Here is a 57,671-nt window from a genome sequence, read left to right as displayed (position 1 = left end):
GGTTTCAAGCTGGCTGGGTAGCAGGCTTGCAGGCATATAATGGCCTTGGCGGTTTTTTAAGCGGTTTAATAAAATATCTGTGCTGGTGTGCAGGTATATAAAAATGGGTGTTAGGCCTGTAGCGCGCAGCAGGTCTCTATAGTCGCGTTTTAAGGCAGAGCAGGTGAGTATGCCCCCGGTTTGCTGGGTGGCGCATTGCTCTAGCCATGTGCGGCAGGCAATAAGCCATGGCCAACGGTCTTCTGTTGTAAGGGGCTGGCCAGATGCCATTTTGGCTACGTTTTGGGCGGGGTGCAGAGAATCCCCTTCCTGAAAGGGCCAGCCCAGAGCGTTTTGCAACCCTTTGGCAATAGTGGTTTTGCCAGAGCCAGAAACCCCCATAACAACCAGAAGCTCTTTAGGAATATTGTGTGCGACTGGTTGCGTGGGGGACATGGTTTTTAGCCTTGTGTTGAAGAGCCAGAAACGTCCAGTACCTTGATGCCTTCTGGCCCTGCGGTAATGGTTTGGGTTGCCATGTGTAAAAACAGGCCGTGCTCAATAACGCCAACAATAGCATAAATAGAGCGGCTCAGGGCATCTGGGTCTGTAATTGGCCCAAATATGCAATCCATAATTAGGTTTTTCTCATCAGTGAGATAAAAAGACCCATTGGCATGTTTGCGTGGGGCAACCTGTGCGCCAAGTGCTGCCAAGCGGGCAGCGGCACTTTCCCAGCCAAAGGGTACAACCTCAACCGGTACGGGGCAGAGCATGCCAAGGTGGTCTACATATTTGCTGGCATCTGCCACCACAACAAACTGTTTGGCCGCGGCGGCAACAATTTTTTCACGCAGGAGCGCACCACCACGGCCTTTAACCAGATTAAGGGTGACCGGCTCAATTTCATCTGCGCCATCAATTGCCAGATCTAGGTAGGGGTGCTGGGCAAAGGTGGTGAGAGGAATACCTTCCTCACGCGCTTGAGCTTCTGTGGCGTCTGAGGTGGGAATGGCGCAAAAACGCAATCCCTCTTCGCGCATGCGGCGGCCGAGTTCTGCCACAACAAATTTAGCGGTGGAGCCAGTGCCAAGGCCAACGGCCATGCCGTCTTTTACAAAGGCTGCGGCATATTCTGCTGCCTGTTGTTTAAATTGGGCTGCGGGGTCTGGGGTTTGGCCGGTCATGGTGGCGTGTTTTCCTTAAGGGGTGGTCTTTTTATGAGCGTAGCTAGGGTGGTGCTTTAAAGGGCTGGTGCTGCGGCGGTGTCTATTAACCAGCGTACATCACCCATAGCCGTGATAGCGCTTGCCGGGCAGGTGGGGTCTTGTGCCCGTACTTTGGCAAGGGCCTCTTTTTTGCCCGCACCCTCTACCATAAACACAACGTGGCGGCTGGCATGAATGGCGGGGTAAGTAAGCGTTAGGCGGGTATAGGGGGCTGCCGGTGGTATGCACGGGGCAACCCAAGCGGTTTTTTCCTGCAACACAGGCTGGCCGGGAAAGAGAGAGGCCGTATGCCCATCTGCGCCAAGGCCAAGCAGGTTTACGTCAAACAGGGGGCGGTTTGGCTCAAACCTGTCTGCTCCGTAAAACTGTTTAAGCAGTGTTTCGTAAGCATGGGCGGCATCTTCTGGGGTGCCAGTTGCGGGCATGGCATGCACGTTGGCGGCGGGTACCGGCACGCGTGAGAACAGTAGGCGGTGTAGCATGCCAGAGTTACTGTCTGGGTGGTCATGCGGTAAAAAGCGGTCATCGCCTAAAAAGAACTGCATACGTGCCCACGGAAAACGGCTTGCGTAGGGTTCTTGCGCCATAAGGCTATAAAGGGCTTGTGGTGTGCTGCCGCCTGAGAGAGCAATAACAAAGGGGCCGCTGGTTTTTGCTACGGCTTGTTGCAAAAGCCAGTCTGCCAAATAGTGGGTAATGGCCGCCCTGTCGGCAAAAACTTGAACCTCGGCTGTGCGGGTGTTCTGTCCGGTCATGGTGGCTCCTTATTTTGGCATACAGCACGCGGCAATGGCCGTAAGCCGCTTTGTTGGCTTGTGGCGGCATGATGTCAACTACAACACAATACAAAATGCGCAGGAGCCTAACTGCATAACAACACGCAGGCGTGCCAGTTGGTTCTTTAGTCGGCCTTGGCAGCGCGTGGCAAAATATACTCTGTTACGGCTTTGCTCCAGCCTTCAGCCGTGTTGGCGGCTGTTACAAAATGGGCTTGGTCTTTAACAGTTTGGGTAGCTTGCCCCATGGCAATGGCCATACCTGCGGCTTTAAACATGGGCAGGTCGTTGTTCATATCCCCTAAGCAGGCAACTTCGTGCGGGGCTATGCCGTAAAAGTCTGCCAACTGGTGCAGGGCGTAGCCTTTGTTGGCATTGAGTGGCGTAATATCAAGGTAAAACGGGGCAGACTGTGCAACGCAGGCACGGCCCTTTAGGAGCGCGCCAATTTCGGCTTCTTGCTGGGTTATGGCATCATAATTGCTAGAAGACGCGGTAATTTTTCCCACCCCTGCCAGCATAGTTTTAAAAGAGGGTACAATATTGGGCGTTTGTTTTATGGCCCGGCTTTCTGGCTCTACATAAGGGCTGGCCGCGTTAGTAATAACCCACTCATGCCCACGAAAGAGCCAGGCATCAATATTATGCCCCTGTAAGAGGCCCAGTGCTTCTTGCACGATATCTGTAGGAAGAGTGAGTTGTGAGCGCAGGGAGCGGTCGGGGTTGAAAATACTGCCGCCATTTAACGCGCCGTAAGGTGTATCGAGCTTAAGCGCTTCAAGATACATTTCTATGCCCGAGGCAGGGCGACTGCTCACAAGGCAGACGGGCACCCCAGCGTGCCTGAGTGCGGTTATGGCATTGAGCGTGTGGTGGGTAACTTGCTTTTGGGGTGTAAGCAGAGTGCCATCCATATCTGACACAACAAGTTTAATATGTGCCGCAGGGTCTGGCCTGTTGGAGTGGCCGGGGCGTGTTTGAAGTGTCATGCAGGCCCGTGCTCCTTCAGAAAAATGCAGGAAGAGAACCGTAACCCCCAGCAGCAGTGCCGACAAGGGAGGCGTTTCTCTTCCTGCTTGAACGTTTTATGGTACGTTCTAATTAGTCTTTGGTTTCAACGTGGCCGCCAAAGCCAAAGCGCATGGCCGAGAGCACTTTTTCTGCAAAGGTGTTCTCTGAGCGTGAGCGGAAGCGTGTGAACAAAGCGGCGGTCATAACTGGTACGGGTACGGCTTCTTCAATTGCGGCTTCAATCGTCCAGCGGCCTTCGCCGGAATCGCTCACCTGACCGGAGAATTCTGACAGGTCACCATTTTTGGTGAGTGCTTGTGCCGTGAGGTCAAGCAACCAAGAAGACACCACGCTGCCACGCCGCCACACTTCGGCAATATCTGCCATGTTAAGCGAGAAGCGTTCTTCTTCGGCCAGAAGGGGGGAGTCTTTGCGGTACATAACATCAAAGCCTTCAGCAAAGGCCTGCATCATGCCGTATTCAATGCCGTTATGAACCATTTTAACAAAGTGGCCAGAGCCAGCCGGGCCGCAATACAGGTAGCCCTGCTCGGCGCGGGGGTCTAGGTCTTTGCCGTTATCGCGCCCTGGGGTGCGGCCAATATCGCCAATGCCGGGGGCAAGGGCTGCCAGAATGGGGTCAATATGCTCTGCCGCGGCTTTTGCGCCGCCATACATCATGCAATAGCCACGTTCTAGGCCCCACACGCCGCCAGATGTACCAACATCAATATAATCGATGCCTTTTTCGGCCAGTGTTTTGGCCCGGCGGATATCGTCTTTGTAGTAGGTATTGCCACCGTCAATAACAATATCTCCAGCTTGCATCAGGCCAGCAAGAGACATAACGGTTTCTTCGGTAATGGCGCCCGCGGGCAACATAGACCAGACAATTTTTTTAGGGCCTGCAAGTTTGGCCACAACATCGGCCAGACTGCTGGCCCCTATTGCACGGCCAGCTTCTGCACGGGCTACCACTTTTTCTACTGCGGCGCTATCGCGGTCATAGACCACAACATCATGCCCGTGTCGTGTCAGGCGGACAGCAATATTGCCGCCCATTCTACCAAGCCCGACGATGCCGATTTGCATCCTGTTATCCTTTTTGTCTGGTTATTACACTGCCGCGTGTATGGCTTTGGCCAGCGCTGCCAGCCCATCTTGCAAGCTGCCACGAATATGCACGCGCAGGGCACGGCGGCCACGCTCGGCCAGCACGTCAAAGTCTCCGCGGGCTTGGGCGGCTTTTACAATGCCAAAGCTGTAACGCTCACCCGGTACGGGCAGGTCGTGGGCATCTTCTGCGGTAATTTGCAGGAAAACACCGCTATCTGGCCCGCCTTTATAAGCTTGGCCAGTTGAGTGCAAAAAGCGTGGGCCAAACTCTGCGGCTGTGGCAACGGTTTTTGCATCCCTAATTTTTAGGCGGGTGTGCTGTATCCATTCCCGGGTTGCGGCATCGCGTTCAATATAGGCCAGCAGGCCCACGTAATCGCCGGCTTTTACCCGGTCAAAATGTGCTTTTAGCACGGCTTCGGCACTGTTGCCTTTTAGGGCTGCCGCATTTTTTGCATCAGCAAAGAAGGCAAGGGGGCCAAACTCTGCAAAAGGCTGCTCAGCGGGCAGGCTGCCTGTTTTGTTGTAGGCCTCTGTCAGCTTGCGGGTTTCAATTTTGCTGGCTTCAACGTCTGGTTGGTCAAACGGGTTAATGCCAAGATATGTGCCTGCAACAGCTGTTGCCAGTTCCCACCTAAAGAATTCCTGCGCAATTTGGCGTTTGGTGTGCAGGGTAATGGTAAGCACAGGCTGGCCTGCGTCAATTAAGGTGGCAATGGCCTCGTCTTGTTCGTGGCGGTGTTCTGGCGCAAGGCGCAGGTACACAAACAGGCGGTCTGTGCCGTAGCGTTTAGGGCCACCCAGTGTTTCTTCATCAATGGGTATAATGCCTTTGCCGTGCTTACCGGTTGATTCAGCAATAAGCTGCTCCATCCAGGCCCCAAATTCTGCAATTTGTGGGGTGGCAATAACGGTTAGCTTGTCGCGGCCAAACTGGGTTACGGCAACACCCATAAGGGTGCCCAGCACAACGCCGGGGTTTTCTGCGGGGGGTACGCTGGCATCACACGCACGTACGCCGCGCAGGGCGTCTTCTAAAAACAGCTTAAGCGCAACGCCAGATGCTGCGGCAGGCACAAGACCAAAGTTGGACAGGACAGAGAAACGCCCACCAATTTCAGGCTCGCCTGCAAAAATTTTCCAAAAGCCTTCTTTGGTGGCCAGCGCTTCCAGCTTGGAGCCGGGGTCTGTAATGGCCACGAAATGCGTGCCTGCTTTTGCGCCCAGTGCCTTTTTGGCAAGGTCATGAAAATAGGCCAGCATAATATTAGGCTCAAGCGTGCCGCCAGATTTGGAGGCAACAATAAACAGCGTCTGTGCTGGGTCTATTTTGCCTGCAAACGTAGCAACCTGCTGGGGGTCTGTGCTGTCTAGCACGTACAGGTGGCCAAAGCCTTCGTGTTTGCCAAAGGTTTCTGCCAGCACTTCTGGGCCAAGGCTGGAGCCACCCATACCCATAAGCAGCACCTGCTTAAAGCCGCGGGCTTTGACTTCGGCCTGAAAGTGCTCAAGCTCTGCAACGTGGCTCAGCCGCTCTTCAACGCAGTCTAGCCATTTGAGCCATTTGCTTTCTGGCCCATTTGTCCAGACTGCGGCGTCTTTAGCCCAGAGTTTGCGAATGGTGCCGTGTTCACGCCAGTTTTCCAGCCCTTTTTGCACAGCAGCCTCAAGGTCTGCGGGTAGGGCGGTTTTAAGGCTGGTGAGTTTATCCCCTAGTAAAGCGGTTTGTTTGGCCGCAACAGAGCCAAGCAGTGTATCAAACGCTTGCTCAAAGGATGTTACACCCTCAGCCAGCAGTGTGCTGGTTACGCCATCAAGGTTCAGGCCAAGGCGCTCAGCTTCTGCCAGCACATGGCGGGCTTCGGCTACGCCTTTGGTCAGGGTTACGCTTACGGTGCCGTGGTCACGGAAGGCATCAAGCGTTGCGGGGGGCACGGTGTTGACGGTGTGCGGGCCTATCAGGCTGTCTACGTACAACACATCGCTATAGGCTTTGTCTTTGGTGCCGGTAGAGGCCCACAGCAGGCGTTGAGGCTGTGCCCCTGCGGCTTCTAGGGTTTTCCAGCGTGGGGTCTGGATAATGTCTTGCCAATACACATAAGCCAGCTTGGCGTTGGCAATAGCCACCTTGCCCCGAATGGCTTTAAGGGCGTCTGCCTCTTTATCGCCCGCTTTAATGCGGCGGTCTATTTCAGCATCAATTTTGCCATCTATACGGCTGACAAAGAAGGACGCAACAGAGGCCACGCGTGAGAGGTCTTTGCCTTGTTTGTGTAGGTCTTCCAACCCGCCAAGCCATGCCTCAACCACATTTTTATAAGCAGAAAGTGCAAAAATAAGTGTGACGTTAACATTGATGCCTGCGGCCAGAGTCTGGCGAATGGCAGGCACACTTTCCGGGGTGGCCGGAATTTTAATCATTAGGTTTGGTTCAGACACGTCTGCCCACAGGCGGGCGGCCTCATGTGCGGTGCCTTGCCCGTCACGCGCTAAATAAGGCGAGACTTCTAGGCTGACAAAGCCGTCTTGTGCGTTGGTGGCTTTGTAAAGCGGGGCCAGTACGTGTGCGGCTGTTTTAATGTCCTGCACCGCGAGTTTTTCATACAGCGTACCGGGCGAGACAATCTCGTGCGCAAGGATAGATTTTATCTGTGCGTCGTACTCTGTGCCTTCGCCCATGGCTTTTTGAAAAATGGCGGGGTTGGAGGTTACACCACGAACATCATCTTCCTGCACAAGGCGTGCGAGTGAGCCGTCTTCGACAAAGGAGCGACGAATAAAGTCGAGCCACGGAGACTGTTGAACTGAAGCAAGAGCCTGAACCGGGTTAACCCCTTTGGTGTGCGAAGCAGTCATACACGACGTCCTTTTCTGCCGGTGCCCTGCCCGTGTGAGGCGGGGCAACCTGTATCTATGCAATCCAACACTGTAACGTGGTAAACCACGCCAGGTTTTACCGGGCCTGACGGCGGGCCGCAGCTAAGACAGCTTCTGGTGTGAAGCCAAACTTGCTCATTAACTTGCCAGCCGGGGCAGACGCCCCAAAGCCATGCATAGCAATGATTTCGCCCGTGAAACCGGTATAGCGGTCCCACCCGATAGAGGAGGCTGCTTCAATAGCAACGCGCCCCGTAACAGAAGGCGGTAACACTGCATCACGGTAGGATTGTGGCTGAGCCTCAAAAAGTTCCCAGCTTGGCATAGACACAACCCGGGCAGGTACGCCCTCTGCGCTTAGGGCTTCATAGGCAGAAACCGCCAAAGACAGCTCACTGCCAGAAGCAATGAGAATAACCTTGGGCGTTTGGGTGCAAGACGCCAGAACATAAGCACCTTTGGCAACCCCAGCGGCTGGGGCATAACGGCTGCGGTCAAGCGTGGGGAGGTTCTGGCGGCTGAGTGCGAGTGCAACCGGGCCATCTTGCTTAGCAATAAGGAAGCGCCATGCCTCGGCCACTTCGTTGGCATCACCGGGGCGAATGGTGGTCATGCCCGGTGTGGCACGGAGCTGTACAAGCTGCTCGATAGGCTGGTGGGTTGGCCCATCTTCACCCACGCCAATAGAATCGTGGGTAAACACGTAGGTTACGGGCTGGTTCATGAGGGCCGCCAGACGAATGGGGGCTTTCATGTAGTCAGAGAAAATAAGGAACCCAGCGCAGAAGGGGCGCAGGCCATAGAGAGCCATGCCGTTTACAATGGCCCCCATAGCATGCTCGCGCACACCAAAATGGAAATTGCGGCCAGAGTAAGAGCCGTTCCATTCCTTAGGCTGGAAGCTCTCTTCCCCCTTCAGCAGTGTTTTGGTGGACGGCGCGAGGTCGGCAGAGCCACCAAGCAGCCACGGTAGTTTGCTGGCAACAGCATTGAGCACTTCACCTGAGCTTGCGCGTGAGGCTGTGCCTTTTTCGCTTGCTTCGTAGGTGGGAATGGCAGAATCCCAGCCATCTGGCAGGGTGCCGTTAAAGATTGCGTCTAGCTCAGCCGCTTCTGAGGGGTGGGCTGTGCGGTAGGCCGCAAAGAGTTTCTGCCATTCAGCATGGGCTTTGGCACCACGTGCGCCAAGGCCGTCTTGCATGTGGGCCAAAACGCCATCTGGTACGTAAAATTCTTTGTCTTCTGGCCAGCCATAAGCTTTTTTGGTGGCACGAATTTCGTCTGCGCCCAGTGGTTCACCGTGGGCGGCGGCGGTGCCAGCTTTGTTAGGTGCACCCCATGCAATAACCGATCGCACCAGAATAAAGGTGGGGCGGGTGGTGTCTGCTTTGGCTTGGGCCAAAAGCTCTTTTAGGGCCGTGGTGTCGTTGGCATCGGCCAGTTCCAGCACTTGCCAGCCGTAAGCGGCAAAGCGTTCAGCTACATTTTCGGTAAGGGCAATGTCGGTTGACCCCTCAATGGAAATACGGTTTGCGTCGTACATCCAGACGAGGTTGCCGAGTTTAAGGTGCCCAGCGGTAGAGGCAGCTTCGCTTGAGATGCCTTCCATCATGTCGCCATCACCGCACAGGGTGTAGACATGGTGGCTGAACAATTCAAAACCGGGCTTGTTATAGCGTGCGGCCAGCCATTTTTCGGCCATGGCCATACCAACAGAGTTGCCACAGCCTTGGCCGAGCGGGCCGGTTGTGGTTTCAACGCCGGTTGTGTGCCCATATTCTGGGTGGCCGGGGGTTTTGGAATCAAGCTGGCGGAACTGTTGCAGGTCTTCCAGTGTCAACGCAGGGGCATTTGTGGCTTTGCCCGCGGTAACCTGCCGCACACCGGCTAGATAGATAAGAGAATAGATGAGCATAGACGCATGGCCGATAGACAGCACAAAGCGGTCTCGGTTGGGCCAAAGCGGGTCTGCTGGGTCGTAGTTCAGTATGTCTTGCCACAAAGTATAGGCAACAGGGGCCAGCGCCATAGCAGTGCCGGGGTGGCCTGAGTTAGCCTTTTGCACACCGTCCATTGAAAGGGTACGAATGGTGTTGATGCACAACGTGTCGAGAGTGGCCGTCCCGCCAGCTTCCGCATCGTGCGGCGCGCGGAGAGGGGTGGGAAATAAGGCGCGCATACTGACCTAATCCTCTGTTAAGTGGGCGTTATCGGCCCGCAAAAATATTTGAGGGCATTGCATACAGGACTGTTTTTGCAACTAACAGCCTGAAAGCCCGCCACGGGCGCACAATCACACGGGCAGGGACATCTCGGCAAGAGCGTTATCGCGCGGCGCCGCTTATCACAGATAAGTGAGGGGCGGCAGGGCTGCACCGTATGCACGGGTAACGACTGCGCGAAACGCTGCACAGTTTTAGGCGTTTGCGCTATACCAAGAGTTATGTGAAGGAAGAGACCCAGCCTGAACGGCCTGTGTTTTCTCCTTACGTCCTACAACGTCCTTGCTGCGCGGAGCCTGTTTCATGACTTCTTCTTCTACTCAGGGCCCTACTCAGGCGAGTGTGGGTGAATTTACACCACAACAGATTGAAGCTCTGTTTTTAAATGCCGCCCGTGAAGGGGAGGCCGACCTGCTTGCCAGTTTTCTTGAGGCTGGCATGAAGCCCGATTTTAGGGCTGAAAAAGGCTACACTCCGCTTATTTTGGCCAGCTATAATGGCCACACAGATGCCGTGTCTGTGCTGCTCAAGCACGGTGCAAAGCCAGATTTGCAAGATGATAAAGGGGCAACAGCTCTGGCGGGCGTTGCCTTTAAAGGCTTTTTGCCCATAGCCCGTTTGCTGCTAGAGGCCGGGGCCGGGGTTGACGTTGCCAATGGTGTAGGCCGCACCCCCTTAATGTTTGCAGTTATGTTTGGGCGTGATGAAATGGCCCGCCTGCTCTTAAAAGCAGGGGCCAGCCCCACACACCGCGATGGCGAAGGCCTGAGTGCGATAGATCTGGCACAGCGGCAGGGTAATGCGGCTCTCCTTGCCCTTATGCAGGGTAAGGAAAAAGGCACTGCTGCCTAACGGCTCTTGGGGTGCCATGCTGCTTGCCAACAGGCGGGGAGCATTCTTTTTTAAGCGCGAAGAGGCCACTATGCGTTGGCCTAGGGTTTTCAGCACTCATGCCTTGCGTTAGGGGAGAAGGGTAGCACGCATGACGCGCTGCCCCTTTTTTTCTACCGCGGATAGTTAAGCATGAGCCGTTTCTGGAGCCCCATTGTTCACCGCCTGACACCGTACGTGCCGGGCGAGCAGCCCAAGATAGCGGATCTTATTAAGCTCAACACCAACGAGCTGCCCTATAGCCCCTCTCCCAAGGCGCTGGCGGCCATGCGTGCTGCGGCAGAAGATTCGTCTATGCGGCTATACCCAGACCCAGAGGCACTGGCTTTGCGCACGGCCCTTGGTAAGCGGGTAGGGCTTACGCCAGACCATGTGTTTGTTGGCAATGGCTCAGACGAGGTGCTGGCGCACGCCTTTAAAGCTTTTTTTGAGCACGAAGGCCCCCTGCTTTTTGCAGACGTAACGTACAGCTTTTATAAAGTGTATTGCGGCTTGTTTGACCTGCCATACCGCTTGGTGCCTTTGGCAGACGATATGCAGGTGCGTATTGAAGACTACGCAGGCCCGTGCAGTGGCGTGGTGCTGGCTAACCCCAATGCACCCACCGGCATAGCGCTGGGGCTTGGGGCTATTCGCCAACTTTTGGACATGCACCCAGACCGCGTTGTGCTGATTGATGAAGCCTATGTAGATTTTGGGGCCGAAAGTGCGGTGTCTTTAGTGCAAGACTACCCCAATCTTTTGGTTGTGCAGACGTTCTCTAAATCTCGGGCACTTGCTGGTGCCCGTGTTGGTTTTGCCTTTGGCCAACCAGACCTGATTGAGGGTTTGGTGCGCATTAAAGACAGTTTTAACTCTTACCCGCTAGACCGCGTAGCGCAGGCAGGTGCTACCGCAGCGGTAGAAGATGAAGCCTATTTTAAAGAAAGTGTGGGTAAGGTCATGGCTTCCCGCACGCGCTTGAGTGCGGGTTTGGCTGCACTTGGGTTCGAGGTCTTGCCATCTGAGGCGAATTTTGTTTATGCTCGCCACGCTGACCGCGATGCGGCAACTCTGGCGGCAAACCTGCGGGAACGCGCCATTATTGTCCGGCATTTGCGGGGTGAGCGTACACAGTCGTGGTTGCGCATTACGATCGGAACCGATCCGCAATGCGACATGCTGCTCTCAGCCCTGCGGGACATCCTGCACCGCAATAGCTGAACACCTGCTTTTTTCTCTCTCTGCCGCGAGTATGGCAGAGGGGCAAAATTGCGTGTGCTCTGTACCAATACTCAGGGTGATCGTTGCCTTCTGCCTGCTGGTTTTATGCGGGCAGGGGGTTTTTGTTCTGTGTGCTTTCTGTATGGCATTGCTGATGCTGGGAAAGTTTTTTGAGAGATGGAGTTTGTCCCATGCGCGCCTTTCATGGCCAGCTTTCTGATAATCAGCCCATTCGTCGGAATTTGGCTGAAAAACAGAAGCAGTTGCGTGATCTGAAAGAAACCTTGGCTTCCATGAAGTCACACACCTCTCCGGCACTTAAGGAGAGCGTGCGTAAGCGTATTGCCCAGCTTGAGGCCGAAGTGACAGCTGCACCAGCGCTTAAGTCTGCCCGGCCAGCTACCCCGCGCTCTGCTACGGGTGCGGCGGGGCAAAACCGCCGCCCTGTGCGGCCCCGTTAAAGCAAGTATGAGCACGCTCTACTTTGTAACTCTGGCAGCCCGTGATATGTAGCGAGCGAATCTGTAAGGCTTGGTAAGGAGTTGGTCGTTTTTACGTACCCGCTCCACCAGTCTTACAAGCCGGGTCATCATTTCGAGAAGCAGGACGTTGAGTGATGGCCTTAACCACCTCATCCCCCATGCCTGACCTTGTCTCTGAAGGCGGCACATTGCTGCGTGATGGCCTGATCTGGGCTATTTACTGCCGCCCCGGCCAAGACCCCATTGAACTTGAACGTGACGTGGTGATGCACCGCCTTGCAACCGGCACTTTCCCTGCACCCTATGCAGAGATGGAAGGCTGGGCGTGGCTGCATTTTGACATTGTGCACACTCTCTCGCGTGCGCAAATTGAGAGTATTCCCTGCTTTCAGGAAGAAGTGCGGCAGGTTTTAACCAACCTTGAACGCAGTATCCGGCTGGATAGTGAGGAAGAAACCGTTTTTGGTGCTCTGCCTGCCTTTGACGACACCACAACCGATGATGACCGCAACGTCAGCACGTGGCGTTTTGCGCTCCAACCAGACCTGTTGGTAACAACCCGCAGGCACCCAATACCGGCGCTGGGTGTTGTGTTTCATGAGCTGCAACGCGGGCTTATACCGCGCTCTCCGGCTAAATTGGTTGACCGGGCCCTGCTTGAATTTGCCGATACCCTACGCCGTGACTTTGCCCGGCTAGACGACCAGCTCGACCGCGCTGAAGACGTGTTGCTGATGCTCGACCGAGACACAGACCTAGGCCGCATGAGCGGGCTTTTGGGCCTTGTGCGCCGCCGCTCAACAGAATTGCGGCGTGTGCTGGCCCCCGTAGACCGTATTTTTCGTGATGAAGAATTAGAACTACCAGAATGGGCAGAAGATGACCTGCGCGACCGCTCGCAGCGGCAGGTTCATGCTGCCCTTGATGACCTTTTGGCCTTACAAGACCGCGCCCGCTCGTTGCAAGATGAACTAACGTCTAACCAGGCAGAAGAAACCAACAGGCGCCTGTACATTGTGTCTGTTGGTACAACCTTGATGCTGCCGGCTACGTTTGTAACCGGCTTTTTTGGTATGAACACAGGGGGTATGTTTTTGACCGATGGTTCTTGGGGCACGGTAGAAGCAGGCGGTCTTTGCTTCATCATCATGCTGGGCACATGGTTTGTGCTTAAGCTGACAAAACTGCTGTAGCGGCAGCTGCTCCAAGCGGCGCTTGGTATTTGCGCGATTTTAGTGCCGCGCTCTTTTTTCCATAAAATACGGCCTTATGAGAGAACGGGTGCGCGGCTAAGCCGCTGCCCGCTCGTCAGCCTGAAATTTTGAAAGCCCTGTACAATCTGCTCCATGTCTGCGCGCTAAAACGCGGAGTCTTTCTTTTAGGAGAGAGTGTGCGCGTGTTTGGTGGCTGTGTAGGCGTAAGAGCATTACGTGTTGCTCTTATAGAGTAGGGCCAAACTAATTCTTTAAAAAAGCGGGATATTTTGCGCGGTATATAGTTTTGGGTAGCATTGCGGCGTGTCTTTATTTTGTAACAAAAATAGTATGAGGGTTAATGTTTTATGAAATGCCGTGTGGAGTAGGTGAAACGCGAGTGCTTCTGCGTTTAATACAGGGGTCTTAACTACGGTCATGGTTCCACATGCTGCATTTTGCTCCTTACTCAACATTTTCTATCATAGCGCTCACCGTCTGTTTTTGTTTGGTGTGCGTGTTTGAATTCGTAAACGGCTTTCACGATACAGCAAACGCTGTCGCGACAGTTATTTACACGCACTCCCTCAAGCCCAAGGTCGCAGTTATGTGGTCTGGGATGATGAATTTCATCGGGGTTTTGGCGGGCGGTATTAGCGTGGCTTACGGCCTTGTTGAACTGCTTCCGGCTGATGTGCTCTCCCCCCCCAACGGAGACCCCGCCGTACCCATGCTTATCTCGCTGTTTGGCACAGCATTGGCATGGAACCTGTTTACCTGGTGGTTTGGTATTCCCAACTCCAGCTCGCACTGCGTTATTGGCGCTCTTATTGGTATTGCCATTGGTGATGCATGGCTGCACACGCGCTCTTTGGGCAACAGTGTTGACTGGACGCAGGTTTGGAAAGTTCTGACCACGCTGGCCATTTCTCCCATTCTGGGGCTTGTTGGCGCTGGGGTGCTTTACACACTCATGAAATTGTTTGTGAAAAACCCAGAGCTATACCAACCGCCACAGGGCGAAAAACCACCACATGCTTTTGTGCGTGGCCTGCTTATTCTGACCTGCACAGGCGTTAGCTTTTCACACGGTAGCAATGACGGGCAAAAAGGCATTGGCCTGATTATGCTCACCATTATTGGTATTTTGCCTGCTACATTTGCGCTCAGCCCCAATGCTGCGCCGCATATTGCACAGGTGGCGCCACAGGCTGTTATTGCTGCCCCATTAATTGAGAAATACGACCATGACGGCCTGCGTGAAGAAGCCGTGGCCTCTGTTGCGCGCTTGCAAAACACAGACCCCGCCAAGGTTGTGCCCTCTCAGCTTCGTGCCGATATTTATGAAGTTATTGCGGGCCTAAAAGCTGTTTCTGTAAACCCGCAAACACCAGCAGAAGATAAAAAAACAGCCAAAAGCATTAGCAATACTTTGCGTCCAACGGTTGAATATGCACCGTGGTGGGTTCGTCTTTTGAGCGCACTCTGCTTGGGCGTTGGCACCATGATTGGTTACAAACGCATTGTGCACACACTGGGCGAAAAAATTGGTAACACACACCTAACACCTGCGCAGGGTGCCTCTGCCGAGTTGGTGGGTGCTGGCCTGATTGCAACGGCGGGGTACACCGGCCTGCCTGTGTCTACCACGCACATTATTACCGCAGGTATTGCGGGCACCATGGTGGGTTCTGGAAGTGGTATTAACCCAGCTATGTTAACCAAAATTGGGTTGGCTTGGCTCTTTACGCTGCCAGTAACCATTACCCTTGGTGCGGTTCTGTTTTACGTTATGAGCATGTAAAGTTTAGACGGTGCAGGGTGGGGGCTTTGGTGCCCACCCTGTTGCTCTAAAAGCCTAATTTCTTGGTGCAAAAAGAATAAGACCCGCCCCGGCAAGGCAAATGCCAGCTCCGAGTAGTTCCCATTTATCAGGCGTTCGGCCTTCTACAAGACGCATCCAGATAAGAGATGCGGTAATATAAACACCGCCATAAGCGGCATAAGCTCTGCCCGCACTCTCGGCTTCAATGCGTGTTAAAATAAGGGCAAAAAGGGCTAAGCTGCACAGCCCCGGCACCAATAACCATGCCGAGCGCCCCTCTTTCAGCCAAAGCCACGCTGCAAAGCAGCCTGCAATTTCAGCAAAACCAGCAATAATATAAATAAGCAAAGATTTTAGAAGAAGCATGCACAGCCTGCCATAGAATTAACGGAATTAGGGAATACGCACAGCCACAAGGTAAGGCGCTGCATCAAACCACGTGTGGTTGGTCTCTGTGTTTTTTGGCAGCTTAGGGCACAAACAGGTGAGCGTAAAACCGGTTGTTGTGGCTGAGTATGCCGTATTATGCGCGGGGGTGTGCGTAAAGGCCAACCAAACAGGGGTGGGCTACCGCTGTGTTTTACAGACCCCAGCAGAGTGCGGGGGCTTAGAGATGTTGCATGGCATAACGGAGCGTTATACACCTTGGGTAGATTGTCTTTTTATGTGTGCTCAAAACGAACTCTGTTTAAGCCGGGGCTCGTTACTGACAGCTCAGGGCGGATAGTAGCCATGAAAGCCGGGTTCCAGTCTTATTTGTCTTCTCAGCCTGTATGTTCTGGGCGTAAGGCCGCGCGGCGTGTGGCGAGCACTTTGCCCGCCTTGGGCCTGCTTATGCTTTTAGCGGCCTGTGCTGGCCAGCCTAGGCCCAACGGTGTGCCCGTGGCAGATGAAGCCGCCCGATACCGGGCGCATGCGCGCTCATATTACGCTCCCCCCGGCCCGCCAGAAGACCCATGGGGACCGTATATTAAAGAAGCCGCTAACCGTTTTGACGTGCCCGAAACATGGGTGCGGGCCGTTATGCAGCAAGAATCTGGTGGCAGGCTGTTCCATAACGGCCAGTTTGTTACCTCGGTACCCGGTGCTATGGGCCTTATGCAGCTTATGCCCCCCACTTACGATGAAATTAGGGCGACATATAATTTAGGGGATGACCCCTACGAGCCGCACGATAATATTATGGCGGGTACGGCCTATATTCGGCAAATGTATGATGTGTATGGCTCGCCCGGCTTTTTGGCCGCTTACAACGCCGGGCCGGGGCGGCTTGAAGACTTTTTAACCCGTAACCGTACCCTACCGCGTGAGACGCGCAATTATGTGGCTTCTATTGGCCGCAAAATTGTGGGCATTTCTCCAGCATCGCGCTCTCAGGCAGACCTGCTTGTCGCAAGCCACGATAGTTTGGCGCAGTCTTACAAACCAATACAAACCAATTCCGAGACGGATTCTGTGCGTTTGGCTTGGTCTAACCGTGGGGGGGGTGGGTCTGGCCCAGCCACATCTGCCCCAGTTACCTCTGACACAGCAGAAAGCGGGAATGGTTATGGGGCAGACTGGCACCCCATGCCCCATGCACAAGCAACGGCTGTTGCCAGCAACAGTGTAAGCTCTGTTTGGGCGCAGCGTTTAGCAGCAGAAAAAGCAGCAACGGCGTCTCAACCCGTGCAGGTTGCACAAGCCACCGATGCCTCTGACCCCGTACCTAACCCAGCAGAAGAGACAACGGTGCAAAGCAATGCGCCCGCAGTAGAGCAAGATACGCTGTCTGCCCCCATTTTGCGCGTTGCAGCAGTAACAAAGGCACCGCAGGCCACAGCGCCTACACGGAGCTTGCATCTGGTATCACCCGCTATGGCAGAGCCAGCACCGCTGCAAAGCAGCAAAAGCCGTGCGGCCCAACCGCGTAACTGGGCCATTCAGGTTGGGGCATTTGGCTCTGCCTCTTTAGCGCAGCAAGCAACCGGTTCTGCACGCAGTAAGGCCAACAGCGCGCTCTCTTCAGCTAAAGCGCAGATTGCTGCCGTACAGGTTAAAAAAAGCCGCTTGTACCGTGCGCGCCTTACCAACCTGTCTCATGATGATGCAGTGGCCGCCTGCCGCCGTTTGAGCGGGTGTGTTGTGGTGTCTCCTACCTCTCGTTCTTAATGCGCGTACTGGCTAGAGGTGGCTTTGCGGTGGAGCGGGTAACGGTGGTTACGTTGCGTTGCCGGGGCTAAACGTAGTTTTTGCTGGCTATAATTGTAACCCGCTACTAGCGAACCCGACTATTGGGGCTGTTTCTCCCAACTTGTGCGGCAGCCTTTTAATACACCATGCTTGTGCGTGTTGTGTGGGGTTGAAGGTGAGTGCTGGGTGTTCGGGTTTTTGCTGAGTTTTGGGCCGTAAAATGGGCTGTTAGCTCAACCCAAGCTCTGTGTGCCAGCACACATGTCTCACTGTTTGACAATAGTTTTGCAGGTAACCAAACCCCCGCTTGGCGAGCGTGCCCAGCAGGGGTTTTGCTTATGTGCGAGGCAATAAGCCTATTGTTTTTGTGGGGTGGTCGGTGTGGGGGGTGTGCTGTCTGTTTTAGGCTTTTCAGCCAAAGGGGCGTTACCCCGGCCCGAATACCGATCTAAAATTTGGTCTACTGCGGCGGCGGCTTCTTGTGCGGCCACTACGGCTACATCGCCCCAGAAATGGTCGAGCGAGTGGGCGTCAATATCATGGAGTTGTGTGGCAGCACCGGCTTCTTTCCCGGTTTTGTCGAGCACTTGCCAGACTATTTCAATATGTTGTTGTGGGTGCCCAGTTGTGCCTGCTGGGCCATCTGTCAGGGTTACATGGGCTTTTACGGTAAAGTCTGCATTGTCGGCCGAATTTTGCAGCGTATCGGGCGTTTTGCGGAAAAAAGACGTAAAAGCCTGAGCGAGTGAAATATTACCATCGCCCGGAGCGCCCACAACCCCGGGGAAATACACACGGGCGGGGCGGTGTTTTAGGCTGTGTGGGTCTTTTTCCATATCATCGGCTTGAATGCCGGTAAGGGCTGCCGCAATACGGGGGGCTGCATCAAGCGCTACGGCGTTGAGCATGGCGGGGTCGCCGCTAGACCATGCTTGGGCTGGAACGGGCGTGCCCTCTTGTGTGGTGCGCGGCGTGTTTTTGGGGGTCATGATCGTGTAAAGCGGCACGACCGTATCGCCGCGTACTTCAGCACGGAGTTGCAGCCACCAGTCACCTTTACGTACGGCTTGTGGCATGGCCGGTATGGTTTGCTGCAAAAGCTGCTCAGATACCATTTTTGCCCATGCCTGCGCCCCTGCCTCTGGTAGCAGGGCTGTGGTGGGGGTGGGTATGTCTAGCCGAGCAGGGGGGGCTTGAGCAGCAAGTTGCTGGGCTGTTTTGTCGGGTTTGGAGAAGGGGTGTGGTACGTCGATACACCCAGCGAGTAAAACCAAAAGGCCAAGCGGGAAGGTGCTTTGCTGTAAAAAACGGCGGGGCATTAGGGCGCAACTCCGGGTGTAATGGCAGAAATTTGGTGGCCGAGTGGGCCACCACCGGCCAGTGTACGCCGCCGGTGGCTAAAAAATCGTTTTTCGTCAGACAGGGTATCTACCCCTAACGCGGCAGCATGGCCTATGCCTGCACGCTCTAGGCGGAAAACACACCATCCCGCTAAATCAAACTGAAAATGGCCGGGGCGGGTGCCGGGGGCAAAAAAGCGTGCGGCCAGCGGCTGGGCAGAGGTAATGGCGTGGCGCATATCCTCTCCCGTTTCGTAGCTTTCTTGGGCAATGCAGGGGCCAACAACGGCACGAATATCAGACAGGTTTGCCCCTAAAGCCTGCATGGCGTCTATTGTGGCTTCAAGCACGCCTGCTAACGCCCCGCGCCACCCAGCATGGGCTGCGCCAACCATTTGGCCATTAGTGGTGGCAAACAGCACGGGGGCGCAATCTGCTGTTATGGTGCCAAGGGCTACACCGGGTTGGGTGGTAACCATGGCATCGGCCTCGGCCCCTGCACCGGCGGGCCATGGGGTAGTTACGGTTATAACGCGGGGGCCATGTACTTGGGTAACCCCGACAAGGCCAGTGGCTGGCACACCCAGCGTATGGGCAACACGCCTGCGGTTTTCAGCCAGATTTTCTGGCGCGTCGCCCGAGCGGGTAGAGCAGTTAAGGCTGGCATAAGGCCCGTCAGACACGCCGCCTTCACGCGTGAAGAAGCCGTGCCGCGTACCCGCCAGCAAAGGGCTGGTCAGGGGCGAGGGCTGTTGGCTATGGGGTGGCGCGCCAGTGGGCAAACCAGAAGCTGGGCCAGAGGTCATGCAGCCGATCCTTTTATAAAGCCGGGTGGCGGTGGCAGGGTAGGAGAGGTAAGGGCCAGAACTTTGAACAAATGCCCCATTTGTTCTGGTGCAACCAGCCTATGGGCGGCAGTGCGGAGCTTGCTGGCCATAGTGGCGTTTGTGCTGGCGGCCAGTTGCTCTGTGCGTTCTAAAAGCCCAAGTGTGCGTAAAAATGCCCCTTGTGTAACGGCGCCGTAAACACTGGCCCCTGCGTGCCGGGCTCTTGCTGCAAATGCCGTAAAGTCAACATAGGCGGTTAGGTCTGCCTCGCCAACTGTTTTGAGCGGGTTGGTGGGTTTTGTATGGCGCAGGGCTTGTAAGGAGTCACCCGTTAAAGAGGAAAAATGCCCGTAATCGAGAAAAAGGGCGGCGCCGGGGGTATGCGTAAAGCGGTGCGCCAGAAACTGGGCGCAGTGCAAAGCGGGTTCGCACACTTCAACCACGGTATCGTCTTCAAACTTTCTGCCATCTGGCAGGGTTGGGGCGGGGCTGGGGTGGCATATAAATGCACCGTTATGCACATAACGCTCCTGCCACCCTGTGGTGGGGGAGCATACAAACTGGCGTATGGGTAAGGCATCCAGAAACTCGTTGGCAAACAAAATAAGCGGGGCGTTAGGCAGCGTTTCAAGGTGGCTGTGCCATAGGGGTGTGCAATATGGCTGCAATGCTTGCGCTTGTGCTGCGCGCATAAGGGGTGATGTTTCGACCAGATGCACGTTTATAGCGTGCGCCATTGCCGGTACAAGGCGGGTAATAACGCGTAGGGCATCGGCCATAAGGGTGCCTCGGCCCGGCCCGGCTTCGGCCAAAATAAGGCGGGTTGGGCTGCCCATGCTTTGCCAGACAGCAACAGCCCACGCGCCTAAGAGTTCGCCAAAAACCTGAGAGAGCTCTGGCGCGGTAACAAAGTCAGATAGCAGGGGGTGCGTTGCGTAATATTGTGCATTGGCGCGTGCCATAAACACATCAAGCCGCTCGGCCCCAGCGGATAGGGGGTGTGAAGGGTTATGACTGTTTGGTGTCTGCATTGTCGGGTTCTGGTAAGCCGGCATAAGGGGGTGTGCGCCGTGCGTGGGCCATAAGCGCAATGCCTGCAATAATCATGGGAATGCACAATAGTTGGCCCATAGTAATGCCGCCGGGTAAAAAGCCCAAAAAGGAATCCGGTTCCCGGAAGAACTCGCAAAAGCTGCGGGCACAGCCATAGCCGGTTAAAAACAACCCAGCTAGAAAACCGGGCCGCTCACGCAGGCTATATTTGCGAGAGGCAGCAAACATAACAACAAACAGCAAAAGCCCTTCGGTTAAGGCTTCGTACAGTTCGGAGGGGTGGCGCGGGATCCCCTCCGCATCAGGGAAAATCATGGCCCAGGGGAGGCTGGCTGGGGCCTCGCGGCCCCAGAGTTCTCCGTTAATGAAGTTGGCAATACGGCCCAAACCCAAGCCTATGGGCACAGCAACCGTTGCCCGGTCTGCAAAGGCAAGAAAATTGAGCTTGTTACGCCATGCAAAAAGCGCCATGGCCACAATAACGCCCAGCGCCCCACCATGAAACGACATGCCGCCATGCCAGACTTCAAGCATAAGGAGGGGGTGGGTAAGGTAATAACCGGGTTGGTAGAATAACACATACCCCAGCCGCCCGCCCAACAGCACGCCAAGTGTAACCCACCCCAAAAAGTCATCTGCTTGTTCTGGGGTGCCGACACGGGGTGCGAGCACAACCAGCCTGCGTAACAGGGTAATGCCCAGCACAATGCCCAAAATGTAAGAGAGGGCATACCACCGAATGGCCAGCGGCCCGAGGTGTACCAATACGGGGTCAAACTGTGGAAAGAGCAAAACAGGCAGCATGCAGGCTAATATCCGGGTAAGGCAGGGAAGAAAAAAGGCAGGCGTTGAACAGAACAGCAAAGAGAGTTGGGCGGACTATAAAGCGATGCGCCGTTTGCTCCAAGATGGCTGGGTGTTTTCCTGCTGTATTGGGTGGGGGTATAAATAATTTTTTCATTTTAAGATATTTTTACCAAACAGTTTGGTAAAAAATTCTCTCTTGAAATAAATTTATGGTTCTTTTGAGTATTTATTCTGCAAGTTCCATAAATAAATTAGGGATTTTTTAATGAAAAAATTTCTTCTACCAGTGGTAATCCTTATTGGTCTCATTTTTGTTGCGGGCTCTAGTTATAACCGCTTCATGAGAGCAGACCAAAGTGTGCAAGAGCAGATAGGCCAGTTGCAAAATGAGGTGCAGCGCCAGTCTGACCTTATTCCCAATTTGGTGAATACCGTAAAAGGGTACGCAACCCATGAGCAAGATACTCTCACCCGTTACGCACAGGCCCGCACGGGTGAGGTTGCCTTAAATACGCTAGACCCTACTAAAATTGGGGATGCCGCCCTCCAGCAGAAAATTCTGGATGCGCAGACCCGCAACGCGCAAGAAATTAAAGCCATTAACGCCGTGGTTGAGCAGTCTCCACAGTTGCAGGCTAACCAAGATTTTGCCCGGCTTATGGCGCAGTTAGAAGGGTCTCAAAACCGGATTACAGTGGCCCGGCAGCGCTTGCAGCAAGCTATTTTGGCTTACAACCAAACCGTTGCGCATTTTCCGGGTAACATGGTTGCTGGGCTTATGGGTTTTCATACCCGTGTTTATTACGAAGCTGCGGCCACAGCCCAAACACCGCCTGTTGTTGATTTTTCCAAACACTAAGCCATGCACCCTTTTTTGGCGCTAAAGGTGGGTAAAATGGGTTGTTATCGTGTTTGGTGGCGGGCTTTGGCCAAATATATAGGGCTCGTGGTGGGGGCACTATGGCTGATAGGGGGGAGCTTGGGTTATGCCCAAGTGCCCTACCCCCCAAAGCTACAAAACTGGGTAACAGACCCGCAACATGTGTTAAGCGATGCTGAGCTAATAGCGCTTACCCAACGTTTACAGAAACTGTCGCAAACACTACCGGGCGCCCCCCAAATTGTTATAGACCTACCTGCACAGGTTGCAGATATAGCCAGCTATGCAAACGATGTTTTCCATGCCACTGGCCTTGGTCGTAAAGGGGATGATAACGGGGTGCTGATTGTGTTGGCCATAGCACAGCGGCAGGCCCGGATAGAGGTTGGTTACGGTTTTGAAGGCATTTTAACAGACCTACAAAGTAGTGATATTTTGCGTGCTAACCGCCCCGCGTTGCAAGCCGGGCACTATGCTACAGCATTAAATGGTATAGTAAGTGCCGTGGCAGGCTTGCTTGCACAAGCTCCAGAAGGCGGGCCAACACTTACTGCAGATGCAGAGCAAAAAGATGCCTTAAAAGGTATCGTGGGTGTTATCGTGGCGGTGCTATGTTTGGTTGTGCTGCCTTATTACCTTATGCGTCGTGCACGCAGGCAGGTTTTGCAAAAGCCCAGCTATAATGCTCCAACCACACAAGCAAGCGGGCCGGGGTGGGAGTTTTGGTTGAATTTTCTGCTGAACATTCTTGCTATTTTTTTACAGACAAGAGGTGGTGGTTCTGGGCGCTCTGGTGGCGGTTTTCGGTCTGGCGGGGGTGATTCAGGCGGCGGTGGCGCACAAGATAGCTGGTAGGAGTGGCCAGAGCACGGTGTTTGCCTTAGGCTAAGTTTGTTTAAGTCTTAGCAAGAGGGATAAAACCGAATATGACACAAGAAATTACGGTCGTTGCCCGTATTAAGGCAAAAGTAGGCCATGAAGAGACCGTTGCGGCTGCCATGGTGGCCTGTGTGCCAGAATCACGTGCTGAGGCAACAAACTTCCAGTACGTGCCAAACCGCGATTTGGATGACCCACAGGTATTTTACTTTATTGAGCGTTGGGCCAGCCGTGAGGCTTTGCAAGAGCACATGGAAACACCCCATTTTAAAAAACTGGCTGATAGCTTGAAAGACAGCGTGGCAGAGCCGCTAAGCGTAAACATTCTGCAGCCATTGGTTGACTAATACGCGCGTGCTTTAGGGCGGCATTTATAGCTGTTTACAAAAAAGGGGTGGGGCTATGTGGCCCCACCCCTTTTGCTATGAGTTTATAAAAACCTAGTGCAGCACATATTGTTGGAACACAACCACCAAACCCATAAGGAAGGTAAGGAAAAGGCTGTGTTTGAATGTACGAGCCAGCACAACCCCCTCTTGCCCCTTGAGAGAGGTAACCGCCACACCGGTTGTAATGTTTTGCGGCGAGATCATTTTACCCATAACCCCACCGGCAGAGTTGGCTGAAGCAAACAGAACCGGGTCGAGCGAAAGCTGGTGTGCTGCTGCTACTTGCAGGTTGCCAAACAAGGCGTTGCCTGATGTATCGCTCCCGGTCAGGAAAACGGCAATCCAGCCAAGGAAGACAGACACAAGCGGGAAGACCATATCCGTAGAGGCCACTGCATAGCCTAATGTGTAGGTCATGCCAGAATAGTTCATGAGAAAAGCAAGGCCAATGGTTAAGGCTACGGTAATAACCGCCAGCCAGCCTTGTTTGGCTGTGGTGCGTAATGCCGCCATAAATTGCTGGCCAGTGGCTCTGGTTGCCAATGCAGTCAGCAGGGCAGAGACAAAAATAGCGGTGCCTGTGCCAAGGGGTTCAAAATTCCAGACCGCAGCATAGGGTTTTTGATACAGAGAAATAAAGACCTGCTTGTCCAGACCGGGCCAATGAATGGGGGTGGCACCAATTTTGGCAATATGCAGAGAGTCCCACACAATAACCACCAGAATAACCACAACCCACGGTATCCAGCCCTGCCAATGTGGGCCTTGCCATGCACCGGCTTTTGCGGGGGCTTGCTTAAGGTGGGTTTCTTCAATGGCGTAAGCAGGGTCTGGTGTAGGTGACCAGATTTTTAAGAACAAAATGGTAGAAATAAGCGAAACGCTAGAAGACAGCACATTGCTGAGGTTGTAGCTGACAAACGTAGCCACCAGCACCATGGTAAGCGCAAAGCTGCCACCGGCAACCAGTAAAACTGGCCAAAGCTGTTTAATAGAACGCCAGCCCGCATAAAGCGCCATAACGTAAAACGGAATAAGGCAGGCAAAGGGTGCAAGCTGTAGGGCAATGGTGCTGCTGAGAGTGGTTGCTGGCAGGCCTGTAATAGAGGCCAGAACGGTAATGGGAATACCCAAACCACCAAACGCTACCGGGGCAGAGTTAAAAATAAGCACATAAGTAAGGGCTTCAAGTGCTGGAAAGCCCAGCATAATGAGCAACGCGCTGGTAATGGCAACGGGTGTGCCAAAGCCTGCTACCCCTTCAAGGGCCGCACTAAAGCAAAAGCCGAGCACAACCAGCATAACGCGCCGGTCGTTGGGCAGGTGCTGCAAAATCCACATACGGAAGGCGTCAAAACGGCCTGTCTGCATGGCAACGTTAAAGAGGAACAGCGCGCTAAGCGCTATCCACATAACGGGGAGAAGAGAAAAGACCATACCGTTGGTCATGCTGGCAAACGCCAGCTTTGCAGGCAGCCCCCATACCCCTACCGCCATGATAAGCCCTATAACAAGGCCGCCAAGCGTAGCTTGCCATGCCGGGCGGCGTAAAACCCCCATCATGATAAGCGTGACAAAAATAGGAGAAGCAGCAAGCAAAAACGAGAGAACAAGATTGTTCCCTACGGGTACAAGAGGCTGGGCAAACATGGCAGGCTCTTTACATCGAAAAGACAACGTTACTTCCTGCAAGAGGAAGGTCATTGATATAATGGCTGCTATGCAAAAACAGGCACCTCACGTTTTGGTGTGGTGTAAGCCGGTGGGGTGGGTGGCCAAATAATTATGGCGGTAGAGTGCGGCTATGCCGTGTTTTATGGCTTTGTCACATAAAAGTCAGAGGGCTTAATATATCATCAAAACGTCATAAAAGCTGGGCTATGCGGTGCTATAACACGCCCAAATTTTTGCCCATTACAGTACAGAAAACCGTTTGCTTACAGCGTATTCGTGGGTGTGGGCAAGGGGCGTATCTGGGCAGTATAAAAGGGCAAAGCCAACACCGGAGCGGGTTATGACAACACGACGCAGTTTTTTAAAATACGCGCTGGCTTCAGGCGTGGCAGGGGCCATGCCAGACGCTATTGCACGCGCTGCGGCTATAACCCCAGAGCCGGGCACCACGTTTTTAGATGCCGAGCATGTGGTTATTCTGATGCAGGAAAACCGCTCTTTTGACCACGTGTTTGGAGCGTTGCAAGGTGTGCGTGGTTTTAAAGACCCACGGGCTTTGCGCCAGAGCAATGGTAACTCTGTTTTTGTACAAACTGACAAAAACGGTGAAACATATACGCCATGGCGCATGAATATTCAGGACAGCCGTATTACCTGGATGGGGTCGATACCCCATACCCGCAATAGCCAAGTAGATGCTTGGAACGGCGGGCAGCATAATAACTGGCTGGACGCAAAACGCCCCCACTACAAAAGCTACCAGAATATTCCCATAACCATGGGCCACTATACCCGTGAAGACCTGCCATTTTACTATGCCTTGGCAGATGCCTTTACCGTGTGCGACCAAAATTATTGCGGCGCCATGACCAGCACGACCCCTAACCGGTTGATATTCTGGACTGGCACAGTGCGAGACCAGCAAAAGGTTGGGTCAAATGTGTACATGCGTAACCCAGAAATTCTGGAAGGCGGCATGACATGGACAACCTTTCCTGAACGTTTGGAACAGGCTGGCGTGCCATGGAAGTTTTACCAAAACGAAATTAGCCAGACAGGCGGTCTGAGTGGGGCAGAGCGTGCGTGGCTGTCTAACTTTTCGTGCAATGTGCTGGAATGTTTTGATAAATTCAGGGTTGATGCCAATAGCGGCTTCCATACTTGGATAGACGAACGCATTGAAGAATGCCACCACCATATAGACAAGCTGGAAGGGCTTGAAATGCTGTCTGCTGAAAAAAAACAGCAGCAGATGAAAGAAGCCTCTGAACTTTTAAAAATTCTTAAAAAACGTAAAAAAGCAGCCGGTCAAACGTTTGAAGACTTAACAGCTGAAGAAAAAGGGCTGTTTGAAAAAGCGTTTGTGACCAATAAAATTGACCCAGATTACAGAAGCCTTGAAGCCATAAGCACAGCAGATGGCCAGATGCAGGCCCCTAAGGGCGATGTGCTTGCGCAGTTTAGGGCTGATGTAAAACAGGGCAAATTGCCAACTGTGTCTTGGTTGGCTGCGCCCGAACATTTTTCTGACCACCCGACCTCTGCATGGTTTGGGGCTTGGTACGTGTCTGAGGTCATGAATATTCTGACCGAGAACCCAGAGGTTTGGAAAAAAACCATTTTCATTCTGACCTACGATGAAAATGACGGCTATTTTGACCATGGCTGCTCTTACGTGGCCCCTAACCCCCAGCAGCCAGAAAGTGGCCAGTCTTCAGCCAGCATTACAGATGCGGCGTTGGAATATACAACTGCGGCAGAAGAAGAGGCCCGCGGCGTAACGCCAGAGCAAGCACGCTCTGGCCCTATTGGGTTGGGTTTTCGAGTGCCTATGGTTATTGCCTCACCTTGGAGCCGGGGCGGGTGGGTTAACTCTCAGCTTTTCGACCACTCCTCAACGCTGCGTTTTTTAGAGCAGTTTGTGGCAGGTAAGTTTGGCAAGCCGGTGCGTGAGAGCAATATCTCATCATGGCGGCGGGCAATTTCAGGCGATTTAACGTCTTGCTTCCGCCCCTATGACCCCGCCGTGCCAGCGCTGCCCTACCACAACCGCGATGCATTTTTGCGCACCATTGAGGCCGCTAAAAACAAGCCCCTGCCAACAGGCTACAGCCTTGTTTCTAGCGCAGAGGCAGAGCAACTGCGTGCCCAGCCGGGCGCACTGGCACACAAACTCTGGCAAGAGCCGGGGGTACGTGTAGCGTGCGCTCTGCCATACGAACTAACCTGTGAAGGCAACGTAAGTGCCGATGCCGCCCAGTTTGAAATTGCGCTGTCTGTTGGCCAAAAACAGCACGGTGCGCGCTCAGCCGGTGCGCCGTTTAACATTTATTGCCGTAACCTGCGTGGCCGCTCAGACATGCAGGCTGGCACATACGCCGTAGCCGCGGGTGAGAGCCTGAACCCCACCTTTATGCTGTCTGACTTTGAAAATGGGCAGTATGACATTGATGTACACGCCCCCAACGGCTTTTACCGCCACTTTGGTGGTGGGGCCGATACTGCGGGGCTAGAAGTAACCACCAGCGTAAATGCTGTATCTGCCCGCACAGCGTCTTTGACTGTGCGTGTTAAGAATATGGGCCATGTTGTGCGAGAGGTGGTGTGCCAGCAGGCTGCCGGGGCGCGGCCAGTGGCCTTTAGCCTTGCTGCCGGGCAGAGCAAAATTTTTACTCTGCCTTTAAGCAAAAGCCACATGTGGTACGATGTAAAAGTAACAGACCGCCAACATGCCAGCTTTGTGCGGCACTTTGCTGGGCGGGTAGAAACCGGGCAGCCGTCTTTTACAGATCCACAAATGGGTTAGTTGGTTTTTCCCCTACTTTAGGGTGTGGGAAAAATTACAGAGTAGTGGTTGCCGAAAAAATGCCGGAATGTCTTGTCAGAGGAGAGTTTCTGACAAGGCAGGCATAAAACCATGTATCGTCCTTCTTGCAGCAGAGTGTTGGTAGAGCACGGACAGAGTGTTATTCACTCCGCCATGGTGCGTGTTGCGCTGCGCCCTGTGGCACGGTGCCGGTTAAGCTGTTCTGTTGCGCTAAGCACTGTGTTGTTGGCTGGCGTGGGTGTTGCCCCTTACCCAGCAGGGGCTGCGTCTTACCGGTTATACCGTGAGGTGTCTCAGGCTTGGGCGTCGCGTGGGTTTGTTGCACGGCCCTCTTCGCCCACATATCGTGCGCCCGGCCCGAGTAACGACCCATGGGGGCCGTATATTCGGGATGCGGCCCAGCGCTTCTCGCTTCCTGAAACATGGATCCGTGCAGTTATGCACCAGGAATCTGGTGGCAAGCAGTATTTAAATGGGGAGCTAACAACCTCTGGCGCAGGGGCAATGGGCCTTATGCAGCTTATGCCCGCCACGTATGCAGATATGCAAAGCCAGTATAACCTTGGCTCAGACCCCTACGACCCGCACGATAATATTCAGGCAGGGGCTGCTTATATCCGGCTTATGTATGACCGATATGGTGCCCCCGGGTTTTTGGCAGCATATAATGCAGGCCCTAACAGGGTTGATGATTACTTAAATAGTGGTCGCTCCTTGCCCGATGAGACCGTGAATTATGTTGCGGCTATTACACCCCACCTAGGGGGTGGGGTGGCGGTGCGCGGTAATTGGGCACCTGTGCCACTCAGCCAAACTGGGGCGGCTGTTACTGAGCCAGACTCGTATTATACGCGCACAGACCTAACCCGCACGGCAGATGGCTGCCTGCGCGACCCCAACGCAGCGTATGATCCGTCTGCCCCATGTTTGATGGACAGAGACACCCCCCACCCAGACCCTGAGCCACAACCGCAGGCCACCACACTGGTGGCAGATGCCGCACCACCAGCAGAGAGCACAGAGGGGCCAGCAATAACGGTTGCGCCTGTTTATAAAACCGCTGCTACGATATCCCCAGCCCCAGCCCCAGCCCCAGCCGTGCGGGTTGAGCGTGTCTCATTACAGCCTGTGTTGCAGCCTAGCAGGGTGTCTAATGGGGTTCTGGTGGCAAAAGCGGCGCCTACGTTGCCACAGGGGGCACATGTGCTTTCTTTGCACCCTGCTGTGCCGCATACAGTAAGTTTGCCAAAAACCGTACAATTTGCGCAGGCAGATGGGCGTAAGCTTGTGCAGGTAGGCGCGTTTTCAACCTATGCAGAGGCCAAGCGTGTGGCAGAGAAAAGCACGCGGGTTTTGGCCTCCCGCGCAGTGCAAGCAGCCCCCTCTATTAGTTCTGTTTCGGTGGCGGGTAAGCCGCTCTATCGGGCGCAGCTTGTTGCGCTGGGGAGCACAAAAGCTGCGGGGGTGTGCCAAGTTTTGCGAGCGAGCGCAGTGCCCTGTATTCAGGTGCGTAATGGTTAGGGTATTACGTTTTTACAGTGTATTTGGCAGGTTTTTGAGGAAACCTTATTTTTAAAAGCGTGCAAGCCTTTATTGCGCCAAATAGCCCCCGTCTACCGGTAGTACTGCCCCTGTAATAAAAGAGGCTTCGTCTGAGGCGAGAAACAGAATGGCGTTGGCAACTTCTTCAGGCTTACCGATGCGCCCCAGCGGGTGCAGGCTGACAACTTTTTCAATGCCTTCCTTGCCTAAACCTGCAACGGCCGGGGTGTCTATTGTGCCCGGAGCCACAGCGTTAACGCGCACGCCTTTATCGGCTAGGTCTATGGCGAGGTGCTTGGTAAGGCCAGAAGCCACAAACTTTGCCGGGCCATAAACAGCCTGCCCTTTTTGCCCGGCAAAAGCCGAAATAGAAGACAGGCAGACAATAGCCCCACGCCCAGCTTTGACCATTTCTGCCGCAGCATATTTGCAAGACAAAAACATACCCCGCCCATCAACCGCCATGGTGTGGTCCCACAGGTCTGCGGTGGCAGAGGCAAGATCCGCTTCGGGTATAATGCCTGCATTGGCCACAAGAATATCAATGCCGCCAAATGTGCTAACGGCTTCTTGGATAAGGCGTTTTATATCGGCCTCGCTGGCAACATCGCCCGCAACGCCAATGGCGTTTGTCCCATTGGCGTTAAGCGTTTGCACAAGTTCATCAAGCGGGGCTTGGTCTTGGTCATTCAACACCAGTTTTGCACCTTCTTGGGCAAAACGCTCGGCTGTGGCACGGCCCATGCCGCGTGCAGCCCCGGTAATAACAGTAACCTTATTGGCCACACGGCCTATGGTTTGACGTGACACGATACCACTCCCTTTTTGTATGACAGCACGCTGCGGAAATGTTGCCGCCTTACCGTTATTCTTTCAGGAAAGGGCGGCCTTCATGCGCAACCAGCAGGTCATGCATATCTGTAGCGTGTTCTTCTTCTTCCGCTAAAATATGTTCAAGCATAATACGGGTTGTTGGGTCTTTATCACCAAAATACCGGATCAGTTCGCGGTAATGTTCAATTACTAGGCATTCAGCCACAAGGTTTTGGCGTACCATTTCTACAAGGTTGCCCCCTTTACCATACTCACTGGCAGAACGTGTGGCTAAGCCTTCGGGGTCGAAGTTTGGCACACCACCAAGCTGGTCAATACGGTTTGCTGCGGCCAGCATGTGGGTACGTTCTTCTTTGGCGTGGGTTGCAAACTCTTCAGCAATACTTTCGCTGGTTAGGCCCTCAACAGAAATAGAGTGCATGGTGTAGCGTAAAACGCAAACTAGCTCGGTTGCGACAACAGTTTGCAAAAGGTCAATGGCGGTTTGCACGTTGCCTTCGTAAGCTGGGGTAAGGGCCCCTTTTTCAATAGATTTTTTAGCCCGTTCACGCAGGGTCTGCACATCGGTCAGGAATGTGTTTTCTGTGGTCTGTGCCATGGGGGGCTCCTGTTAAACAAAAAAGAAAATAACCCTGCGCCGCAGGATATCTTGCCCTGTTCAACAAGTTTTTGGGAAAGAGGTTTCAGATTTTTTTAAGAGAAGAGAAAAAAGAAGGAAAAATGCACAGAATTTCTATGGGATAAAATTCTATAAATTCATTTTATAATAAGGTTGTTTTAAAAGTAATAAAAATTCCATGCATTATTAAAATTATAGTGGAATTTTAAAAAATACTTTTGCATTGAAGTGCAAATGAAAGGCATCCGTAAGTCATAAAAATGTAAAGTAGGGGGCCGGATAACCCTATGGTGGTTGGTTGCATCCGGCCCCAAGGTTAAAACAGTGTTACCCGCGTGAGGGGGCTAAAGCGTGCTCTAACCACGTAGCAATACGGAAAAGATGTGCGTCTTTGTTGTTAAACTGCATAGCCATAAGGCCAACAGGTGCTGTGCCATGTGGGTGGCAGGGTAGGCTTATGGCGCAACTATCTAGAAAATTGGTGATGGTTGGGTTGCGCAGCAAAGCAAGGTTGGTGCGTGTATAAAGCGTGTCGTCAGACATATCGGCTATTTTGGGCGCAACGCATGGTACGGTTGGCATTACAATAGCATCGTAGGTGCCAAGGCGTTGCGTGGCCTGTGCAATAAGGCGCTGTCGGGCTTGTATAAGGGTAATATAGTCTACGGCTGTTTGCTCTTTGCCGCGTAAAATACGTTTAAGGACAAAGGGGTCGTATAGCTCTGCTTTTGTGGCAATAAGCTGTTGGTGCCATGTGAGAGATTCTGGAGCGGGAAAGCCCCCAAGGCGGTTAATATGGGGTAGCTCTGCGAGCTCAGGGAGTGTGACATCGTGCAGGCTGGCCCCAGCTTTTTCTAGCGTACGTAGAGCATTTTGGTAGGTTTGGCTTACTGTATTGTCTAGCCCATCTGTTGCGTAATTTTGCAGTATGCCAAGGCGGGGGGCGGGTGTTTGCTCGGGTATTGGGCAGTCTGTCCAGAGTGGGGGCGTGCCTGTAAGGGCTTGGTCTGTTGCCCAACAACACGCAACGGTGTGGCCAATGCTGCCAAGGGAATCCAGCGTAAAAGACAGGGGCACTGTGCCTACTGTGCTAATGCGGCTTGCAGTGGGTTTGTAGCCTACCAGCCCCGTTAACGCAGCGGGAATGCGGCAAGAGCCGCCTGTGTCGCTGCCTAACGCAATATGGGCCATGCCATCGGTAACAGAAATGGCTGCCCCAGAGGAAGACCCACCGGGTATGCGGCGTTGGTCACGCTGCCACGGGTTGGCGGGGGTGCCTGTATGGGGGTTAATACCAACGCCAGAAAACGCAAATTCTGTCATGCTGGTGCGGCCGATAGAAATAAGGCCAGCCTGTTTGGCGTTATGTACCGCTATGGCATCGTGTTGGGCGGGGGGGCTACCTGCTAAGACAGCAGAGCCAGCAGTGGTTGTGCTGCCTGCTTCATCAAACAGGTCTTTCACAGACATGGGAATACCGGCCAGCAGGGGCAGGGGGTGGCCTGCTTTGCGGTGGGCATCAATTTTAGCCGCCTGCCCTCGGGCGGCTTGCGTGTGTACCTGTGTAAAAGTACGCGCACCTTCTCCCTCTGGGGCGCTAATGCGGGCTAAAGCCTGCTCTATCAAGGTAAGGCTTGTTGTGTGCCCCTGCGCCAGAGCACGCGCGGTAGCAAGTAAAGAGAGGGGAGGGCTGGCAGGCATAAGGTGTCTCCGCACAGTAAAGGCTGTTGCTTTGGTTTTACAGCATGCACCGTTTGTAAAAATTTAAAAACCTTGGGCAGTTTAGTGCGTTGTTGCGTTGATAAAACACAATAACAAACGGAGCAGCTTCTGTGCAGGATGCAGGCCCTCATACCCCCATTCATGCTGAACCCGCGCAGGGGGACGAGCAAAATGCGCCCTCATGGCTTGGGCATGCCTCTCTCTTTGCCGTTGCGGCAGGGTTGGCCGGGTTAATGTTTGGGCTGGATACGGGCGTTATAGCCGGGGCCTTGCATTTTATTGGGCACGAATTCCAGACAACCACCATGGTTGATGAATGGATTGTTTCAACCCTTATGCTGGGGGCCGCTGGTGGGGCATTGCTTGCCTCTTTTTTAGCGCGGGAGTGGGGGCGGCGTGTCACGCTGTCTTGTGCCGGTGTATTGTTTTTGGTGGGTACGGCTGCCTGCTGTTTAGCTCATTCTGTGCCTGTGCTTTTAGTGGGGCGGTTTATTTTGGGGGTAGGGGTTGGTTTGGCTGCTTTTGCCGCCCCGCTGTATATTTCAGAAATTACAGCCCAAAAAGATCGTGGCCGTATGATCTCGCTGTACCAAATGGCCATTACTATTGGTATGTTGCTGGCGTATTTTTCAGACAGTTTGCTGGCCGCAGGCGGGCACTGGCGCTGGATGCTGGGCATACCAGCCGTACCAGCGCTGTTGTTTTTGTTAAGCACGCTCATTGTGCCGTATTCGCCCCGGTGGTTGGTAACACAAGGGCGGCACAAAGAGGCTGCCTCTGTATTGGGTCTGCTGCGTGACAACCGCGAAAAAGCCCGTGCTGAACTAAAACGTATCCAAAAACAGGTTAATAAAGACCAGACTGGCGGGTTTGAGCTGCTTAAAACCAGCAAGCCTTTCCGTAAAAGTTTTGCGCTGGGCCTGTCTTTGCAGGCCTTGCAGCAGCTTACAGGCATTAACGTGTTGCTCTATTACGCACCTAAAGTGCTTGAGCGTGCCCATTTTGGGAGTTCTGCCGCTATTTGGGCCACAACGCTTTTAGGGGCTGCAAACCTAGTTGCCACTATTATTGCACTGTTTTTGATAGACCGTTGGGGCCGTAGGCCGCTGTTGGTGACAAGTTGCCTTATTGCCTGTGCCAGTCTTGTGCTGTTTGGGTTTGTTTTAAAACTGCATGTGGCAGGCACATGGGGCGCTGTGCTGGTTTTGGGCACACTTGTGCTTTTTGTGTTGGGGTATGCTTTGGGGGAAGGCCCCCTGCCTTGGACACTGTGTTCAGAAATTCAGCCCCTTAAAGGGAGAAGTCTCGCTATTGGCTGCTCCACTTTTGTCAATTGGATAACAAACTGGCTTATTAGCAGCGTGTTTTTAACCTGCATGAGCGTGCTGGGTGACAGCCTGACATTTTGGATGCTAGCCGGGTTTAACCTTGTGTTTTTAGGTGTGGCACTTGTGTTTGTGCCAGAAACCAAAGGTGTTTCTTTAGAAGATATAGAAGATAACCTGATGCGTGGCGAACGCCTGCGCGATATTGGGCACCCGGTTTCGGCCACGCTGCAAGCAGATGTTAAAACCCCTCAGGCTGTGGCCTGAGGGAGGTCTTGTAAGGTAATAACCAGTGGCACATGGTCAGACGGGCGCTCTTTGGCGCGTTCGCTCTTATCTGGTTCTGCGCTGAGCAGGCGTTCTGCTACCCGGGGGGAGAGGAGGGCGTGGTCAATGCGTAGCCCGCTGTCTCTGTCCCATGCGCCTGCCTGATAATCCCAAAATGTGTAGGCTTTGCCTGTTGGGTGCAGGGCGCGCAGAGCGTCTGTTAAGCCAAGCCAGAGCAAGCGCCTAAAGGCTGCGCGGGTTTGGGGGCGCACTAAGGCGTCATCTGGGCTTAATGCGCCGGGGGCGCAATCTTCGGGGGTTGGGCACACATTATAGTCGCCAGCAAAAATAAAGTCTTTGTCGGCTTGTAAAAATGTGCGGCCACGTGCGGCAAGGGCCTCAAAAAAAGCAAGTTTGGTTGCATAGCCTTCCTCTCCGCCGGAGTTGCCGTTGGGTAAATAGAGGTTCCCTAGTGTCAGGTTTTGGGTCTGCACTTCAACGTACCGGGCGGCGGAGTTATCAAAGCCGGGTAGCTGCTCGGCTGTTACCTCACATTCCCCCTTAACCAGTGTTGCAACGCCGTTATAAGATTTTTGGCCAACAACAGCACAACGGTAGCCTGCGTCTTCAAAAACCTGAGCCGGAAAGTGTGCGGTTTCGCATTTAATTTCTTGCAGCATCAGCACGTCGGGTTTGTGGCGTTCTAACCAGTCCAGAATAAGCTGCTGGCGCAGGCGGGCGGAGTTAATGTTCCATGTAGCAATTTTCATGCGACAGAAAAACTCGTGCCACACCCGCAGGACGAAACTGCAATGGGGTTTTTAACCGTAAAATGTGCGCCCATCAGCTTGTCTGTAAAATCTAGCTGGGCATTGGCCAGTAGGTCTAAGCTGGTGGGGTCAACCACGACTAAAGCGCCAGCCTTTTCAAAATGCACATCATCTGGGGCAATGGCGTCTTGGGGTATCAGGGTAAACTGATACTGAAAGCCGTTGCAGCCGCCTGCTTCTACCGCCACGCGTAGGGCGGCGGGGGGTGTTGTGCTTTGCTCAGCCGCAGAGCGTTTGCGGTTGGCAAGAACCGTTGCAATGCGCGTAGCCGCCGCATCAGAGACGGAAAAGGTCTGGAGCTGGGTCATACAGGTGTAGATAGCGTGCAGCAGGGCCAGTTTGAAGGGGCCATAGTGCAGAGATGGTCAATTTTCATTCAATAGCTTAGTGTGGTGGCTCTCTGGCACCTGCCGTTTTGGCAGGGCCGTGATTGGAGCAGGACGCAGCAGAGATGCCCGTACAGGCCGCCCATATGGACCTTGCCCCCTACGCCGTGCAGCCCGCAGAAGGGCGCGGCCGTAGATTGTACCCCGAAGACGAATCTCTCACCCGCTCACCATGGCAGCGTGATAGAGACCGCGTGGTGCACTCTTCCGGCTTTAGGCGGCTGCAATATAAAACGCAGGTGTTTATTAACCACGAAGGCGACTTTTTTCGCACCCGGCTTACCCATTCGCTTGAGGTCGCACAGGTTGCACGCTCCATGGCGCGGTTTTTACGCCTTGATGAAGACCTGACCGAGGCCGTGGCCTTGGCGCATGATCTTGGGCACACCCCCTTTGGCCACGCGGGGGAAGAAGCCGTGGCAGCCCTTATGCAGCCGTGGGGTGGGTTTGACCATAACACACAGGCTTTGCGGCAAGTGGCGGCCCTTGAGCGGCGCTACCTTGCCTTTGATGGTCTAAACCTAACATGGGAAACGCTTGAAGGGCTGGCCAAGCATAATGGCCCCGTTAAAAAGCCCGCCACATGGCTGCGTGACTTTGACGCCCAGTGGCCGCTTGACTTGCTCAGCTATGCCTCAACCGAGGCGCAAGTTGCAGCATTGGCCGATGATATTGCCTACCACGGCCATGACCTTGATGACGGGGTAAAGTCTGGCTTGCTTAGCCTAGATGACCTGAACGACGTACCTTTGGTGGGTGAAATACTGGCGCAGGTACGCACCTTGGCTGCGGGTTACACTGATATTCCGCAAAAAGCGCAGCGTATCCGCCACGAGATGGTGCGCCGTGTTATTCATGCACTCGCCACCGATGTGCTCGTGACTACGCGCCAAAACCTGCAAGACCTTGCCCCCAAAACGGTGGAAGAGGTACGTGGGGCTTCTGCCCCGGTAGTGGCATTTAGCCCCGCCATGGCAGAGGCGAATAAAGGCATACGAAAATTTCTGTTTGCCAAGCTCTACCGGCATTGGCGTGTTAACCGCATGACGTATAAAGCCAAGCGCGTTACAGCAGAGCTGTTCACTATTTTGGTGGAGTCGCCCAAGCTATTGCCAGACCGGTGGCGTGCCCCTGCACTCGCAGGAGATGAGACCGCAATGCGCCGCACAGTGGCAGATTATGTGGCCTCAATGACCGATAGATTTGCGATTGAAGAACATCGCCGGTTGACTGATCTATCAATAGCAGGCTGAAAACGCGGCTTAACCGCTTTGTGTAGGATTTTTATGCGTATGTCTGAGTGTTTGTTCCAGCGTTACCGTCACCATGTCCTGGCCGCCGTGCAGGGGCTGTTGCCCGACGTGCCGGAAGAAACACTGGCCCGTATAGAAGTAACCCCCACCCGTGACCCCTCACATGGGGATATGGCAACTAATGCGGCCCTGCTGTTGGCTAAAGCGGCCCGCCGCAAACCAGCCGATATTGCCGCAGACCTTGTGGCAGCCTTGGCGGGCGTAGAAGGCGTTGCCAAGGTAGCGGCTGCTGGCCCCGGTTTTGTTAATATAACCCTGAGCCCCGCTGTGCTGCGTAGTGTGCTGCCACAGGTTCTGGCCGTGGGTGAGGCTTATGGTAACTCTCAAGCCGGGCAGGGCGTGCGCACCAATGTGGAATATGTGTCTGCCAACCCCACAGGGCCAATGCATGTAGGCCATTGCCGTGGTGCTGTGGTGGGTGACGCCCTGGCAAACTTGCTGGCCAAAGCCGGGTTTGACGTTACCAAAGAATTCTACATTAACGATGCTGGTACACAGGTTAAGGCGTTGGCATGGGCCACATACTGGCGCTACCTGCAAGCTCTTGGCACAACATTGAGCGAAGAGGAATTTGCAGCCCTTACCCCCAACGGCCTGCAATATAAAGGCGAATACCTGATACCAGTGGCCGAGGCGCTGGTGGCAGAATTTGGTGGCAAACTGGCAGAAGATGGTGCCCGCCCCGCCCCAGAAAAAACATGGCTTGAAACCGTGCGCGGCTTTGCCGTAGCCCACATGATTGCCGCTATTAAAGAAGACCTTGCCGCTTTGGGCGTACATCACGATGTGTTTACGTCTGAAGCACAGGTGCTGCGTGATGGCATAGTCGAAGCGGCCATCGACCGCCTTGAAAAACAAGGCCTGCTCTATGAAGGTGTGCTGGAGCCGCCCAAAGGCAAACTGCCAGATGACTGGGAAGAGCGCGAGCAACTGCTTTTCCGCTCTACGCAGTTTGGGGATGATGTAGACCGCCCGCTTAAAAAGTCTGACGGCACCAATACCTACTTTGCAAACGACATTGGCTACCATGCAGACAAAGCAGGCCGTGGCGCACAGGTGATGATTGACATCTGGGGTGCAGACCACGGCGGGTATGTTAAACGCATGAAAGCCGCCGTGCGCGCTGTTACAAACGACACCGTGCCGCTTGAAGTGGTGCTGTGCCAGATTGTGCATATTCTGCGTGATGGCCAGCCGGTGAAAATGTCCAAACGGGCGGGCACGTTTGTAACCCTGCGCGACCTGATTGACGAAGTAGGTAAAGACGCCGTGCGCTTTACCATGCTGACCCGCAAAAGTGACGCCCAGATGGAGTTTGACCTTGATTTGGTTGTAGCGCAGCAGCGCGATAACCCCGTGTTTTACGTGCAATATGCCCATGCCCGTTGCCGCTCCGTGCTGCGTGCCGCACAGGAAGATGGGGCTTACGGTGCCACAACCCCAGAAGCACTGGCCCCAGTAGCGCTTGACGCCCTAAGCTCTGATGCAGAAATGGCCCTGATACGCCGTATTGCAGAATGGCCCCGGTTGGTAGAAGCGGCCGCCCACGCGCGTGAGCCGCACCGTATTGCTTTCTATCTGGCCGAACTGGCCGGAGACTTCCATTCGCTGTGGAACCGCGGGCGTGATGATACCACCCTGCGCTTCTTGCAGCCAGATGCGCCAGAGGCCAGCAAGGCCCGCTTGGCGCTTGTTGCCGCAACGGCTACGGTTATCCGTTCCGGGCTGGCTGTCATGGGTGTTGAACCCGTGGAGGAAATGCGCTGATGAATGATGATGCACCAGAAGACCGCTTCCCCTCTGACGCAAACAGAGGGCGTGCGCGCGAGCGCATGAGCGCGGATTATGATGATACGCCGCCCCGCCGCTCACCGGCGGCAGGCCGTGCAGCTCCGCCTGCGGGTGGAGCCGTATCGCAAGCGTTAAGCCAGTTTTTAAATAGTGACACAGGTACGCGCAGGCTGGTTTATGGCGCTGCGGGCCTTGGTGGGCTTTTGCTGGTGGGTATTGGCGGCTGGGCTTTGGTGGGGCACCACCAAAGTGGCATACCCGTACTTGGCCCACCCCCTGTTGCTATGCGCACAAAGCCAGTAGACCCCGGCGGTATGCAGCTTGATGGCGTAACCATGCCAGAAGCAGATGACGGGCAGGCCCACCCCGTACCCGCCCCAGAAAAACCTAACCCCACAGCATTAGCTGCCCAGTACGGGCAGGAAGCAGCCAAAACAGATGCCGCAACCACTGCCGCAGCAGGAGCACAGCCGCAAGCTGCTACCACTGCGGCTGCCGGTACTGCGGGGCAGGGCGGGGCTGATAGTGCAGCGAAAGGGGCTGAAGGCCAAGTTGGCCCAACAAGCCCAGATGGCCAAGCACCAGCCCAAGCAGGTGCTGATGTTGCCCAACCCACCACGTTGCCAGAAGCAGGCAGCGGGAGCGATGATGACTCTGCCGCTGGTGATACTGCGGCTGCTGCGGCCCCGCCGGCAGCACCAGCACGCACGGTAACGCCCCCTAAAGCTGTTGCTAAAGCCCCGGTTGCGGCTGCCCCTAGCGCACCGGCCAAGGCCGTGGCGGAACAACTGCCGCCGCCGTCACCTGTGCCCGCCCCCACGGGTGGCAAGTACCGTGTGCAGCTTGCTGCGTTACAGTCTGAGGCACAGGCCCAGCAGGAATGGAGCCGCCTAAAAACGCGCTACCCCGCTTTGTTTGGTGACCGCACACCAGTGGTTGAAAAAATACAGCGTGATAACGCCGTATTTTACCGCCTGCGTGTAGGAGGCTTTGCCTCAACTGCCGAAACACGCGCGTTTTGCAGTGCGGTGCGGGAGCGGGGCTTGGCGTGCGCGCAGGTGCACCAATAAGCGGCTTTAAGGGCAGCATGGCATTGCGTGCTGCCCTTATAAGAGTAATGGCCGTTTAGGCAGGATTTTACACGGTAATGGAACCCGCACAGCCCGCCGCCATGGTGCAAGACCCTCTGCCCCCGCAAGAGCAGGAGCGCCAGCCCGCTACGGCTGAGCCGCTGCCCGTGGCTGAAGGGGCGGCCCCCCAGCCACACATGTCTGTGGCTCCAGCGCCGGAGGGCGAGGATGCGCTGCGGGTGCCTTTGTTGTGCCTAGACGGGTTTGAAGGCCCGCTAGACCTGCTGCTAGACCTAGCACGGGCACAAAAGGTCGATTTAAGCCGTATTTCCATTTTGCAGCTCGTTGAGCAGTATCTGGCTGTGGTTGAGTCTGCCCAGCGTGTGCGGCTTGAACTGGCAGCCGATTGGCTGGTTATGGCAGCGTGGCTGGCATGGCTTAAGTCTCGTTTGCTGTTGCCCGCAGAAGATGACCTTGCAGCCGAGGGAGAAGACGCTGCCGAGCTTTTGCAGGAGCGGCTTATTGAACTGGCCTGCATGGGCGAGCTTGCCCGCTGGCTAGAAGCCCGCCCCCGTTTAGGCCGAGACGTATGGGCGCGTGGCGAGGCAGAAACGTTAATTGAAATAGACCGCTCTGGCCTGTTGCTTGATATGCCACAGCTTATGCGGGCCTATATGGCGGCCATGCGGCGCACGGCGCGTAAGCGTATTTATGCCCCCCGCACCATACGATTCTGGACAGTGCAAGACGCGCTCTCGCGCTTAACGCGCTTGTTGGGTGAAACCCCACCGGGCTGGAATAGTCTGGATGCGTTTTTGCCAGAGACATTACCCGATATGGCAGTGGGGGAAGACGCGCTACGCCAGCGGCGTGCAGCTATGGCTGGCACCTTGATAGCAGGTTTAGAACTGGCCAAAAGTGGGCGGTTGGAACTTAGGCAAGATGAAATATTTGGCCAGATACTCCTACGGCCCCATGCTGCCACCCCACGTGATGAAGCGGACGATGACCATGCTTAGAGCGGCGGAGCACAAGCGCATGGGTGCACCAGCACAGAGCGGGAGCCATTATGAGCACTGATAACACGCAGCCCCCCGAGCCGGAGCACACCGCGCAGCCAGAACAGACTACAGCATTCAACGGGGCAGAGCCTGCTGTGGCATCGGTCGTTGCTGCACTCGCACATGTGCCAGAAACAGGGCTTGAGGCACAAAATGTACCAGATGAAGCTGTGCGTCTGGCCGAAGCACTTATTTTTGCCAGTACAGAGCCAGTAAGCCTGCGCCGTGTGGCAGACGTGCTTGAAACACGCCAGCTTGTGCCAGATGGCATAGAAAACCTGACCACTTACGTGCAAGCTGTTATTGCCGGGGTAGTAGCGCGTTATGCCGGGCGTGGCGTTACTTTGGTAGAGGTAGCCGGGGGGTGGCAGTTTCGTACCGCCCCAGACTTGGCCCCGGCTTTAACGCGTGTGTTGGAGCGGCCCCGTAGGTTGCCCCGTGCGGTTATGGAAACCTTGGCTATTATTGCCTACCACCAGCCCTGTACGCGCGTAGAGGTAGAAGAAATTAGGGGCGTAAGCCTTGGCCAAAATGTGCTTGATACCTTGATAGAGGCCTCGCTCGTGGCCCCTAAAGGGCGTAAAGAAGTACCTGGCCGCCCGGTTTTATGGGGCACAACGCCTGACTTTTTGCGCTGTTTTGGCTTACGTGCGTTGTCTGACCTACCCCGGCGTGAAGAATTGCTGGTGGATGTACCAGATTTGGCACCCGCCCCATCAAAAACCGATAGCACCACAAGCCAAGCCGCGGATGCAGAAGGGGCAGAAGACGCACACCCCCCAACGCAAGAGCCTGAGGTCTAACACCCTACACGTGGTCGTGGCAGCGCGCTGGCTGTTTGCGCATGGCGGTGGGCGTGGTAGACCCTTTGAAAGACAATAGCCCCGTTTGCCCGTGCAAAGGGGGCTTGGTCGCGCAGGCCTAACCACAAGAGCGTATAAATGTTTGACTTTGCTTGGTCTGAAATTGCCCTGATAGGGGCCGTTGCCCTTGTGGTTATTGGCCCCAAGGACTTACCCGTGGCTATTAGGGGCTTGGCCAAGGCTGTTAAAAAGGCACGGGGGCTGGCGAGTGAGTTTCAGTCCCATGTTGATGAAATGGTGCGCGAGGCAGACCTGTCTGAGGTACGCGACCATGTGCGGGATTTCAGAAACCTGAACGTGCGTGGCCGTTTGATGAAAGCCATTGATGCCGATGGCTCTTTGGCCCGCACGTTTGAAAGCTCTCCGTTAGATGGGCCGGTTATACGCCCCCCCGCTGGGCCGCGCGCGCTAGATGCACCGCCTATGGCGGGGCAGGGTGGTGGGGCTACCCCTATGCTGGAAGAGCGTAGCGTTGGCTTGCCTAGCCTACCCCCCAGCACGTATTTAGACCCAAACCAGAACGATGCAGACCTAGATGCCGCAGTGCTAGACGCGCCCCCAGAGCTGCCGCCGGGTATTGTGCGCCGTATTGCGCGTGAGCGTGAGCACCTTTTCCCGCCCGCTATTATACCACCAGTACGGGTGCTGCATGGGGGCGCTCGTGTTATGCCAGGGCCGGGGCGCGATACGGCAGACGCGCCACAACACGCGCACTTTGTGCCGCCAGAAGCAAGCCCAGCCCAGAGCGAGTACCTGAGCGAGGCCATGCCGCCCAATACCAGCACTACGCCCACCACCACACCGGACGCCCACCCATGACGGAGCAGCCCCCCCTGCAAGACGACCCCATACACGACCAGCCCATGCCGCTGATAGACCACCTGCTTGAGCTGCGGCGCAGGTTGTTATGGTCAGGCGCAGCTTTTTTGCTGTGTTTTGCGCTGTGCTATCATTATGCAGGCAATCTCTACCTGTTTCTGGCCCAGCCATTGGGCGATATTATGCGCCAGCAGGGCGAGCAGCCACACCTGATTTATACAGCCCTGTATGAGGCATTTTTTACTTATATTCGGGTGGCGTTTTTTGGGGCCGCTTTTCTGTCTTTTCCCGTTATTGCCATACAGGGTTGGATTTTTATTGCACCGGGGCTGTACCGCTCAGAAAAAAAAGCCTTCGCACCGTTTTTAATTGCAACGCCACTGCTCTTTTTGTTTGGCGCGGCATTGGCTTATTACTTTATCTTCCCCATTGCGTGGCGGTTCTTTCTGTCCTTCCAGTCTCCTGCTGGGGCGGGGGGTATGCAAATAGAGCTTCAGGCGAAAGTGTCTGAATATCTCTCTTTGGTTATGAAGCTGATTATGGCTTTTGGTATTTCGTTTGAACTGCCGGTCGTGCTCACGTTGCTGGCCCGTGTGGGTATTGTTACCTCGGCCATGCTTAAGCGCTTTAGGCGCTATGCCATTGTGGGCGCGTTTATTATTGCTGCCGTTGTTATGCCGCCAGATGTCATAACCCAGTTTGGGCTGGCGGTACCACTTGTGCTGCTTTACGAGGTTTCTATTCTCTCGGCCCGGCTGGTTGAGCCTAAAACGCCAACTGAGCCTGAAAACAGCCAACCCGAATAAAATACATTCTGCCACGTTACCAGTAGAGGTTTAACCACCCCATGCATGATATTCGCGCCCTTCGCGCAGACCCGGCCGCTTTTGATGCTGACCTTGCCCGCCGTGGGTTAGAGCCTGTCGCGCAAAAGCTCCTTTCATGGGATGAAGAGCGCCGTCAGGCGCAAACCGCCTTGCAGGAAAAACAAGGCCGCCGCAAAGCCTTGGCCCGTGAAATTGGCCCGCTAAAACGCAATGGTGAAGATACAACGGCACTAGAGGCCGAAGCCGTTGCCCTGCGCACAGATATGGAGGCGCTTGAGGCACAGGTTGCAGCGCTTGAAGGCCAAAGCACAGCCTTGCTTGAAACGCTGCCCAACCGCTTAGACCCCAGCGTGCCAGAAGGGCCAGATGAAACGGCCAATGTGGTGCAGCACCAGTGGGGCACCCTGCCAACCTTTAGTTTTACACCCCGCCAACATTTTGAGTTGGGTGAAGCATTAGGGCTGATGGATTTTGGTACAGCGGCCAAACTTTCTGGCGCACGCTTTGTGGTGCTGCGTGGCGCACTGGCGCGCCTAGCCCGTGCCTTGGGCCAGTTTATGCTCGACCTACATAGTGATGAGCACGGCTACACAGAAACGCAGGTGCCGGTACTGGTAAATGATGCCGCTATGTACGGCACAGATAAGCTGCCTAAATTTTCTGATCAGTCTTTTCGTACAGAAGATGGCCGGTGGCTTATTCCTACCGCAGAAGTACCGCTTACGGCTTCTGTCAGTGGGGATATTCTAGAGGCAGCAACACTCCCGCGCCGCATGACCGCCCTAAGCCAGTGCTTTAGAAGCGAGGCTGGCTCTGCCGGGCGTGATGTGCGTGGCATGCTGCGCCAGCACCAGTTTGAAAAAGTGGAGATGGTGTCTGTCACTACTCCAGAAGAGAGTGATGCCGAGCATGAGCGCATGACCCGTTGTGCCGAGAAAGTGCTTGAGAAACTCAACATCCCGTACCGTCGTGTCTTGCTGTGTGCGGGGGATACAGGCTTTGGTGCTGCCAAAACGTTTGACCTGGAGGCATGGCTGCCGGGGCAAGGGGCTTGGCGCGAAATATCTTCTTGCTCTAATACGCGCGACTTTCAGGGCCGCCGTATGAATGCGCGTTTCCGGCCGCAAGGCGGTGGGGCGCCAGTGTTTGTGCACACGCTTAATGGGTCTGGCTTGGCTGTGGGCCGTACTCTTATTGCGGTTATGGAAAACAACCAGCACGAAGATGGCTCACTCACCATTCCTGATGTGCTGCGCCCTTACATGGGTGGGCTTGAACGTATTGAAGCCTAAGCCCGTTTGAAACAACAGGCGTAACCATACGGGGTTATTGCACTAAAAAAGGCGGCCACATAATGGGCCGCCTTTTTTTGGTATTGGTGGTTAAAGCTAGGCTTTTACCAAGAGAAAGAAACGGTGCCTTGTGCGTTGCGGCGTTCGCCATAATAGCACCATGCCTGACCGTAACTGGCATAGCTCATGCAGTTGCCAATATATTTTTTGTCAAACAGGTTGCGTACACTGGCCGCCAATGACCAGCCGTGCAAAGAGGGCGAAAGCTGCGATAGGTCATAACGGAGCGAGCCATCAAACACGGCATATTGTGGTACCCAAACGCTGCCTTGGCCGTATGAGCTTTCACCCGCATAAGCTTTTGCCGTGTAGCGCATGCCGCCACCAAACCCAAAGCCCTTCATTGGGCCGGAGGGCAGGGTATAGAAGGCAAACAAGGCCGCATTGCCTTTACCCGACTGCATGAGTGGTTTGCCGGTTGAGGTGTCTTTAACTTTTTGAATGCTGATAGAAGCCGTGATGTCAAAGTTCTTGTAGGGTTCTGCATGGGCTTCAAATTCAAAGCCGTCAGAATGTACTTTGCCACTTTGGGTGTTATACGCCTGCCCCGTTACAGGCACCAAAACGTTGGACTGCTCAATATGGAACCCTGCAACCGTAAAGAGTACGCTTGTGCCAGGTATTTGGTATTTTAACCCACCTTCAAGCTGTTTCCCCAAGGATGGGTCGGCCTGCCGTAAGTTTGCACCACCATTGCTTGAAACAAGACCAGACTGCGGCTGGAAAGATGTTGAATAGCTAATGTAGGGTGCTAGGCCAAAGTTGAAGTGGTACAGCCCAGAAGCGCGCCATGTTATCTGGCTAGGGGCTTGTTTGGTGGTTTCGTTATTTGCGCGGTTTAGCTGGTTGGAGCGGTACCAGTCGTTACGCAAACTGCCTGTTAATACCAGACCTTTGTATCGAATTTCGTCTTGTCCATAAACACCAATCTGATGAGAATCTGTTTGGTAGTTTATCCATGGCGAGAGGGTGGGGTAGGCCATGTGGTAGTTGGGGTGCAGTACGTCCATGCTCTCGGCTGAGCCATAAAGCCCTACTTCTGAGGCACTTTGCTGCATGTAATCAAACCCAAACATCATGGAATGTGTGAGGGGGCCTGTATACACTTTACCTTTAAACGCACTGTCAAAGGCTAGATTGTGGGTGTGCTCGTTTGTTTGAATGGCAGAACGTGCCAGCGTTGTGGGACCAGTATAGTAGCCGCTATCATATACGCTACGGTACTGTGCCATAATATCGTCGTAGCGGCCACGGGTTGAAAAGCTCCAGTCTTTGTTGAACTGGTGATTAAAGATGTAAGTAATGGCCCCTTGGCGGCGGTTGAACTTCTCAAAAGAGGCGTCACCATCATAAAAATTGCGGGGTAGGTAGCCAAAAGGTGCGCGTACAAGCGAGCCAAGTAAAGGTGCACCACCATAAGTGCCGTTTTCTGGGTCGTATTGGTAATTGCCAATAAGTGTGAGTGTTGTGGGGCCGTTGCCACCAAACGAAAAAGAAGGGCTGATTGAAAAACGGCGGCTACCTGTGCGGCTTAGCTGGCTATGTTGGCCGTTGGCCGTGCCGTATAGACGGTAGCGCACAAAGCCATCTTTTGTGGCGTACCCGCCTACGTCTGCATCAACCCTATACAGGTCAAAACTGCCCCCTGTTGCGGCAATGTCACCATAAAATTTCTGGTCTAGGGGCGTTTTGCTAGACAGAGCTACCAACCCACCGGGGCTAGACTGGCCATACAAAGCGGAGGAGGGGCCTTTAAGCACCTCTACCCTTTCAAGGCGCGAGGTATCGGTCTGGGCTGTGGCATACCCTGTGCTGGGTTGTAATTTTAAGCCGTCCAGAAAAGTGGGTACAGTAAAACCACGGAGCTGGAACTGGTCATACCGGGTGCCTACGCCCCCACCACGTAGGTCTGATGTAATACCGGCCGCATACCGAATAGCTTGGTTAAGGTTAAGCACACCACGAATGTTCATTTCGTTGCGGGTAATAACCGTGACCGATTGTGCAGTTTCAATCAATGGTGTGTCTGACTTGGTGGCAGAGGACGCAATGGTTGAAATGCGTCTACCGCGTACCTCAACACTTTCTGAAGCTGCTTTGCCGTTTTTTGCCGCTTTTTGTGCCGCGTGGGATGAGGAGGCTGAGGTGTTGGAGGGCGCGCTATGTTCCGGATCTGCCGCCCAGACCTCTCCACTAACAAGGAGGGAGAGGGGTAGGGCGTAAAGTATTTTACTGCGGCGTGTATCCGGGCACATGTGAAAAAACTCTTATGCGGTGAGAATGGGAGCTTCCGATATTGCGAATCATTTGCATAATCAAGTGACGAAATGGAAGGGTTTTCTCCATGTTTGGAAAAAATGCTTTGGCTATGCCTAAAACGGTGAGTGGTGGTGAGAATGAGAAATTAAGATAAATGATGATTTTATAAATATTTTCTAGAAATGGATTAAGGGGGTTTGCGTCGTGATAAGGTGATATTTTTTATTATGCTAAGGGGCAGGGTTGGCGGTTAGAGTGTGTTAGGGTGCTGTCACTTTGGCGTGGGTAGCTTAACCATGCGTCATAATGTGGCAATGAAGAGGAGAAACCATGCAGCACCGTTCTTTGAAAATGGCACTGGTAAGTGTGCTATTGGGTAGTCTTTCTGCCCCCCTATGGGCGGCAGAAAGCGTTGACTATGGGTCTTTGGGCACAGGCAACGTGACCGTGGTTGACCGCTTTATGAAAGCCCAACCCTCTGGCATTGCGCATTTGCAAGATGGGCGGGTTGTGTTGTCTTTTCCCACCAGTGCGCAACGCCACCCCGGCCCGGTTTTGGCTGTATGGCAGGCCGGTAGCTTAACGCCTTACCCTAGCGCGCAGGCACAGCACACGCTTATTTCCCCTTTAGGCATGACGGTTGATACACGCGGCCAGCTTTGGCTGCTAGATGAAGGGGTAAAAGCGGGCAGTAAAGCTAAAGCCAAACCGGCATTGCTGCATATAGACCCAAGCACAAACACAATAGTTAAGCGCTACCCTTTTGTGGCGCCCGCTGTTTTGCCAGACAGCCATGTAAACGATGTGCGTATTGACCTAACCCACGGCGCAGCAGGCACGGCGTTTGTTAGTGATACCTCACAAACCACACACCCAGCTTTAATAGTGGTTGACCTAGCCAGCGGTAAAATGCGCCGCATACTGCCCGAAACTGTTTCGGTAAGTGCCGTGCCGGGCTTGGTGTTAGAGGCAGATGGCAAACTGGGGCGCGACACAGACCCAAGCCCTATAGTGGCCCAAGGCGGGGTAGATGGCGTGGCGCTGAGCCAAGATTCTACGCGGCTTTATTGGTCGCCCCTTTCATCGCGCAGGCTTTATAGTGCGCCCACAGCCGTGTTGGCAGACTGGAACACGCCAGAAGCTGCGTTGGAAGCCGCGGTGAAAGATGAGGGCGAGGTTGGCATTATGGACGGTATGGCGACAGCGCCAGATGGTAGCCTGCTACTAACCGATATTGAGCGCCACGCTATTATACGCCGTGCGCCAGATGGTAAATTGTCTATCGTGGCGCAAGATGCGCGACTTATTGCACCAGATAGTATTGCCCAAGATGGTAACAGCCTGCTGTTAACCGTTGGCCAGTGGTCACGCCTACCAGTATTTAATGCCGGGCAAGATAAGCAAGAGCGCCCCTATATTCTGGTGCGTATTACTTTGCCCGATACGGTTGCAGACCAAACAAAGTAAATGCTTTAAAGCCTGTGTGCATAGCTTACCCTCAGCTTCAAAATTTTGAATCTGAGGGTGAAGTGCGTAGGGTATTTCAAAAATACCTTGGTTTGTTCAGTTCTTTTGCGTTGAAATGTATTGTTGTTTGTGTAGATGCGGTAGTGCCGTAATAAACAGCTTAATCAACCATAAAAATAACGAGCAACCTTTTAAGTCTATCGTTTTTAAGTAACGCCTTAAAAGAGTATTGCTTAATTTTTCTTACGTTTTTTCAGTAACAACAGGAAAAGATAAGCGCACCATAAAACCTGTTTTGTGGCCGGGTATAGGCGAGAATAACTGCATGGGTACGCCCATATGGTTGCTAATGGTGCGGGCAATGGCCAACCCTAGGCCGCTCCCTTCTGCTTGTGTGCAGCCGCGTACAAACGGGTCTGTCAGGGCGGTAAGGGTTGTGGGTGAGAGGGCGGTAGACTGGTTTTCTATAGTAAGTAAAATAGTTTTTAGCGTTGGTGCAAAAGGTGGCGTTGTTTTGGCGGTATGCTGTAGCGTGGTGTGTTGCTGCGTCGTGCAGGTTTGGTTTTGGGGTGTTTCGGCATAAAGGTTTACGTGCACCGCAGAGCCTGTGGGGCTATGGCATAAGGCATTTTCAAGCAGGTTACGCAGTAAAATGCCTGTTGCGTCCATGTCTCCCATAACGGTGAGGCTGGTAAATGCGCCTGTTTCTAGCACGAGCCGCTGGGGCGTTGTGTTGTGGGGTGGGTCTAGCTCATCTGCTACCACATGCAGCACAGAGAGCATGTCAAACCGGTTACGTTGCAGGCCAGTGCCAGCTACTGCACGTGAAAGTTGGAGCAGTTTTTCTGTAATACGGCCCAAGCGCTGTATTTGCTCGGTCATGGTTGTAAGGCGTTGCGCTATAGCGCTGGTTTGGTCGGTGGCAGGGTATGCCGTTATTGTGCTGTGTAGTGTTTGGGCTTGGGCTAATAACGCGGCAATAGGGTTGCGGAGTTCGTGTGCTGCGTTGGCAGCAAAGGCGCGCTCTGCGGCTAGGGCTTTATGCACGCGTTCTAGCAGGAGGTTTACCGCTGTTTGTATGGTGGCCAGCTCTGTTGGCAGGTTAAGGTTAGGCACGGGGTTAAGGTTACCGCTGCCCCGTTCTTTTATTTCATCTTGTAGGCGTACTAATGGGGCCATGCTACGGCGCACTTGCCACATAACCAGCACCCAAATGCACGGAATGGCGCCTAAAATAGGCAGCACTGCAATAAAAATGGCATGGTGCGTTGCTTGCGCACGGTGGAACTGGGGCTCTCCTACTAAAATAAAGCGGTCTGGTTGGGCGGCAGGCATAACATAAACCCGAAATGCTTTTTGCCCGTAAAACCCGGCGTGTATGGGTGTTACAAAGGCCTCAACCGGTGCATTGGCTGAGCGGAGCAGCACATGGCCCTGTGTATCTGTAATTTGGTATGCCAAAGAGAGCGGCGTAATGTGCGAGAGGTGCGCCACAGCCTGTACATTGCCGGGCTGATTAAGCAGAAGGACTGCAAATTGCAGGCGCTCGGCTACTTCTTGTAAAGAATCATCAAGCCTTTCTGCTATCTCAAATTTTGTAAACCCAATGACCATAAGGCTAACAATAAGCAGGCAACCGCCAACGATGCCGGTAACACCGCGTAACAGCCGGGTAGAAAGCCGCCATGCTTTTGGGGGGTGTTGGGGGTTTGCTAAAAAAGTATTGCTCATGGAGCCGTCGTGTTTTCAAGGTAATAGCCCCGCCCGCGCACTGTGCGAATGGCATCGGCCCCTAATTTTTTACGGACACGGCTTACAAAAACTTCTATGGCATTACTGTCTATTTCTTCTTCTAGATTATAAAGCGCGTCTTCTATTTGTTGGCGGGAGCAAATGGCACCGGGCCTGCGGGCTAACAGTTCAACCAAGGCCCATTCACGGGCGGTTAGGTCTATTAATTGGCCATTGCGTGTTAGGCGTTTGCGCTCAAGGTCTATTTCGCTCTCACCTACGTTTAGGCGGTTATCAATAAGGGGGCGGTAGCGGCGGCCTACGGCAGTTATACGCGCCAATAGTTCATCTAGGTTGTAGGGTTTGGCCAGGTAGTCATCAGCCCCCTCAGACAAGCCCGCTATGCGGTCACTAATCTGGTTTTCGGCTGTGGTGATGAGAATGGAAAGCGGCGAGTTGGTGCGCCTTATTTCGCGCAGCAAGGTGCGGCCATGACCATCGGGCAGGCCTAGGTCAAGCAGTAGGCAGTCATATTGCACTGCGGCAAGGGCGGCGCGGGCTTCTTCTAGGGTTGTAAACCAGTCTACCGTGTGGCCAGCTTGCTGCACATGCTCTTGCACGGCGGCCCCAAGATGCGGTTCATCTTCAATAACCAATATACGCATGGGCAGAGATGATCCTTTATGCAGCGTTGGGTGCAGGCGGGCTACTACCTTTTTACGCGCCCTCCTGCCCGGAGGGAAGGCCACTGGCCTGCGCACCATGTTTTGCCCTTTTGTTGGGCGCAAAACGACCATACAGGAGTGGCAGCACCAGCAATGTGAGCAGAGTAGAGGTAACAAGCCCACCAATAACAACGCTGGCCAAAGGGCGCTCTACTTCTGCCCCGGCAGAGGTAGAAAACGCCATGGGAAAAAAGCCAAGGCTTGCTACCAGTGCGGTGGCCATAACCGGGCGTAGCCGCTCATGCGCGGCACTTAACCCAGCCCGTAAGGGGCCAACGCCGCGCTGGCGAATGTGCTCTGCCGTGCTAACAAGCACCACACCATTGAGCACAGCCACCCCAAAGAGCGCAATAAACCCTATACCGGCAGAAATACTAAAGGGCAGGCCACGGAGCACCAGTGCAAACACCCCGCCAGAAGCCGCAAGGGGTAAATTGCAAAACACAAGGCCCGCTAACCGTGCAGAGCCAAGAGCCGCTACCAGCAGTATAAAAATAAGCGCCAAAGCAATAGGCACCACAATGGCTAAACGTTTAGAGGCAGATTGTAGATTACGAAACTGGCCATCCCACTTAATGGTATAACCCCGTGGGAGTGGTACCGCTTTTTGCACGGCTTTTTGGGCTTCTGTTACAAAAGAGGCAATGTCGCGCCCGCGCACGTTGGCCTCAACTACCATACGGCGGTGAATACTATCGCGGCTAATGCGGGGCGGGCCATCTTGTACGGCAATATCTGCCACCTGAGAAAGCAGCACAACGCCTTTTCCATCAGCTTGGCGCACGGTTAAATGTTTTATGGCATTGGCTGATGTGGTATAGGCGGGCAACAGGCGCACTTGGGTTGCAAGCATGGCATTGCCTTGGGTTACGGGGCGGCCAATATGCCCACCAATGGCCTCTATTGTGTCATGAATATCTTGTTCACGCACACTGAGGCGGGCCGCGTTTTCACGGTTTATGGTAATTTGTATAAACGGCACCTGCCCGTCATCTCCGGCCATAACATCTGCTGCACCACGTACACCCTGCACCGTTTTAACCACGCGCTCTGTTAAGCGGGAAAGGGTGGGTAGGTCTTCTCCGTAAATGGAAATGGCAATTTGGGTGCGCACGCCAGAGAGTAGGTCGTCCATGCGCATTTGCACAGGTTGGCTCCAAGAATAAAGCGCATCTGGTAGGTTGGCTTGTAAGGCGGTGTTCATGGCCTCGACCAGTTCAGACTGGGAGCGGCCATGGCCATCATTTTTTAAAATAATAAAGCTGTCTGTTTCGTTTTGCCCCATGGGGTCTGTGGGTATGGCGGCTGTGCCTGTATTGCTAATGATGGTTTTAACTTCAGGGAAAGATTTTAAAATTGTTTCTTCCTGCGTGACACTTTCCAACGCACTGGCCAAGGAAATACTAGGCAGGCGCATGCTGTGTACAACCAGTGCGCCTTCTTCTAACTGGGGTACAAATTCGCTCCCTAAAGATGCAGCGAGTAGGAGCGCGCACACACACACAAGCCCCACACAGCTAAATACAATGCGTGGCCTACGCGCACTTTTTTGCAAAAGAGGTACATAATACCGGCGCACTGTGGCAACCAGCCTAGTTTCTGACAATGCGGGCAAACGGGAGAGCACAAGTGCGCTTAGCACTGGCACCCAGAGCAGGCAGTACAGCAAAGAGGCCGCTAGTGCCATAATAACAGTTTGCGCCATGGGGCGGAACATATGCCCCTCTATGCCCTCTAGCGTTAAAATGGGTAGATACACCATCATAATAACAAGAATGGCAAAGCTAACGGGCCGTACAACTTGCTGGGTGGAGGACACAACAAGGTCTGTAAAGGGCACGGTGCCCTCGCGTTTACGGCGTGTGAGAATATGCTCGATAACAACCAAAGAGCTATCAACAATCATGCCAAAATCTATGGCGCCAAGGCTGAGCAAATTGGCAGAAATACCAAACAGGCGCATGCCGGTCATGGCGCACAACAGCGCGAAGGGAATAACCGAGGCCACAAGCAAAGCGGCGCGTATACTGCCCAACACGGCAAGCAACACAACTACAACAAGGGCTGCACCTAGCAGCAAGTTTTCTTTTACAGTGTCCAGCGTGCGCTCTGTTAGGGCTGCGCGGGTATAAAATGGCTCCAGCGTTACACCGGCAGGTAGGGTTTGGGTTATGCTGGGCAGCGCTGCCTGTATGGCCGCCAGTGTAGCGTTAGAGCTGCCGCCGCGCTCCATCATGACCACACCTGTTACAATCTCACCTGTGCCGTTTCGGGTTACGGCACCAAGGCGGGTGCGGGGTTGGGTGCTTATCTGGCCTAGGTCGCGTAGGTAAATGGGGGTGGCACCTGCCCGCACTTTAACGGCTATGGCCCCAAAGTCTTGCAGGTTACGCACAAGGCCACGGCCTACAACAATTTGCTGTTCTGCGTGGTGTTCTATCCAGCCACCGCCAGAGGCAGCATTGCTGGCTTCTATGGCCTGAAAAACTTCACCAATGGATAGGCCGTAAGCCTGCAGGCGGGTGGGGTCTAGGGTTATGGCCCATGTTTCTTCAGCGCCGCCACCAATATTAACATCTACCACGCCGGGTACAAGTTTGAGCTGTGGTGCGACTGTCCAGGTCATAAGCCTGTTCAGATCCATCAAGCTATAACCTGTCCCTTTAAGCTGAAACTGAAAGATCTCACCCAAACCAGTGCTGAGTGGGCCCATGCTAAGGCTTACATTGGGCATGGTAATAAGGGCCTTGGCTTGCGCCATGCGCTCGCTTACCCGCGCGCGGTCAAGGTTGATATCGGTTTTGTCGTCAAACTGAATGTAAACAACAGAAACGCCCGAGCGGGAAATAGAGCGAAGGTCGCTTATGCCCGGCAGCCCAGCCATACTGCTTTCTACAGGGAAAGTAATGAATTTTTCGACTTCTTCAGTCGCAAGGCCCGGTGCAATAGCAGTCACCAATACCTGCTGGGGGGAGATATCTGGCACGGCCTCAACTGGCAAACCAAGTGTGGCCCCAATGCCGCCTGCAATAACGAGTGCCAGTAGGCTAAGCAGTAAAAACCGTGCCTGTATAAGTTTATTGAAAAAACCAGACACGGCTTACTCCGCATCCATGGCGGGCAGCACCATCATGGCTTTTAGGGCCAAGCTGCCATGTTGCACAATACGTGCACCGGTTTGTAGGCCAGACAGAATAACAATTTGCCCGTTTTCTTCTAGCCCTGTTTCAACCGGGGTGGGGCGTATAGTGGTGTCTGACACTGTCTGAAAAACAACGTTTTGCCCGTTAACTGTTTGCACAGCATCGGCTGGCACAAGAAGGCCACTTTGGCTTTGTGTGGTTTGTAGCAAACTATTAAGCACCATGCCGGGGCGTAAATGGCCTTGGCTGTTATCAACCCGGCTGAGCACAGGCACCAACCCTGTTGTGGGGTCTGCTACTGCGCCAATGGTTTCTATAACGGTATGGAGCGGTTGTGTGGCTGTGCCATCGGGTAGAGTGGTAAGTTGTTGGCCTGTGGGGGCTAACAGTGCGGCTTCTTGAGGGGCAATGTCAGACACCAGCCAAACATGCTGGCTATCGCTTAACGTGAGTAAGGGCAGGTTTGGGTCTACATCTGCTGCGATGGCTGTGTTTAGGCGGGTAATGGTGCCCGCAAAAGGGGCTACAAGGGTTGATGTTTCGTCTTGTGTGGCGTGCTGCTCTGTGGGTGAGGTATATTCTTCGTCAAATCTGTGTTTGAGTACAGCCAGTTCTGCTTGGCGGGCGGCTACGTTTTCTTTGGCTTGTTGCAAGGCGGCAAGCCTTTTTTGCATTTCACCAACAGATACGGTTTGGCCCGCAAGGGCTTTGCCGCGGGTGTAAGCTTGGCTGGCCTCTTGCTGGGTGGCAAGGGTTGCTGCCAAGGCTGTGCGTGTTTGGGTTTCTTGTAGGCGGGCAATATGCAAACTGTGGTTTTGGTAGTGTAGCAGGGCTTGGCCTTGTTGTACGGCTTGGCCGGGCAGTACCAAAATATCGAGCACTTTGCCGCTGCCTGCGGGTTGAATGCTCACGGTATGTGTTGTGTCTGCCTGCACACGCGCCATAGTGGGCAGCATGCGGTATAATGTGCCGGTGGTGGCGGTAGTATAAGAAATATGCTCGGCTTTTGCTATTTGGGCAGAAAGAGTGAGCGGCGCAAACGCTGTTTGTGCAAAAAGGCTTTTAGGTATGCTGCCCATAAAAACAGTAAGCCCCAAAAGAACACACACTGTCTGTGCCATGCGCGGCATTGTGTAGGGTTTTAGGGGGGCGTGGTTGCCCTGTTGGGGGGGCGTTAAAGACCGCAAGCGCTTTGCCCCGCAAGGAGCCGGGGCGCGTGCTGTGCCTATAGCGTGTGACAGGGTAAACACTGCTGTGCGGCTCTCTTTTTGGTGGGGGGCGGTATGGCGGGTCATGGCGCGGGGGTTTGTGTCTCTAGGCTGTCGAGTGCGGCGGGTATGGCCAGAGTGGGTGCCTGCGTGGGGGCTGTGCTGGCGTGTAGTGTGCTCAGCCCCGGCAAGGTTTGGCTTGCAATAAGGGCGCGCACTATGGCGGTGTGCCAGGCAATTTCGGCTTTATCTTGGGCTAGGCGGGCGGTGTAGGCCATTTGGCGGGCGCGGGCTACGTCATCAAATGGGGTTTCACGCAGTTTCCATGAGCGTTCTAGCAGTGTGGCGCGGTTAAGCAGGTTTGTTGCGGCTATTTTGGTGGCCTTAAGGTTTTGTGTGGCGGCAATAAGCTGTGCCCTAATTTGTGCGGCCTCTTGCTTTATCATGCGGTGTGTTAAAATTTCTTGCTGATCTGCGGCGGCTACGCGGTCTTTTGCAGCAGAAAGCAGCGGGGCGTTATGCACGCTGCTGGGTAGGGGCATGGTAAAAGAAATACCCACCCGGTTGTCCCACGGGCTGCCATATTGTTTTTCGTGTATGGCCCCAACGCCAATTTCTGGGTTGGGCATAAAAGAGCGGCGTGCCAGCTTTAGGGCGGCTTGTGCTGCGGCACTTTCAGTTTTGGCTGCCTGCAGGCGGGGGTCGTTGCTCTCTAGGGTGGGCAGAGAGCTAAGCGTGTTTAAAGCGCTCTCTGTTGCGCTAAAATTTTCAATATCGGGTATGGCGGGGCTGCCAAGCAGGGCCTCAAGGGTTGCAGCGGTTGTTTGTGCTTCTTCTCGGGCTGCGGTGTTGTCTGCCAAAGCGGCTTCTTGGGTGGCAGTGGCTTGTTGCAGGTCTGCCTGTGTTGTTTCACCCGCAGTGGTGGCGCGGGTTACGTCTGCACAAATTTGGGCCGTGCTTGTGTAATAAGCATGGGTTGTGGCAAGGCGTTTTTGGGCGAGGAGCGCGGCTGATGTTGCCCCTAACAAGTTTACGGCAAGCGCCATATGTGCCATGCCGGCGCGTTTTTCGGCTGTGTTTGCTTCAGCTTGGGCCACGGCTTTTGTGGCACTCCCTTGGCCGGGTAGCCAAAGAGGTACGCTGACCTCGCCTTGGTAAGTGGTGTAGCCTTCGTTGCTGCCTATGGCGTGGTCATCAAAATAAGAGCCGTTTAGGCTTGGGCCACCAGCAAACCAAGAGCCTGCGGCGCGGGCGCGGGCTTCTGCCCCTTTGCGGTTGGTGGTGAGCGTGGTGCGGTTGGGGTCAAGCTGCCACGCTTGGGCCAAAGCTGTGGTAAAAGGCAGGGGCGCTGTTGCAGCGGGTTGCACGGTAAGGCTGCTTACCTGCCATGTTGTTGCATGGGCTGGTAGCGGCATGCCAAAACCCGGCATGCCATAAATAAGCGCAAGCAAGGGGTAAAAGCGGGCGGGCAGCCTCATGTCCTGCTCAAACCTTATGTGGGGTATGTAGCCTTTAGGGAAGGCTGCATGGGGTTAAACTGTTTAGGGTAGGGGCAGACATACCGCACCAACCTGACAGGAAGCTGAACAAAGCCCCACTTAAGGAGAATAGTGAGTGTTTGAAGAGCGTTAGAAAGAAGGAGCCACGCGCGTAATGAGCGCCACAGCCGGGAGCAGAGCAAAACCGCACCGCATAAGGGGCAGGGTTATAGCCGGGCATATGCGCGTGCTGGGGGCCGTGTGTTTATGGGGCAGCGTAAGTCTATACCCGCTAGGTGGCTTGGCCCAGACAACGCGGCTTGGCCTAAGCGTGCGTGAAACGTTGCCCCCAGAAGAGAGCACGCAAGACCTACCGCCAGAAGGTGTGCAGCCAGAAGACCGCGCGGTAGAGGCTGAGCCCCTGATCCCGCCTGAAATACCCGCTCGCATGCTTGCCCCCCGGCCAGACCGCCGCGTGGTTGTTATAGACCAAGAATGGTTGGGGGACTCTGGCCCCGCCGTGCAAAGAATAGGCCCGGCTTCTATGCGTATGCGGCGTATGGCAGGGGCGCAGCGTGGGGTTGGGCTTGCACCGGGCAAAGCCACACAAGGCCGCATTGGCCGGGGTAAAAACGCGCTGCCCACACCGCCCCCTGCGCCCGATACAGATAATGACGTAACAACAGATACAGACTCAGATACAGATGACACCCTATTAGGCACTGTCTGGGGGCTTAGGCCGTGGTTAAGCCATTATGGCGTGACGCTGGATATTCAGGAAGTAGATGAGCTTTGGGGCAACCTGACTGGCGGCGTGCCGCCTGCAGGGGGGCGGGGGGCTGGCACAGGCCCTGCCTTTAATGGCGTAACCATGCCCACTTTAACTGTTGACCTTGAAAAACTAATTGGCCTTAAAGACGGCGTGTTTAATGTGAGCGCTCTGCAAATTCATGGGCGTTCAATTACGCAAGATCGTTTGTTTAACTACAACCCGGTAAGCGGTATTGAGGCAGACCGTTCCACCCGTTTGTTTGAGTTGTGGTACGAACAAGGTTTTTGGGACGATAAGCTGGATATTAAAATTGGCCAGCAGGATCTGGATACAGAATTTGTTATAAGCACGTATGGTGCTTTGTATCTTAACGCCAATTTTAGCTGGCCTATGGGGCCATCTGCCAATTTATATGCGGGCGGGCCTTCGTGGCCGTTGGCCTCTCCTGCCGTGAGGGTGCGTTATAGGCCCGCAACCAACCTAACCTTGATGTTTGCCGCAGCAGATGACAACCCACCGGGCAACCGTTGGAACTCGTTTGATGCGCAAAATGGTGGGCTAGGCAATGTGGCTGACCCCACAAGCCAGAATACTCATAACGCTTGTGGCTGCCGT

Annotated in this window: 46 protein-coding genes (2 of these 46 running past the window's edge); 22 read left to right on the top strand and 24 right to left on the bottom strand. The window is 54.3% G+C overall.

Annotation, left to right across the window (positions count from 1 at the left end; genetic code table 11):
• The 7 genes from Abor_RS04460 to tkt form a co-directional block, all read right to left on the bottom strand.
• Positions 1–435 carry the 5' portion of a gluconokinase gene (locus Abor_RS04460; protein ID WP_048840623.1) on the bottom strand. It extends 102 nt beyond the left edge of the window, so only the first 435 of its 537 coding nucleotides appear in the window; the start codon lies at positions 433–435; its stop codon lies off the left edge, out of view.
• Between the two features lie 5 nt (positions 436–440).
• The gene (rpiA, locus tag Abor_RS04455) at positions 441–1,166 is read right to left on the bottom strand and encodes a ribose-5-phosphate isomerase RpiA (RefSeq protein ID WP_048840622.1); all 726 of its coding nucleotides are present in this window, start codon (positions 1,164–1,166) and stop codon (positions 441–443) included.
• 56 nt (positions 1,167–1,222) lie between these two features.
• A complete protein-coding gene (gene pgl / locus Abor_RS04450; RefSeq protein WP_048840621.1) occupies positions 1,223–1,963 on the bottom strand; it encodes a 6-phosphogluconolactonase in 741 nt (246 codons plus the stop codon).
• A 146-nt stretch (positions 1,964–2,109) separates the two neighbouring features.
• Positions 2,110–2,973 (bottom strand): Cof-type HAD-IIB family hydrolase, encoded by an 864-nt coding sequence (locus Abor_RS04445; protein ID WP_048840695.1) that lies wholly within the window; start codon positions 2,971–2,973, stop codon positions 2,110–2,112.
• A gap of 112 nt (positions 2,974–3,085) precedes the next feature.
• Positions 3,086–4,087 (bottom strand): phosphogluconate dehydrogenase (NAD(+)-dependent, decarboxylating), encoded by a 1,002-nt coding sequence (gnd, locus tag Abor_RS04440; RefSeq protein ID WP_048840620.1) that lies wholly within the window; start codon positions 4,085–4,087, stop codon positions 3,086–3,088.
• A gap of 24 nt (positions 4,088–4,111) precedes the next feature.
• Entirely contained in the window at positions 4,112–6,967 is a 2,856-nt protein-coding gene (locus Abor_RS04435; protein ID WP_048840619.1) for a bifunctional transaldolase/phosoglucose isomerase, read from the bottom strand.
• Between the two features lie 97 nt (positions 6,968–7,064).
• Positions 7,065–9,167 (bottom strand): transketolase, encoded by a 2,103-nt coding sequence (tkt, locus tag Abor_RS04430; RefSeq protein ID WP_048840618.1) that lies wholly within the window; start codon positions 9,165–9,167, stop codon positions 7,065–7,067.
• Positions 9,168–9,513: 346 nt separating this feature from the next.
• Between tkt and Abor_RS04425 the strand changes: the two genes are divergently transcribed.
• The 5 genes from Abor_RS04425 to Abor_RS04405 all read left to right on the top strand — a co-directional run bounded on the left by Abor_RS04425 (position 9,514) and on the right by Abor_RS04405 (position 14,783).
• Complete coding sequence (locus Abor_RS04425; RefSeq protein ID WP_048840617.1) at positions 9,514–10,062, top strand: ankyrin repeat domain-containing protein; 549 nt, start codon at positions 9,514–9,516, stop codon at positions 10,060–10,062.
• A gap of 171 nt (positions 10,063–10,233) precedes the next feature.
• Entirely contained in the window at positions 10,234–11,304 is a 1,071-nt protein-coding gene (gene hisC / locus Abor_RS04420) for a histidinol-phosphate transaminase (protein ID WP_048840616.1), read from the top strand.
• Between the two features lie 191 nt (positions 11,305–11,495).
• Complete coding sequence (locus Abor_RS04415; RefSeq protein WP_048840615.1) at positions 11,496–11,765, top strand: hypothetical protein; 270 nt, start codon at positions 11,496–11,498, stop codon at positions 11,763–11,765.
• 155 nt (positions 11,766–11,920) lie between these two features.
• Positions 11,921–12,979, top strand: a complete 1,059-nt coding sequence (locus tag Abor_RS04410) for a transporter (protein ID WP_048840614.1) — start codon at positions 11,921–11,923, stop codon at positions 12,977–12,979.
• A gap of 448 nt (positions 12,980–13,427) precedes the next feature.
• The gene (locus Abor_RS04405; protein WP_048840613.1) at positions 13,428–14,783 is read left to right on the top strand and encodes an inorganic phosphate transporter; all 1,356 of its coding nucleotides are present in this window, start codon (positions 13,428–13,430) and stop codon (positions 14,781–14,783) included.
• Between the two features lie 54 nt (positions 14,784–14,837).
• Here the strand turns inward: Abor_RS04405 and Abor_RS04400 are convergent, their stop codons facing one another.
• Complete coding sequence (locus Abor_RS04400) at positions 14,838–15,170, bottom strand: YnfA family protein (protein ID WP_048840612.1); 333 nt, start codon at positions 15,168–15,170, stop codon at positions 14,838–14,840.
• Positions 15,171–15,536: 366 nt separating this feature from the next.
• Here Abor_RS04400 and Abor_RS04395 point away from each other — a divergent pair, with 366 nt between their 5' ends.
• The gene (locus Abor_RS04395) at positions 15,537–16,955 is read left to right on the top strand and encodes a lytic transglycosylase domain-containing protein (protein WP_084594369.1); all 1,419 of its coding nucleotides are present in this window, start codon (positions 15,537–15,539) and stop codon (positions 16,953–16,955) included.
• A gap of 377 nt (positions 16,956–17,332) precedes the next feature.
• Here the strand turns inward: Abor_RS04395 and Abor_RS04390 are convergent, their stop codons facing one another.
• The 4 genes from Abor_RS04390 to lgt are packed head-to-tail and all read right to left on the bottom strand — an operon-like array spanning position 17,333 to position 21,000.
• Entirely contained in the window at positions 17,333–18,295 is a 963-nt protein-coding gene (locus Abor_RS04390) for a hypothetical protein (RefSeq protein ID WP_048840610.1), read from the bottom strand.
• A complete protein-coding gene (pgeF, locus tag Abor_RS04385; RefSeq protein WP_084594368.1) occupies positions 18,295–19,122 on the bottom strand; it encodes a peptidoglycan editing factor PgeF in 828 nt (275 codons plus the stop codon). The genes Abor_RS04390 and pgeF overlap by 1 nt, the downstream gene beginning before the upstream one ends.
• The gene (locus Abor_RS04380; RefSeq protein ID WP_048840609.1) at positions 19,119–20,174 is read right to left on the bottom strand and encodes a class I SAM-dependent methyltransferase; all 1,056 of its coding nucleotides are present in this window, start codon (positions 20,172–20,174) and stop codon (positions 19,119–19,121) included. The genes pgeF and Abor_RS04380 overlap by 4 nt, the downstream gene beginning before the upstream one ends.
• Positions 20,152–21,000, bottom strand: a complete 849-nt coding sequence (gene lgt / locus Abor_RS04375; protein ID WP_048840608.1) for a prolipoprotein diacylglyceryl transferase — start codon at positions 20,998–21,000, stop codon at positions 20,152–20,154. Before lgt ends, Abor_RS04380 begins: the two co-directional genes overlap by 23 nt.
• A 268-nt stretch (positions 21,001–21,268) precedes the next feature.
• On the opposite strand from lgt, the gene Abor_RS04370 reads away from it, so the two are divergent.
• From Abor_RS04370 to Abor_RS04360, 3 genes are all read left to right on the top strand, one after another.
• On the top strand, positions 21,269–21,862 hold the full coding sequence (locus Abor_RS04370) for a LemA family protein (protein ID WP_048840607.1): 594 nt from the start codon (positions 21,269–21,271) through the stop codon (positions 21,860–21,862).
• A 36-nt stretch (positions 21,863–21,898) separates the two neighbouring features.
• Positions 21,899–22,738, top strand: coding sequence for a TPM domain-containing protein (locus tag Abor_RS04365; protein WP_158319717.1), 840 nt, complete (start codon positions 21,899–21,901; stop codon positions 22,736–22,738).
• 71 nt (positions 22,739–22,809) lie between these two features.
• A complete protein-coding gene (locus Abor_RS04360) occupies positions 22,810–23,109 on the top strand; it encodes a putative quinol monooxygenase (RefSeq protein ID WP_048840605.1) in 300 nt (99 codons plus the stop codon).
• Between the two features lie 93 nt (positions 23,110–23,202).
• Here the strand turns inward: Abor_RS04360 and Abor_RS04355 are convergent, their stop codons facing one another.
• The gene (locus Abor_RS04355) at positions 23,203–24,801 is read right to left on the bottom strand and encodes an L-lactate permease (protein ID WP_048840604.1); all 1,599 of its coding nucleotides are present in this window, start codon (positions 24,799–24,801) and stop codon (positions 23,203–23,205) included.
• A gap of 364 nt (positions 24,802–25,165) precedes the next feature.
• Between Abor_RS04355 and Abor_RS04350 the strand changes: the two genes are divergently transcribed.
• Positions 25,166–27,631 carry a phosphocholine-specific phospholipase C gene (locus tag Abor_RS04350; protein ID WP_048840603.1) on the top strand — a complete coding sequence of 822 codons (2,466 nt, stop codon included), beginning with the start codon at positions 25,166–25,168 and terminating at the stop codon, positions 27,629–27,631.
• A gap of 111 nt (positions 27,632–27,742) precedes the next feature.
• Complete coding sequence (locus Abor_RS04345) at positions 27,743–29,173, top strand: lytic transglycosylase domain-containing protein (protein WP_244877865.1); 1,431 nt, start codon at positions 27,743–27,745, stop codon at positions 29,171–29,173.
• 69 nt (positions 29,174–29,242) lie between these two features.
• Here Abor_RS04345 and Abor_RS04340 read toward each other — a convergent pair whose 3' ends face one another.
• The 3 genes from Abor_RS04340 to Abor_RS04330 all read right to left on the bottom strand — a co-directional run bounded on the left by Abor_RS04340 (position 29,243) and on the right by Abor_RS04330 (position 32,348).
• Positions 29,243–30,004: an SDR family NAD(P)-dependent oxidoreductase gene (locus Abor_RS04340; protein WP_048840602.1), complete on the bottom strand. Its 762-nt coding sequence runs from the start codon at positions 30,002–30,004 to the stop codon at positions 29,243–29,245.
• A gap of 55 nt (positions 30,005–30,059) precedes the next feature.
• A complete protein-coding gene (locus tag Abor_RS04335; RefSeq protein ID WP_048840601.1) occupies positions 30,060–30,626 on the bottom strand; it encodes a ferritin-like domain-containing protein in 567 nt (188 codons plus the stop codon).
• Positions 30,627–30,974: 348 nt separating this feature from the next.
• Positions 30,975–32,348, bottom strand: a complete 1,374-nt coding sequence (locus Abor_RS04330) for an amidase (RefSeq protein WP_048840600.1) — start codon at positions 32,346–32,348, stop codon at positions 30,975–30,977.
• 131 nt (positions 32,349–32,479) lie between these two features.
• Between Abor_RS04330 and Abor_RS04325 the strand changes: the two genes are divergently transcribed.
• Positions 32,480–33,961 (top strand): sugar porter family MFS transporter, encoded by a 1,482-nt coding sequence (locus tag Abor_RS04325; RefSeq protein ID WP_232015166.1) that lies wholly within the window; start codon positions 32,480–32,482, stop codon positions 33,959–33,961.
• Here the strand turns inward: Abor_RS04325 and Abor_RS04320 are convergent.
• Both Abor_RS04320 and Abor_RS04315 read right to left on the bottom strand, forming a co-directional pair.
• Complete coding sequence (locus tag Abor_RS04320; RefSeq protein WP_048840599.1) at positions 33,946–34,731, bottom strand: exodeoxyribonuclease III; 786 nt, start codon at positions 34,729–34,731, stop codon at positions 33,946–33,948. The genes Abor_RS04325 and Abor_RS04320 overlap by 16 nt on opposite strands.
• Entirely contained in the window at positions 34,728–35,099 is a 372-nt protein-coding gene (locus tag Abor_RS04315) for a HesB/IscA family protein (protein ID WP_048840598.1), read from the bottom strand. The genes Abor_RS04320 and Abor_RS04315 overlap by 4 nt, the downstream gene beginning before the upstream one ends.
• 164 nt (positions 35,100–35,263) lie before the next feature.
• On the opposite strand from Abor_RS04315, the gene Abor_RS04310 reads away from it, so the two are divergent.
• The 8 genes from Abor_RS04310 (at position 35,264) to serS (ending at position 44,213) form a co-directional block, all read left to right on the top strand.
• Entirely contained in the window at positions 35,264–36,430 is a 1,167-nt protein-coding gene (locus Abor_RS04310) for a deoxyguanosinetriphosphate triphosphohydrolase (RefSeq protein ID WP_048840690.1), read from the top strand.
• Positions 36,431–36,469: 39 nt separating this feature from the next.
• Complete coding sequence (argS, locus tag Abor_RS04305) at positions 36,470–38,257, top strand: arginine--tRNA ligase (RefSeq protein ID WP_048840689.1); 1,788 nt, start codon at positions 36,470–36,472, stop codon at positions 38,255–38,257.
• Positions 38,257–39,351 (top strand): SPOR domain-containing protein, encoded by a 1,095-nt coding sequence (locus tag Abor_RS04300; RefSeq protein WP_164713906.1) that lies wholly within the window; start codon positions 38,257–38,259, stop codon positions 39,349–39,351. Before argS ends, Abor_RS04300 begins: the two co-directional genes overlap by 1 nt.
• Before the next feature lie 197 nt (positions 39,352–39,548).
• The gene (locus Abor_RS04295; protein WP_084594379.1) at positions 39,549–40,370 is read left to right on the top strand and encodes a segregation and condensation protein A; all 822 of its coding nucleotides are present in this window, start codon (positions 39,549–39,551) and stop codon (positions 40,368–40,370) included.
• 50 nt (positions 40,371–40,420) lie between these two features.
• Positions 40,421–41,215, top strand: a complete 795-nt coding sequence (gene scpB / locus Abor_RS04290; protein WP_084594366.1) for an SMC-Scp complex subunit ScpB — start codon at positions 40,421–40,423, stop codon at positions 41,213–41,215.
• A gap of 138 nt (positions 41,216–41,353) precedes the next feature.
• On the top strand, positions 41,354–42,094 hold the full coding sequence (tatB, locus tag Abor_RS04285) for a Sec-independent protein translocase protein TatB (protein ID WP_084594365.1): 741 nt from the start codon (positions 41,354–41,356) through the stop codon (positions 42,092–42,094).
• Entirely contained in the window at positions 42,091–42,900 is an 810-nt protein-coding gene (gene tatC / locus Abor_RS04280; RefSeq protein ID WP_048840596.1) for a twin-arginine translocase subunit TatC, read from the top strand. The genes tatB and tatC overlap by 4 nt, the downstream gene beginning before the upstream one ends.
• Positions 42,901–42,941: 41 nt before the next feature.
• Positions 42,942–44,213, top strand: coding sequence for a serine--tRNA ligase (gene serS / locus Abor_RS04275; protein WP_048840595.1), 1,272 nt, complete (start codon positions 42,942–42,944; stop codon positions 44,211–44,213).
• A 104-nt stretch (positions 44,214–44,317) separates the two neighbouring features.
• Here the strand turns inward: serS and Abor_RS04270 are convergent, their stop codons facing one another.
• On the bottom strand, positions 44,318–46,528 hold the full coding sequence (locus Abor_RS04270; RefSeq protein ID WP_048840594.1) for a TonB-dependent siderophore receptor: 2,211 nt from the start codon (positions 46,526–46,528) through the stop codon (positions 44,318–44,320).
• Positions 46,529–46,862: 334 nt separating this feature from the next.
• Between Abor_RS04270 and Abor_RS04265 the strand changes: the two genes are divergently transcribed.
• Positions 46,863–47,999: an L-dopachrome tautomerase-related protein gene (locus Abor_RS04265; protein ID WP_048840593.1), complete on the top strand. Its 1,137-nt coding sequence runs from the start codon at positions 46,863–46,865 to the stop codon at positions 47,997–47,999.
• A gap of 243 nt (positions 48,000–48,242) precedes the next feature.
• Here the strand turns inward: Abor_RS04265 and Abor_RS04260 are convergent, their stop codons facing one another.
• The 5 genes from Abor_RS04260 to Abor_RS04240 are packed head-to-tail and all read right to left on the bottom strand — an operon-like array spanning position 48,243 to position 56,284.
• A complete protein-coding gene (locus Abor_RS04260) occupies positions 48,243–49,730 on the bottom strand; it encodes a HAMP domain-containing sensor histidine kinase (RefSeq protein WP_048840592.1) in 1,488 nt (495 codons plus the stop codon).
• Positions 49,727–50,395, bottom strand: coding sequence for a response regulator transcription factor (locus tag Abor_RS04255; RefSeq protein ID WP_048840591.1), 669 nt, complete (start codon positions 50,393–50,395; stop codon positions 49,727–49,729). Before Abor_RS04255 ends, Abor_RS04260 begins: the two co-directional genes overlap by 4 nt.
• Before the next feature lie 52 nt (positions 50,396–50,447).
• Positions 50,448–53,552: an efflux RND transporter permease subunit gene (locus Abor_RS04250; protein WP_048840590.1), complete on the bottom strand. Its 3,105-nt coding sequence runs from the start codon at positions 53,550–53,552 to the stop codon at positions 50,448–50,450.
• A gap of 3 nt (positions 53,553–53,555) precedes the next feature.
• Positions 53,556–54,893, bottom strand: a complete 1,338-nt coding sequence (locus tag Abor_RS04245) for an efflux RND transporter periplasmic adaptor subunit (protein WP_048840589.1) — start codon at positions 54,891–54,893, stop codon at positions 53,556–53,558.
• Positions 54,890–56,284 (bottom strand): TolC family protein, encoded by a 1,395-nt coding sequence (locus Abor_RS04240; RefSeq protein WP_232015164.1) that lies wholly within the window; start codon positions 56,282–56,284, stop codon positions 54,890–54,892. The genes Abor_RS04245 and Abor_RS04240 overlap by 4 nt, the downstream gene beginning before the upstream one ends.
• Before the next feature lie 448 nt (positions 56,285–56,732).
• Here Abor_RS04240 and Abor_RS04235 point away from each other — a divergent pair, with 448 nt between their 5' ends.
• Positions 56,733–57,671 carry the 5' portion of a carbohydrate porin gene (locus Abor_RS04235; RefSeq protein WP_371861230.1) on the top strand. Its footprint extends 672 nt past the window's final position, so only the first 939 of its 1,611 coding nucleotides appear in the window; it begins with the start codon at positions 56,733–56,735; its stop codon lies off the right edge, out of view.

The sequence above is a fragment of the Acetobacter orientalis genome, from assembly GCF_000963965.1.
In the GTDB taxonomy this organism is placed as follows: Bacteria; Pseudomonadota; Alphaproteobacteria; order Acetobacterales; family Acetobacteraceae; genus Acetobacter; species Acetobacter orientalis.
The sequence above is the reverse complement of the archived record's forward strand: the minus strand, read 5'-3'. Positions and strand labels throughout refer to the sequence as shown.

Excerpts from the sequence above, each read along its gene's own strand:
- rpiA (WP_048840622.1), bottom strand. The coding sequence starts at position 1,166 with ATGACCGGCCAAACCCCAGACCCCGCAGCCCAATTTAAACAACAGGCA.
- pgl (WP_048840621.1), bottom strand. The coding sequence starts at position 1,963 with ATGACCGGACAGAACACCCGCACAGCCGAGGTTCAAGTTTTTGCCGAC.
- Abor_RS04445 (WP_048840695.1), bottom strand. The coding sequence starts at position 2,973 with ATGACACTTCAAACACGCCCCGGCCACTCCAACAGGCCAGACCCTGCG.
- gnd (WP_048840620.1), bottom strand. The coding sequence starts at position 4,087 with ATGCAAATCGGCATCGTCGGGCTTGGTAGAATGGGCGGCAATATTGCT.
- Abor_RS04435 (WP_048840619.1), bottom strand. The coding sequence starts at position 6,967 with ATGACTGCTTCGCACACCAAAGGGGTTAACCCGGTTCAGGCTCTTGCT.
- tkt (WP_048840618.1), bottom strand. The coding sequence starts at position 9,167 with ATGCGCGCCTTATTTCCCACCCCTCTCCGCGCGCCGCACGATGCGGAA.
- Abor_RS04425 (WP_048840617.1), top strand. The coding sequence starts at position 9,514 with ATGACTTCTTCTTCTACTCAGGGCCCTACTCAGGCGAGTGTGGGTGAA.
- hisC (WP_048840616.1), top strand. The coding sequence starts at position 10,234 with ATGAGCCGTTTCTGGAGCCCCATTGTTCACCGCCTGACACCGTACGTG.
- Abor_RS04415 (WP_048840615.1), top strand. The coding sequence starts at position 11,496 with ATGCGCGCCTTTCATGGCCAGCTTTCTGATAATCAGCCCATTCGTCGG.
- Abor_RS04410 (WP_048840614.1), top strand. The coding sequence starts at position 11,921 with ATGGCCTTAACCACCTCATCCCCCATGCCTGACCTTGTCTCTGAAGGC.
- Abor_RS04405 (WP_048840613.1), top strand. The coding sequence starts at position 13,428 with ATGCTGCATTTTGCTCCTTACTCAACATTTTCTATCATAGCGCTCACC.
- Abor_RS04400 (WP_048840612.1), bottom strand. The coding sequence starts at position 15,170 with ATGCTTCTTCTAAAATCTTTGCTTATTTATATTATTGCTGGTTTTGCT.
- Abor_RS04395 (WP_084594369.1), top strand. The coding sequence starts at position 15,537 with ATGAAAGCCGGGTTCCAGTCTTATTTGTCTTCTCAGCCTGTATGTTCT.
- Abor_RS04390 (WP_048840610.1), bottom strand. The coding sequence starts at position 18,295 with ATGCCCCGCCGTTTTTTACAGCAAAGCACCTTCCCGCTTGGCCTTTTG.
- pgeF (WP_084594368.1), bottom strand. The coding sequence starts at position 19,122 with ATGACCTCTGGCCCAGCTTCTGGTTTGCCCACTGGCGCGCCACCCCAT.
- Abor_RS04380 (WP_048840609.1), bottom strand. The coding sequence starts at position 20,174 with ATGCAGACACCAAACAGTCATAACCCTTCACACCCCCTATCCGCTGGG.
- lgt (WP_048840608.1), bottom strand. The coding sequence starts at position 21,000 with ATGCTGCCTGTTTTGCTCTTTCCACAGTTTGACCCCGTATTGGTACAC.
- Abor_RS04370 (WP_048840607.1), top strand. The coding sequence starts at position 21,269 with ATGAAAAAATTTCTTCTACCAGTGGTAATCCTTATTGGTCTCATTTTT.
- Abor_RS04365 (WP_158319717.1), top strand. The coding sequence starts at position 21,899 with ATGGGTTGTTATCGTGTTTGGTGGCGGGCTTTGGCCAAATATATAGGG.
- Abor_RS04360 (WP_048840605.1), top strand. The coding sequence starts at position 22,810 with ATGACACAAGAAATTACGGTCGTTGCCCGTATTAAGGCAAAAGTAGGC.
- Abor_RS04355 (WP_048840604.1), bottom strand. The coding sequence starts at position 24,801 with ATGTTTGCCCAGCCTCTTGTACCCGTAGGGAACAATCTTGTTCTCTCG.
- Abor_RS04350 (WP_048840603.1), top strand. The coding sequence starts at position 25,166 with ATGACAACACGACGCAGTTTTTTAAAATACGCGCTGGCTTCAGGCGTG.
- Abor_RS04345 (WP_244877865.1), top strand. The coding sequence starts at position 27,743 with ATGTATCGTCCTTCTTGCAGCAGAGTGTTGGTAGAGCACGGACAGAGT.
- Abor_RS04335 (WP_048840601.1), bottom strand. The coding sequence starts at position 30,626 with ATGGCACAGACCACAGAAAACACATTCCTGACCGATGTGCAGACCCTG.
- Abor_RS04330 (WP_048840600.1), bottom strand. The coding sequence starts at position 32,348 with ATGCCTGCCAGCCCTCCCCTCTCTTTACTTGCTACCGCGCGTGCTCTG.
- Abor_RS04320 (WP_048840599.1), bottom strand. The coding sequence starts at position 34,731 with ATGAAAATTGCTACATGGAACATTAACTCCGCCCGCCTGCGCCAGCAG.
- Abor_RS04315 (WP_048840598.1), bottom strand. The coding sequence starts at position 35,099 with ATGACCCAGCTCCAGACCTTTTCCGTCTCTGATGCGGCGGCTACGCGC.
- Abor_RS04310 (WP_048840690.1), top strand. The coding sequence starts at position 35,264 with ATGGACCTTGCCCCCTACGCCGTGCAGCCCGCAGAAGGGCGCGGCCGT.
- argS (WP_048840689.1), top strand. The coding sequence starts at position 36,470 with ATGTCTGAGTGTTTGTTCCAGCGTTACCGTCACCATGTCCTGGCCGCC.
- Abor_RS04300 (WP_164713906.1), top strand. The coding sequence starts at position 38,257 with ATGAATGATGATGCACCAGAAGACCGCTTCCCCTCTGACGCAAACAGA.
- Abor_RS04295 (WP_084594379.1), top strand. The coding sequence starts at position 39,549 with ATGTCTGTGGCTCCAGCGCCGGAGGGCGAGGATGCGCTGCGGGTGCCT.
- scpB (WP_084594366.1), top strand. The coding sequence starts at position 40,421 with ATGAGCACTGATAACACGCAGCCCCCCGAGCCGGAGCACACCGCGCAG.
- tatB (WP_084594365.1), top strand. The coding sequence starts at position 41,354 with ATGTTTGACTTTGCTTGGTCTGAAATTGCCCTGATAGGGGCCGTTGCC.
- tatC (WP_048840596.1), top strand. The coding sequence starts at position 42,091 with ATGACGGAGCAGCCCCCCCTGCAAGACGACCCCATACACGACCAGCCC.
- serS (WP_048840595.1), top strand. The coding sequence starts at position 42,942 with ATGCATGATATTCGCGCCCTTCGCGCAGACCCGGCCGCTTTTGATGCT.
- Abor_RS04270 (WP_048840594.1), bottom strand. The coding sequence starts at position 46,528 with ATGTGCCCGGATACACGCCGCAGTAAAATACTTTACGCCCTACCCCTC.
- Abor_RS04265 (WP_048840593.1), top strand. The coding sequence starts at position 46,863 with ATGCAGCACCGTTCTTTGAAAATGGCACTGGTAAGTGTGCTATTGGGT.
- Abor_RS04260 (WP_048840592.1), bottom strand. The coding sequence starts at position 49,730 with ATGAGCAATACTTTTTTAGCAAACCCCCAACACCCCCCAAAAGCATGG.
- Abor_RS04255 (WP_048840591.1), bottom strand. The coding sequence starts at position 50,395 with ATGCGTATATTGGTTATTGAAGATGAACCGCATCTTGGGGCCGCCGTG.
- Abor_RS04245 (WP_048840589.1), bottom strand. The coding sequence starts at position 54,893 with ATGACCCGCCATACCGCCCCCCACCAAAAAGAGAGCCGCACAGCAGTG.
- Abor_RS04240 (WP_232015164.1), bottom strand. The coding sequence starts at position 56,284 with ATGAGGCTGCCCGCCCGCTTTTACCCCTTGCTTGCGCTTATTTATGGC.